A 52,741-nucleotide genomic window follows, 5' to 3' on the forward strand; every position below is an offset into this window, starting at 1 on the left:
CGCGGCTTCCTCGGGACCTCGCTCGCCCTGTGCGCGGGCCCGTCCCTCATCGAGCCCATGCAGCGCTGGCTCGTCCCCTCGCCGCCCGCCCCGATCGAGGAACCGGACTCGGTCCCGACCAGCCGGGCCCGCGGCCGGCTCTCCCGGCCCGAGCTGGACCTGCTGGAGTCCACCACCGTGATGTTCCGGCAGTGGGACGCCCAGTGCGGCGGCGGGCTGCGCCGCAAGGCCGTCGTCGGGCAGCTGCACGAGGTGACGGACCTCCTCCAGGAGCCGCAGCCCGAGTCCACCGCGAGGAGGCTCTTCAAGGTCGCCGCCGAACTGGCGGAGCTCGCGGGCTGGATGAGCTACGACGTGGGGCTCCAGCCCACCGCGCAGAAGTACTTCGTGCTCGCCCTGCACGCGGCGAAGGAGGCCGGCGACCGGCCGCTCGGCAGCTACGTGCTGTCCAGCATGAGCCGCCAGATGATCCACCTCGGCCGGCCCGAGGACGCCCTGGAACTGATCCACCTCGCGCAGTACGGCAGCCGGGACTGCGCGAGCCCGCGCACCCAGTCCATGCTGTATGCGATGGAGGCCCGCGCCTATGCCAACATGGGGCAGCCCGGCCGGTGCAAGCGGGCGGTGCGGATGGCCGAGGACACCTTCGCCGAATCGGACGAGTGGGACGAGCCGGACCCCGACTGGATCCGCTTCTTCTCCGAGGCCGAGCTCTACGGCGAGAACAGCCACTCGTTCCGCGACCTCGCCTATGTCGCCGGCCGCAGCCCCACCTACGCCTCGCTGGCCGAACCCCTGATGCGCAAGGCCGTGCAGCTGTTCGCGGGCGACCACGACCACCAGCGGTCCTATGTGCTGAACCTGATCGGCATGGCCACGGTGCACCTCCTCCAGCGCGAGCCCGCGCAGAGCGCCACCCTCGCCACCCAGGCCATGAAGGAGGCCAAGAAGGTGCGCTCCGAGCGCGTCAACACTCGTATCCGAAAGACCGTCGACAGCGCCGTACGCGATTTCGGGGATCTCTCCGAGGTCGTGGACCTGACCGAGCGCCTCACCATCGAGCTGCCGGAGACGGCCGAAGCGGTCTGATCCGGCTGATCCACAGAGCAGGACCAAGCAGGACCCCGGAACTCCGGCCGCGGCCGGCCCTCCCGAACTGCCCGACTCGGCTCCCCCAGCCAGGTCATTCGGAAGGCCGCCCGCGGCCGGTTTGTTGCGTTCTCCGAAGGTTGCGCCACGATAACGATCCACTCGGCGAACATCAGCCAGTTCATCGAGGCGTAACGCACGAGGCGCCTTCGTCACAGCGGCGAAACAACGAGGGGCGTCCACCGAAACCGCGCTGCGCGAATCTCATGGCGCATAACCGGCCCACCCCTCACGACCCGCTCTGGCTTCGCCCGCACGGGGCCGTACCTACGACGAGGAGACGCCGATGGCACAGGCCGCCATCACGCTTGCGGCGGACGCACCCACGCTGTCGTCCGCGAACACAGGCTTCATGCTCATCTGTTCCGCCCTGGTACTGATCATGACCCCGGGCCTCGCCTTCTTCTACGGAGGCATGGTCCGCGTCAAGAGCACGCTCAACATGTTGATGATGAGCTTCATCAGCATCGGGATCGTCACCATCCTGTGGGTGTTGTACGGCTTCTCCCTCGCTTTCGGTACCGACTCCGGCAGCCTCATCGGCTGGAACTCCGACTGGGTGGGCCTCAGCAACATCGGCCTGACGGAGCTGTGGGACGGCTACACCATCCCGATCTTCGTGTTCATGGTCTTCCAGATGATGTTCGCGATCATCACGCCCGCGCTGATAAGCGGTGCGTTGGCCGACCGCGTCAAGTTCTCCGCGTGGGCGCTGTTCGTCGCCCTGTGGGCCACGGTCGTCTACTTCCCGGTCGCGCACTGGGTCTGGGGCGCCGGCGGCTGGGCCTTCGAGCTGGGTGTCATCGACTTCGCCGGTGGTACGGCGGTGCACATCAACGCCGGTGCCGCGGCCCTCGGCGTGATCCTCGTCATCGGTAAGCGCGTCGGGTTCAAGAAGGACCCGATGCGCCCGCACAGCCTGCCGCTGGTCATGCTCGGCGCCGGTCTGCTGTGGTTCGGCTGGTTCGGCTTCAACGCCGGCTCGTGGCTCGGCAACGACGACGGCGTCGGCGCGCTGATGTTCGTCAACACGCAGGTCGCCACCGCCGCCGCCATGCTCGCCTGGCTCGTCTACGAGAAGATCCGGCACGGCGCGTTCACCACGCTGGGCGCCGCCTCCGGTGCGGTCGCCGGTCTGGTCGCCATCACCCCCTCGGGTGGTGCGGTCACCCCGCTCGGCGCGATCGCCGTCGGCGCCATCGCCGGTCTGCTGTGCGCCATGGCCGTCGGCCTGAAGTACAAGTTCGGTTACGACGACTCGCTCGACGTCGTCGGCGTCCACCTGGTAGGCGGTGTCGTCGGCTCCCTGCTGATCGGCTTCTTCGCCAGCGGCAAGGGCCAGTCCACGGCGACCGGTGTCTTCTACGGCAACCACTCCTTCGACCAGCTGTGGAAGCAGTGCGCCGGCGTCTTCGCGGTCCTCGCCTACTCGCTGGTGGTCTCCGCGATCCTCGCCTTCCTCCTCGACAAGACCATCGGCATGCGGGTCTCCGAGGACGACGAGGTGGCCGGCATCGACCAGGCCGAGCACGCCGAGACCGCATACGACTTCAGCGGGGCCGGTGGCGGCGTCCGCACGACCGCCCTCCCCCCGACCGCGGTCACCGACGCGAGCAAGAAGGTGGACGCATGAAGCTCATCACCGCCGTCGTGAAGCCTCACCGGCTCGACGAGATCAAGGAAGCCCTTCAGGCCTTCGGCGTCCACGGTCTGACGGTCACCGAGGCCAGCGGTTACGGTCGTCAGCGGGGACACACCGAGGTCTACCGTGGCGCCGAGTACACGGTCGACCTGGTTCCCAAGATCCGCATCGAGGTGCTGGCCGAGGACGACGACGCCGAACAGCTGATCGACGTCATCGTCAAGGCGGCCCGTACCGGCAAGATCGGTGACGGCAAGGTCTGGTCCCTTCCGGTCGAGACGGCCGTACGGGTCCGCACCGGCGAGCGCGGCCCGGACGCGCTCTGACGGCAGAACAGAACAGGAGTCGCTGGGTGACGAGTACGGACGTGCGCAAGGATGCAGAGGACTCGGGACCCAGCGGCTACGCGGCGGCCCGGCTGCGCCTCCTCACCGAGGGGGCGCGGTCCGGGCCGTCGCGCCGTTCCGCCCTCGCGGAACTGACCGACGACTGGCTGTCGGGGCTCTTCACGGCCGGAACCGAGGACCTGAAGGGCGTGTCCCTGGTCGCCGTCGGCGGCTACGGCCGGGGCGAGCTGTCCCCGCGCAGCGACCTCGACCTCCTCCTGCTGCACGACGGCGCCGACGCCAAGGCGGTCGCCGCCCTCGCCGACCGGCTCTGGTACCCCGTGTGGGACCTGGGCCTCGCGCTCGACCACTCCGTCCGCACCCCGGCCGAGGCCCGCAAGACCGCCGGGGAGGACCTCAAGGTCCAGCTCGGCCTCCTCGACGCCCGCCACCTCGTCGGCGACCCCGGTCTCACGGCGGGACTGCGTACGGCCGTCCTCGCCGACTGGCGCAACCAGGCGCCCAAGCGCCTCCCCGAGCTCCAGGAACTCTGCGTCGAGCGCGCCGAACGCCAGGGCGAGCTCCAGTACCTGCTGGAGCCGGACCTGAAGGAGGCGCGGGGCGGGCTGAGGGACGCCACCGCGCTGCGGGCCGTCGCCGCCTCCTGGCTGGCCGACGCGCCCCGCGAGGGCCTCGACGACGCCCGGCGCCGGCTCCTCGACGTGCGGGACGCCCTGCACCTGGCCACCGGCCGCGCCACCGACCGCCTGGCCCTCCAGGAACAGGACCAGGTGGCCGCCGAGCTGGGCCTGCTGGACGCCGACACGCTGCTGCGGCAGGTGTACGAGGCGGCCCGCGTCATTTCGTACGCGAGTGATGTCACCTGGCGCGAAGTGGGGCGCGTGCTGAGGTCGCGCGCCGTGCGGCCGCGGCTGCGCGCCATGCTCGGTGGCGGCAAGCCCGTGGCCGAGCGCTCGCCGCTCGCCGAAGGAGTGGTCGAGCAGGACGGCGAGGTGGTGCTCGCCCGTGCCGCCCGCCCCGAACGCGACCCCGTGCTCCCGCTGCGTGCCGCGGCCGCCGCCGCGCAGGCCGGTCTCCCGCTCTCCCTGCACGCCGTACGACGCCTCGCCGCCACCGTGCGCCCGCTGCCCACGCCCTGGCCCGCAGAAGCCCGTGAGCAGCTCGTGACCCTGCTCGGCTCGGGCCAGCCCACCATCGAGGTCTGGGAGGCGCTGGAGGCCGAGGGCCTGATCACACGGTTGCTGCCCGACTGGGAGCGGGTGCGCTGCCGCCCGCAGCGCAACGCCGTGCACATCTGGACCGTCGACCGGCACCTCATCGAGACCGCCGTCCGCGCCTCCGAGTTCACCCGCCGGGTCAGCCGCCCCGACCTTCTCCTCGTCTCCGCGCTGCTGCACGACATCGGCAAGGGCTGGCCCGGCGACCACTCGGTCGCGGGCGAGATCATCGCCAAGGACGTCGCCGCCCGGATCGGCTTCGACCGCGCCGAGGTCGCCGTCCTCTCCACGCTCGTACGGCATCACCTGCTGCTGATCGAGACGGCCACCCGGCGCGACCTGGAGGATCCGGCCACGGTCCGCTCGGTCGCCGAGGCGGTCGGCTCGCCGAGCACCCTGGAGCTGCTGCACGCGCTCACCGAGGCGGACGCGCTGGCCACCGGCCCCGCCGCCTGGTCGTCCTGGCGAGGTTCGCTCGTGGCGGACCTGGTCAAGCGGGTGGCCGCGGTGCTCGCCGGGGACGAGCCGGACGAGCCCGACGCCGCCGCGCCCACCGCCGAGCAGGAACGGCTCGCCATCGAGGCGGTCGCCACCAGCGGCCCGGTGCTGGCCCTGCGCGCCCAGACCGAGCCCCCCGCCGCGGAGGACCGGCCGGCGGACGACCCCGAGCCGCTCGGTGTGGAACTGCTCATCGCCGTTCCCGACCAGGAGGGCGTGCTGCCCGCCGTGGCCGGCGTCCTCGCCATGCACCGGCTGACCGTCCGCACCGCCGAGCTGCGCGCCCTGGACCTGCCGACCGGGGTCGAGGGCTCCGTCCTGCTGCTGAACTGGCGGGTCGCCGCCGAGTACGGCTCCCTGCCCCAGGCAGCCCGGCTGCGCGCCGACCTGGTACGCGCCCTGGACGGCTCGCTGGACATCGCCGGACGGCTCGCCGAACGGGACGCCGCCTACCCCCGTCGGCGGGGCGTCGTCGCGCCTCCGCCGCGGGTGACGGTGGCCCCGGCGGCCTCCCGGCACGCGACGGTCATCGAGGTACGCGCGCAGGACGCGCCGGGGCTGCTGTTCCGGATCGGCCGGGCCCTGGAGGACGAGGGACTGCGGGTCCGCAGCATGCACGTCTCGACCCTCGGCGCGAACGCCGTGGACGCCTTCTACGTCACCGGCGCGGAGGGCGCGCCGCTGCCCGGCGACGAGGCCGCCTCGGTGACCCGCAAGCTGGAGGAGACACTGCGCGCGTGACCGTGTGCCGCGTGGCACGCGTCCCCGCCCGCTGATTGCAGCAGGCGGGGACGAATGTCTTGCGCGGCCGGATACCCTGGAAGACGCTCAGACTGCCCCCGACTCCGAGGACCGACGCCGCCGTGTTCGATACTCTTTCCGATCGCCTTTCAGCGACCTTCAAGAACTTGCGCGGCAAGGGGCGCTTGAGCGAAGCGGACATCGACGCCACGGCGCGCGAGATCCGCATCGCACTCCTCGAAGCGGACGTGGCCCTGCCGGTCGTCCGCACGTTCATCAAGAACGTCAAGGAACGCGCGCTCGGCGCCGATGTCTCCAGGGCGCTGAACCCCGCCCAGCAGGTCCTGAAGATCGTCAACGAGGAACTCGTCACGATCCTCGGTGGCGAGACCCGGCGGCTGCGGTTCGCCAAGCAGCCGCCGACCGTGATCATGCTCGCCGGTCTCCAGGGTGCCGGTAAGACCACCCTCGCCGGCAAGCTCGGCCGCTGGCTGAAGGAGCAGGGCCACTCGCCGCTGCTCGTCGCCTGTGACCTCCAGCGCCCCAACGCCGTCAACCAGCTCAGCGTCGTCGCCGAGCGCGCCGGCGTGGCCGTGTACGCCCCGCAGCCCGGTAACGGGGTGGGCGACCCGGTCCAGGTCGCCAAGGACTCGATCGAGTTCGCGAAGACCAAGGTCCACGACATCGTGATCGTGGACACCGCCGGCCGCCTCGGCATCGACGCCGAGCTGATGCGGCAGGCCGCGGACATCCGCGACGCCGTCTCGCCCGACGAGATCCTCTTCGTCGTCGACGCGATGATCGGTCAGGACGCCGTCAACACGGCCGAGTCCTTCCGTGACGGCGTCGGCTTCGACGGTGTCGTGCTGTCGAAGCTCGACGGCGACGCCCGCGGTGGCGCGGCCCTGTCGATCGCCTCGGTGACCGGCAAGCCGATCATGTTCGCGTCGAACGGCGAGAAGCTCGACGAGTTCGACGCCTTCCACCCTGACCGGATGGCCTCCCGCATCCTCGACATGGGTGACCTGCTCACCCTGATCGAGCAGGCGGAGAAGACGTTCAGTCAGGAAGAGGCCGAGAAAATGGCCTCCAAGCTGGCGTCCAAGAAGGGCCAGGACTTCACCCTGGACGACTTCCTGGCCCAGATGGAGCAGGTCAGGAAGATGGGCAGCATCAGCAAGCTGCTCGGCATGCTGCCCGGCATGGGTCAGATCAAGGACCAGATCGCCAACCTCGACGAGCGTGACGTCGACCGCACGGCCGCGATCATCAAGTCGATGACCCCGGCCGAGCGTCACGAGCCGACGATCATCAACGGCTCGCGCCGCGCCCGTATCGCCAAGGGCTCCGGCGTCGAGGTCAGCGCGGTGAAGGGCCTGGTCGAGCGGTTCTTCGAGGCCCGCAAGATGATGTCCCGGATGGCCCAGGGCGGCGGCATGCCCGGGATGCCGGGGATGCCGGGCATGGGTGGCGGCGCCGGCCGGCAGAAGAAGCAGCCGAAGCAGGCCAAGGGCAAGCAGCGCTCCGGCAACCCGATGAAGCGCAAGCAGCAGGAGCTGGAGGAGGCCCAGCGCCGCGAGGCCCAGGCCCAGGGCGGCAACGCGCTCGGGCTGCCGCAGCAGGGCGCCCAGGACTTCGAGCTGCCGGACGAGTTCAAGAAGTTCATGGGCTGACGGCCCGCCGCGGGTGGCTCGGCACCGAGCCACCCGGCCCGTCCGTACGCCGTGTGGGGCGCTCTTCCGTTCGCGGAGGGGCGCCCCACACGGCGTACGGAGGGGAAGCGGCTGCGCGCGGGCAGACGGACGCGCACCGGCGCACCGGCGTCACGCGGCCGGTGAAGGCCTAAGGGGAGACGTGGTCCTCGGGGGACGCGGGAGCTTCAGGGAGTACGCGCGATCAGGTACCGGAACACGTTGGGCATCCACACCGTCCCGTCCGGGCGCCGGTACGGGTGCAGCGCCTCGGTCAGTTCCTTGTCGACCTGCGCCTGGTCCGTCGCCGCGACCGCCGCGTCGAACAGCCCGGTGGACAGCAAACCCTTGAGGGCGCTCTCCACGTCGGCGTACCCGAAGGGGCAGGCCACCCGCCCCGATCCGTCCGGCCTCAGACCCGCCCGCCCGGCGACCTCCTCCAAGTCGTCGCGCAGCGCCGGGCGCAGCCGGACCGTGCTGCCGCGCAGCGGCTCGGCCAGCTTGGTCGCGATCCGCAACACCGCGGACGTGGCGCAGCGTTCCGGCGGACCCCAGCCGACGAGCACCACCGGTGCCCCGCGCGCGGCGAGCGGTGTCGTGGCCGCGAGCAGACCGCCGAGCCCGTCCGCGTCGCCCGCGAGACACCCGATCGGCTCGAACGCGGTCACCAGGTCGTACGCGCGCGTGCCCGGGCCGGCCGTGTGCTTGGGCAACCGGTCCGTGAGGCGGATGCCGTCACCGTCCCCGCGCGCACCCGCGGCCCGCTCCCCGGGCTCCTTCGGCAGCAGCCGCTCGCGCGCGAGGGCCAGCCGTTCGGGTGCGGACGGTTCGACGCCGGTGAGGGCCGCCGCGCCCCTGGAGGCCGCCATCAGCAGGGCGAGCCCCGAGCCGCAGCCGAGGGCGAGGAGCCTGGTGCCGGGCCCCACGTCCAGTCGCTCGTAGACGGCCTCGTAGAGCGGGACCAGCATCCGCTCCTGGATCTCCGACCAGTCACGCGCGCGTGCACCCGGGTCAGCGCGGGGCGTCGGCCCCGCGAGTGGCAGGTGCTGCCGCACGAGCGTAGGTGTCATGGATAAGCGCCCCAATCCGCCGAGAGTTGCCGCAGTAACCGATCAGGTGGCCCCCGTGCAGTGCGCCCGCACTTCCCCCGTATGCCAGGTAACTCCCCGTACGCGACGGCGTCCAGGGGTCTCGGGCCCCCGCTTGTGCGCCGGCTGTGCCTGTGGCGAGAATTCACGTTCCGGCAACTTGGGGCCGTACCATCGCGCCATGGCAAAGGCTCCCGTTCTCACCCCGCGGGCGGACGACTTCCCCCGCTGGTACCAGGATCTGATCAACAAGGCGGAACTGGCCGACAACGGACCGGTGCGCGGCACCATGGTGATCCGACCGTACGGTTACGGACTGTGGGAGCGGATGCAGGCGGAGATGGACGCCCGCATCAAGGAGACGGGCACCGAGAACGCGTACTTCCCGCTGCTGATCCCGCAGTCCTACCTCACGCGCGAGGCGGACCATGTCGAGGGATTCGCGCCCGAGTTGGCCGTGGTGACGCACGGGGGCGGCAAGGAGCTGGAGGAGCCGGCGGTCGTCCGGCCCACCTCCGAGACCATCGTCAACGAGTACTTCTCCAAGTGGGTGCAGAGCTACCGCGATCTGCCCCTGCTGATCAACCAGTGGGCCAACGTGGTCCGTTGGGAGCTGCGGCCCCGCCTCTTCCTGCGGACCTCCGAGTTCCTCTGGCAGGAGGGGCACACCGCGCACGCCACGTACGAGGAGGCCCGCGACTTCGCCGCGCGCATCCAGCGCGAGGTCTACGGCGACTTCCTGGAGAACGTCCTCGCGATCGACTTCGTCTCCGGCCGCAAGACGGTCAAGGAGCGCTTCGCGGGTGCCGTCAACACCCTCACCCTCGAGAGCATGATGGGCGACGGCAAGGCCCTCCAGATGGTCACCAGCCATGAGCTGGGCCAGAACTTCGCCAAGGCCTTCAACACCCGGTACCTGACGAAGGAGGGCACCCAGGAACTGGTCTGGCAGACCTCCTGGGGTTCGACGACCCGCATGATCGGCGCCCTGGTGATGACCCACGGCGACGACGACGGGCTGCGGGTGCCGCCGCGGCTGGCGCATGTCCAGGTCGTCGTCCTCGCGATCAAGGGCGACGAGGCGGTTCTGGCCAAGGTCCGCGAGCTGGGCGACCGGCTGAGGGCGGCGGGGCTCCGCGTCCGGGTGGACGACCGCACCGACGTCCCCTTCGGGCGGCGCGCTGTCGACTGGGAGCTCAAGGGCGTGCCCGTCCGCGTCGAGATCGGACCCCGTGACCTGGAGAACGGCACCGTGATGCTGGCCCGGCGCATCCCGGGAGGCAAGGAGCCGGTGGCGATCGACGCGCTCGAGGCCCTGCTGCCCGCCGTCCTCGAAGCGGACCAGGCGCTGCTGCTGCAGCAGTCCCGCGAGCGCCGCGAATCCCGCACGACCGACGTCTCGACGATCGAGGAGGCGGCCGAGGCGGCCGCCGCCGGCGGCTGGGCGCGCGTCCCGTGGGCGACCCTCGGCGAAGAAGGCGAGGCCAGGCTGGCCGAGCAGTCGCTGACCGTACGCTGTCTGATCGCGGAGGACGGGTCGGTGCCGGACGACGGGGACGCCCCCGGTAACGTCGCGATCGTCGCGCGCGCTTACTGAGACGGCGCCCTCCGCTCGCGAGAGCGACCGAAACGTCTCTTGCGCCCCTGCGGAACATCCCTGCCCCGGCGTGCGGACATCGTCTACGCGCCGGGTCGTACGTGGGCCTACGCACCACCTTGGTAGGAGCTGTGAGGCTTCTCCGCAGATCAGCGCACCCGCCCTCGTCAGGACGCATCAGCGGCAACTGACGGGTACGTGCAAATTATTTGGGATGGCCCGGAATCGGAACACAGGGGCACCCCCGCTCGTTGTCATTACGTGAGCACGACACAGACACCACCTGTTCTCGCCGCAGAGCTGGCAGAGGCGTGGGCCGACATTCAGCGGTACCACCCCGAACTGCCGGATCTTGCCGCGCCAGAGTCCCTGATCGGGGAGTCGTCGTCCGCCTGCGGTCACGAGCTCTCCTTCGAGCGACTGCTTCACGAGGCAGTCCATGGCATCGCCGCCGCCCGCGGCGTGCGCGACACCTCCCGCGCCGGCCGCTACCACAACCGCAGATTCCTCGCGATCGCCGAGGAGCTGGGTCTGGACCACCCCGAGGAGCCCCACCCCAGCAGCGGCTTCTCCCTGGTCACGCTCAACCCCGAGGCCAAGCGGCGCTACCGCCCGACGATCGAGCGCCTCCAGCGGGCCCTCAAGGCCCATCTGGCGGCCACCTCCTCCGACACCACCCGCAGCTTCCGCGGTCCGGCGGCCCGGCACGGCTCCTCCGGCGGCGGCGTCCGGGTCAAGGCCGTGTGCGACTGCGGCCGCAACGTGCGGGTCGTACCGTCGGTCCTGGCCCAGGCGCCGATCGTTTGCGGGGGTTGCGGCAAGCCGTTCCGGATCCCGGAGATCGCGGGCGCGGCCTAGGCGCGAGCCGTCATGCACCGGCATCTCGTGGCTGCCGGTTCAGCGTGATGCGGGGGGCCGTCGAAGGCGGCGCCCCGCAAGCGCCGGGCGTTTCTGCCGCATGCCCGGAAACCACCCGCGGCCGGAAGGCACCCGCGCGGTGTGGCACAATGGACAGCTGTACTCGACAGTCGCATAGGACCCCTCTCTCCTCCGGCTGACGCGTCCATCGGGCACTCGGGTACCGCAACCCCACGCGGCCATCTCGCCGTGCCCAACCACGTCAAGACCAGGAGACACCACTTCCGTGGCAGTCAAGATCAAGCTGAAGCGTCTGGGCAAGATCCGCGCGCCTCACTACCGCATCGTCGTCGCCGACTCCCGCACCCGTCGTGACGGTCGTGCGATCGAGGAGATCGGCAAGTACCAGCCGACGTACCACCCGTCGATCATCGAGGTCGACGCCGACCGCGTGGCGTACTGGCTGGGTGTCGGCGCGCAGCCGACCGAGCCGGTGCTCGCCATTCTGAAGAAGACCGGCGACTGGCAGAAGTTCAAGGGCGAGCCCGCCCCGGCGCCGCTGCTCGTCGCCGAGCCGAAGAAGGCTCGCCCCGTGTTCGAGGCCCTCGGTGGCGACGACTCGGGCAAGGGTGAGGCCATCACCCAGAAGAAGAAGGCTGAGAAGAAGGACGAGGCTGCCGCCGAGTCCGAGTCGACCGAGGCCTGAGCAGCATGCTCGAAGAGGCGCTTGAGCACCTCGTGAAGGGCATCGTCGACAACCCCGACGATGTGCAGGTCGCCTCGCGCAACCTGCGCCGCGGGCGGGTGCTCGAGGTCCGGGTCCATCCCGACGACCTCGGCAAGGTGATCGGCCGCAACGGCCGCACCGCACGCGCTCTGCGCACCGTCGTGGGCGCCATCGGCGGCCGTGGCGTCCGCGTCGACCTCGTCGACGTGGATCACGTTCGCTGACGCGTTTCGCAGCACCGGCTCGGGCCGGGGAGGGCCACTGGCCGTCCCCGGCCCGTAGTCGTTACGGCAGTCGTGATGACAGGTACGACAGGTACGACAGGAGATCTTCAGAAGTGCAGCTCGTAGTCGCGCGGATCGGCCGCGCCCACGGCATCAAGGGCGAGGTCACCGTCGAGGTACGCACCGACGAGCCGGAGCAGCGGCTCGCGCCCGGCGCCGTCCTGGCCACGGACCCGGCCTCGACCGGCCCGCTGACCATCGAGACCGGCCGCGTCCACAGCGGTCGTCTCCTCCTGCGCTTCGAAGGGGTGCGGGACCGCACCGCCGCCGAAGCCCTGCGCAACACCCTCCTGATCGCCGAGATCGATCCCGAGGAGCTGCCCGAGGAGGAGGACGAGTACTACGACCACCAGCTGATGGACCTGGACGTGGTCACCAAGGACGGCCTCGAGGTCGGCCGGATCACCGAGATCTCGCACCTGCCCTCCCAGGACCTCTTCATCGTCGAGCGGCCCGACGGCAGCGAGGTGATGATCCCCTTCGTCGAGGCGATCGTCACCGAGATCGACCTCGAGGAGCAGCGGGCCGTCATCGACCCGCCGCCCGGTCTGATCGACGACCAGGCCGAGATCGCGTCCGCGCGGGACGAGGCCGAGGACGCGGGCACGGACGCGGGCACTGATGGGGACGCGGACGGGAACGGGGACCGGCCGTAATGCGCCTCGACGTTCTCACGATCTTCCCCGAGTACCTCGACCCGCTGAACGTCTCCCTCGTCGGCAAGGCACGCGCGCGTGGCCGGCTCGACGTACAGGTGCACGACCTGCGGGAGTGGACGTACGACCGGCACAACACGGTCGACGACACTCCCTACGGCGGCGGACCCGGCATGGTCATGAAGACCGACCCCTGGGGTGACGCCCTCGACACCGTCCTGGCCGACGGCTACGAGCGGGGCTCGCACGCGCCCGCGATCGTCGTCCCGACCCCCAGCGGCCGGCCCTTCACCCAGGAACTCGCGGTCGAGCTCTCCGAGCGCCCCTGGCTGATCTTCACCCCGGCCCGATACGAGGGCATCGACCGGCGGGTCATCGACGAGTACGCCACCCGGATCCCCGTCTACGAGGTCTCCATCGGCGACTACGTCCTGGCCGGCGGGGAGGCCGCCGTCCTGGTCGTCACCGAGGCCGTGGCACGCCTGCTGCCCGGCGTGCTCGGCAACGCCGAGTCCCACCGCGACGACTCCTTCGCCCCCGGCGCCATGGCCAACCTGCTGGAGGGCCCCGTCTACACCAAGCCGCCCGCCTGGCGCGGCCGGGAGATCCCCGAGGTGCTGCTCAGCGGCCACCACGGCAAGATCGCCCGCTGGCGCCGGGACGAGGCCCTGCGGCGCACGACGGCCAACCGGCCCGACCTGATCGAGCGCTGCGAGCCGAAGACCTTCGACAAGAAGGACCGCGAGATGCTCTCCATCCTGGGTTGGACGCCCGACCCGGAGGGTGCGCCGTACGGTCGATTTTGGCGCAGGACCGACGGCGTGGAACAATAGGTCGCTGTTGTGCGCCGTCCGGTGTGCGCCCCTGCCGCAGGGGGACACGACGCCCGCCTCGACGGGCACACGGCACTCAATCTTCGAACATCTAGTTCCGTTGATGACCTGTGGCATCAGCGAAGAAAGCAGACGAAATGTCTCACCTGCTCGACTCAGTCGACGCCGCGTCGCTGCGCAGCGACGTCCCGGCCTTCCGCCCGGGTGACACCGTCAACGTCCACGTCCGCGTCATCGAGGGCAACCGCTCCCGTGTGCAGCAGTTCAAGGGCGTAGTCATCCGCCGCCAGGGCGCCGGTGTCCGCGAGACCTTCACGGTCCGCAAGGTCTCCTTCTCCGTCGGCGTCGAGCGCACCTTCCCGGTGCACACCCCGATCGTCGAGAAGATCGAGCTCGTCACCCGCGGTGACGTGCGTCGCGCCAAGCTCTACTACCTGCGCGAGCTGCGCGGCAAGGCCGCGAAGATCAAGGAGAAGCGCGACCACTGAGTGCTTTCAGGGGTTCATAGAGCGGCCGGATAGCATCTGGCCCCGATGGACACCGAAGCTCAGCCGACGACGGAGCGCGACCGCTCCTCCCACCCTTCCGTTCCCGCGGACGTCTCCCAGGAGACCCCGGAGGCGGAAGGACCGGAGGGACGGTCGCGTTTCGCGTTGGCGGGGCGGATCACGGAGTGGCTCCCGGGGGGCCGGATCAGTCTGACCCTGCTGATCTGCCTGCTGTTTTTGCTGGTCCTCAACGCTTTCGTGGCGCAACCATTCCAGATTCCCAGCGGATCCATGGAAAACGGATTGAGGATCGGCGACCGCGTTCTCGTAAATAAGTTGGCGTACCGTTTCGGTGCCGAGCCGCGGCGCGGCGATGTCGTCGTGTTCGACGGCACCGGGTACTTCGGGAACTTCGACTACATCAAGCGCGTCGTGGGTGTAGGGGGAGATCACGTGGTCTGCTGCGACAAGGAGGGGAGGATCAAGGTGAACGGCCGGTCGGTCGACGAGTCGACGTTCCTGTATCCCGGCGACGGCGCGTCCACCGTGGACTTCGACGTGGTCGTGCCCGAGGGCACCCTCTTCGTCCTCGGTGACCACCGCAGCCACTCCCGCGACTCCCGGGACCACCTCGGTTCACCGGGCGGCGGCATGATCCCCGTCGGCCGTGTGATCGGCCGTGCCGACTGGATCCTCTGGCCCTACGCGCACCTCACCCGTCTGCCCCGCCCGAGCGCCTACGCGCGCGTGCCCGGCGCGGAGGGGGCCCATGGGTAACCGTGGAAGGCCGCGCAACATCCCGACCAGCGCCGCGGACAACCTGCTGCCCACCGGCGCCCGGCGCACCTCCAGCGCGGGCGGCGGTCGCACGCGCGCGGAGCGGCGCAAGCTCCAGCGCAAGGTCAAGCGCAAGCGCAGGCGCTCGGCCGTCCGGGAGGTACCGCTGCTGGTCGGTGTGGCCGTCCTGATAGCCCTGGTCCTGAAGACCTTCCTGGTGCAGGCCTTCGTGATCCCGTCCGGCTCCATGGAGCAGACGATCCGGATCGGCGACCGTGTCCTGGTCGACAAGTTCACCCCGTGGTTCGGTTCCAAGCCCGAGCGCGGGGACGTCGTCGTCTTCAAGGATCCCGGCGGCTGGCTCAACGACGAGCAGACCACCACCAAGAAGGAGGACCCGGTCGGCGTCAAGCAGATCAAGGAAGGGCTCACCTTCATCGGTCTGCTGCCGTCCGACAACGAGAAGGACCTCATCAAGCGGGTCGTCGGGGTGGGCGGCGACCGCGTCGTGTGCTGTGACACGCAGGGGCGGGTCACCGTCAACGGCGTGCCTCTGGAGGAGGGGGCGTATCTGTATCCCGGCAACGACCCCTCCAGCACGTCGTTCGACATCACCGTCCCCCAGGGGCGGCTGTGGGTGATGGGCGATCACCGGGCCAACTCCGCCGACTCCCGGGCCCACCAGAACACCGATTACGGCGGCACCGTCTCGGAGGACGAGGTGGTGGGGCGGGCCATGGTCATCGCCTGGCCGCTGGGGCACTGGGTCCGTCTCAAGGAACCGCAAACTTTCGCATCCGTGACCGCCTCGGCCGCCACGGCGACCGCGTCCGCCCAGCTGTCGCATAGGGTTGCCCCCGGCGATCCGAACGGATCGGTTCGACAACTCCCGAGCCCTGCGGAACTCCCGCTCGTTATGGGAGTGGTGGGCCTGCGTCGTACGTGGGGCAGGCAGCGGCACAGAGTGAGGAGTTGGCGTGGGGGATGTGGCGGTTGGCGCACGGTCCGGGCACGACGGCGAGGAGCACCGCGGTCATCCCGTGGGAGCCGCCGACCCGGCTTCCGACAGCGCCGTGACCTCCGGGAGTGACCCGGCGGCGGGCGGCGACGGCCCGCCGACGGACGAGCCGCCCCGGACCGGTGGCGAGGGGTCCGGCGGCCCGGCCCCGAAGCCGAAGAAGCCCCGCTCCTTCTGGAAGGAGCTGCCGATCCTGATCGGTATCGCGCTCGTCCTCGCGCTGCTGATCAAGACGTTCCTAGTGCAGGCGTTCTCCATCCCGTCCGCCTCGATGGAGAACACCCTCAAGGAGGGCGACCGGGTCCTCGTCGACAAGCTGACCCCGTGGTTCGGTTCCGAGCCGGAGCGCGGCGAGGTCGTCGTCTTCCACGACCCCGACAACTGGCTGGCGGGCGAGGCCACGGCCGATCCGAACGCCTTCCAGACCGTCCTCAGCTGGATCGGCCTGATGCCGTCCGCCGAGGAGAAGGACCTGATCAAGCGGGTCATCGGGGTCGGCGGCGACACCATCTCGTGCAAGGGCACGGGCCCGCTCACGGTCAACGGCAAGGCGCTGAACGAGGCGTCGTACGTGTACCCCGGCAACACCCCGTGCAGCCAGGACGACCAGGGCGGCCAGTTCACCGTGAAGGTCCCCAAGGGCTTCATCTGGGTCATGGGTGACCACCGTCAGAACTCGCGCGACTCGCGCTACAACCAGTCGGACAAGAACCACGGCATGGTGCCCGTCGACCAGGTCGTCGGCCGTGCCGTCGTCAAGGCCTGGCCGCTCACCCGCTGGGGCACGCTGCCGGTGCCGGACACCTTCGACCAGGACGGCCTGAACACCCAGTCCGCCGGATCCGCGGCTCTGACGGTCGCCCCGCAGGGCCTCGCCCTCGTCGGCGTCGTCCCCGTCGTCCTGTGGCGTCGTCGGCGCGCGGAGGACTCCGCGGCCCGCTGACCTTCCGGCTTCCGCGCGGCCGCCACTCGGCAAACCCTTTCCCAAGCTTGTGACCAAGGCTCGGGAAGACCGGGGAAGAAGGGCTGACCCGGTTCGGTACCGCCGGGTAGGGTGCGGATCCATGGGTGGCGAGAGCACTACGCGTACGGCCCCGCACAGTGGCGGTGGCACCAACAGTGGCCCGGTGGGCAGCCGGACCGGACAGCGTCTGTCCGGACTGGCCGTCGCACTGGGCCTCGTGCTGTTCCTCGGCGGCTTCGGGTGGGGAGCTCTGCTCTACCGGCCGTACACCGTGCCCACCAGCTCCATGAGCCCGACGATCGCCGCCGGCGACCGGGTGCTGGCCGAGCGCGTCGACGGCGACGAGGTGCGCCGCGGGGACGTCGTCGTCTTCACCGACAAGACCTGGGCGAGCAACGCGCCCGTGGTCAAGCGGGTCGTCGCGGTCGGCGGCGACACGGTCTCCTGCTGCACCGAAGGCAAGCTGACCGTCAACGGCAAGGAGATCGAGGAACCGTATCTGCCCGCGGGCAGCCTCGCCGAGAACAAGAACATCCCGACCGTGAAGGTCCCGGACGGTCGGCTCTTCCTGCTCGGCGACGAGCGGGAGGGTTCCCTGGACTCCACCGCCCACCTCACGGACGCGGCCCAGGGCACGGTCGCGCGCAGCGCCGTCTCGGCCCGTGTCGACGCCGTGGTCTGGCCCATGAACGGCATGCTGGAGCGTCCCACGGGCTTCAAGACGCTCGGCGCCCTCTCCCAGCCGGGCCCGCTGGGCACCATCGGCTGGCTGATCGTCGCCGGTGGTGTGCTGGTCCTCGGTGGGGCGGCGTACGGCCCGATCGCCAAGCGGACGTCCGGCCGCCGTGCCCGGCCGGAGGCGGCCGGTGCCCGCTGAGACCACGGACGGGCCGACGGGCGCGGGCGTCGACTCGTACGAGGGCGGGCTGCGCAAGGTGGCCCGGGTCGTCCTCCTCGACCCACGGGACCGCATCCTGCTGCTGCACGGACATGAACCGGACGACCCGGCCGACAACTGGTGGTTCACCCCCGGCGGCGGTGTGGAGGGCGACGAGACCCGTGAGGAGGCGGCCCTGCGGGAACTCGTCGAGGAAACCGGCATCACCGAGGTCGAGCTCGGCCCGGTGCTGTGGCGGCGCAGGTGTTCCTTCCCGTTCGCGGGCCGCCGCTGGGACCAGGACGAGTGGTACTACCTGGCCCGTACGACGGTGACGGCGACCCGGGCCACGGCCCTGACCGAGCTGGAGCGGCGCAGCGTCGCCGGAGCACGTTGGTGGACCTGTGAGGAACTGACGCGGGCCCATGAGACGGTGTATCCGACCAGACTCGCCGAGCTGCTGCGCAGGCTGCTCGACGAAGGTCCTCCGGCCGGACCCGTAACCCTGGACACGGAAATCGTCTAGAGGCGCACGGGACTGGCGCACAATGGGGAGATCGCACGGCTGAAGGGGAACATGCCATGAGCGCCGAGGACCTCGAGAAGTACGAGACCGAGATGGAGCTGAAGCTCTACCGGGAGTACCGCGATGTCGTCGGTCTGTTCAAATACGTGATCGAGACCGAGCGGCGGTTCTATCTCACCAACGACTACGAGATGCAGGTGCACTCGGTCCAGGGCGAGGTGTTCTTCGAGGTGTCGATGGCGGATGCCTGGGTGTGGGACATGTACCGGCCGGCCCGGTTCGTGAAGCAGGTGCGGGTGCTCACGTTCAAGGACGTGAACATCGAGGAGCTCAACAAGAGCGATCTGGAGCTTCCCGGGAGCTGATTCCCGTGCGGGAGCGCCCGTGCGGGTGACGGGGTTTTCCACAGCCCCCGGGTTGTCCACCAAGATCTTTTTCGTGGCGGCGGATGCGTGAACGTGGGTGCCGGAGGTGGTGCCCACGTGAACACGCACACGGATCTGGCCCGAGGCGCACTCGGCAGGTACGGCGAGGAACTGGCCGCACGGCGGCTGGTCGAGGCCGGGATGACGGTCCTGGAGCGCAACTGGCGCTGCGGCAGGACCGGTGAGATCGACATCGTCGCGAGGGACGGTGACGTCCTGGTCGTCTGCGAGGTGAAGACCCGCAGCGGCGGCGGATTCCAGCACCCGATGGCGTCGGTGACACCGGAGAAGGCCGAGCGCCTGCGCGGCCTGGCCGAGCGGTGGATCCAGGCGCACGGGGGAGCCCCGCCGGGCGGCGTCCGCGTCGACTTGGTCGGCGTCGTCCTGCCCCGCCGCGGGGCGGCCGTCGTCGAGCACGCGCGGGGGGTGGCCTGAGATGGGCTTCGCGCGTACGTGCTCGGTGGCGCTGGTGGGCGTCGAAGGGGTCGTCGTCGAGGTGCAGGCCGACCTCGAACCGGGCGTGGCGGCGTTCACGCTGGTGGGGCTGCCGGACAAGAGCCTGACCGAGAGCCGGGACCGGGTACGGGCGGCGGTGGTGAACTCGGGTGGCGAATGGCCGCAGAAGAAGCTCACCGTCGGACTCAGCCCGGCCTCGGTGCCCAAGGGCGGCAGTGGTTTTGATCTCGCTATCGCCAGCGCCGTGCTCGGCGCGGCCGAACGGATCGACCCGCGGGTGCTCGCCGACATCGTCATGATCGGCGAGCTCGGCCTCGACGGACGGGTGCGCCCGGTCCGGGGCATCCTGCCCGCCGTGCTGGCCGCGGCCGACGCCGGATACGAACAGGTGGTCGTGCCGGAATGCGCCGCCGCCGAGGCGGCACTGGTCCCCGGCGTGTCCGTGCTCGGGGTGCGCAGCCTGCGGCAGCTGATCGCGATCCTCGCCGACGAGCCGGTCCCCGACGAGGAACCGGACGAGGCGGGCCGCCCGGATCCGCTCCTGGCCGGCCTGCGGATGCCCGGCACGGGAGCGGCCACCGGGATGCACAGCATGGGAGCCGCCCATCTGGACCGGGAGCACGACCTCGCGGACGTCGTCGGACAGAGCTCGGCGCGGACCGCGGTGGAGGTGGCCGCGGCGGGCGGACACCACCTCTTCCTGGAAGGACCGCCCGGGACCGGCAAGACCATGCTCGCGGAGCGCCTGCCGGCCGTACTGCCCCGGCTGAGCCGGCAGGAGTCGCTGGAGGTCACCGCGGTCCACTCGGTGGCAGGGCTGCTGCCGCCGGGCAAGCCCCTCATCGACGTGGCCCCGTACTGCGCCCCGCACCACTCGGCCACGATGCAGTCGCTGGTCGGGGGCGGGGCCGGGTTCGCCCGGCCCGGCGCCGTCTCGCTGGCCCACCGGGGAGTGCTCTTCCTCGACGAGACACCCGAGTTCGGCAGCCACGCCCTCGACGCCCTGCGGCAGCCCCTGGAAGCCGGGCACGTGGTGATCGCGCGCAGCGCCGGAGTGGTGCGGTTCCCGGCGCGGTTCCTGATGGTGCTCGCGGCGAACCCCTGCCCGTGCGGCCGGTTCTCGCAGCGGGACACCCTGTGCGAGTGCCCGCCCTCCGCGATCCGCCGCTACCAGGCACGGCTCTCCGGCCCGCTGCTCGACCGGGTGGACCTGCGGGTCGAGGTCGACCCGGTCAGCCGCGCCCAGCTCGCGCACCGCGGTCCCGGCGGGGAGTCCACGGCGATCGTCGCCGACCGGGTCAGGGCAGCCCGGGAACGCGCGGCGGCCCGGCTGGCGGGCACTCCGTGGCGGACCAACAGCGAGGTGCCGGGGCGGGAGCTGCGCAACCGCTGGCATGCCGCGATCGGTGCCATGGACGAGGCGGAGCGCAGCCTGGAGCGAGGGGTGCTGACCGCCCGGGGGCTCGACCGGGTCCTGCGCGTCGCCTGGACCGTCGCCGACCTGGTCGGCCACGACCGGCCCGGCGCGATGGACGTGAACCTGGCCCTCCAGCTGCGCACGGGGGTGCCGCGGGGAGTGCCGATGGCCCTCGAGGCCCTGACGTGAACGGCGGCGGCGAACCGGCGGGCGACCGGCTCGCCCGGGTCTTCCTCGGGCGGGTCCTCGAGCCCGGCGACGAGGTGGGCGGGCAGTGGGTGCGGGAGCGGGGCGTTCCGGAGGTGGTGCGCCGGCTGCGGGACGACGGGGAGCCGTTGCCCGGGGTGACCGCGCGGCGCTGGGCCGGCCTGCGGGCGCGGGCCGGGCAGGCCGAGCCGGAACGCGATCTGGCCCTCGCGCGGGAGGCCGGGGTGCGGTTCGTGTGCCCGGGAGACGCCGAGTGGCCGGGGACGCTGGACGAGCTCGGGGACGCCCGGCCGCTGGGGCTCTGGGTGCGGGGGCGGCCCAGTCTGCGGATGTGGGCGCTGCGGTCGGTCGCGGTCGTCGGTGCCCGCGCGTGCACCGAGTACGGCGCCCACATGGCGGCCACCCTCTCCGCCGGCCTCGCCGAACAGGGCTGGGTGGTGGTGTCGGGGGGCGCGTACGGGGTGGACGGCGCCGCCCACCGGGGCGCCCTCGGCGCGGGCGGCGCCACCGTCGCCGTCCTCGCCTGCGGGGTCGACCAGCCCTACCCGCGCGGCCACACGGCGTTGATCAACAGGATCGCCGAACAGGGTCTGGTGATCGGCGAGTTGCCGCTCGGCGACCATCCGACGCCGAGCAGGTTCATCCTGCGCAACCGGGTGATCGCCGCGCTCACCCGGGGCACGGTCGTCGTCGAGGCCGCCTACCGCAGCGGCTCGCTGGTCACGGCTCGGGCGGCCCAGCGGTTGGGCCGGCACACGATAGGGGTACCGGGGCCGGCCACGAGTGGACTCTCCGCCGGTGTGCACGAACTGCTGCGGGGCGAGGCCGTGCTGGTCACCGACGCCGCGGAGGTCGTCGAACTGGTCGGTGACATGGGTGAGCTGGCTCCCGACCGGCGGGGCCCCGCGCTGCCGCGCGATCTGCTGGAGCCGGCTGCCCGGCGGGTCCTGGCCGCGCTGCCCGCCCGCAGACCCGCGGCGGTCGACGAGGTCGCCCGCGAGGCCCGGACCACACCGGACGACGCGATCGCGAGGCTGTACGAACTCAGAGCGCTCGGCTACGTCGAACGACACGGCGACGGCTGGAAGTTGACACGCCAGGCGGTGGTCTCCGTTCGAGGGGGTCGACGTCCGTGTTGACCCGGGGTGTTCGGCCGTCCGGGGGAACGCGGAAAGCCTTGGGGATTCCGGCAGTTGACCCACCGCCGGGGTCAGCAGCCGTGACCGCCGTGACCCTGGAGTGCGTCCAGCGGAACGTATCTGCGTACCGGTCGGGGCTCGCTCTTCGCGCACCGCGACACGTCAGTCACGCTACGCTCACGAGGATTCCGGCACAGACCGGCACCTCTGCACCATGCGGTACCCACCTCACGCACTTCACGGCAGAACGGCACAAGGCGACGAATGCCCCAGCACACCTCCGGGTCCGACCGGGCGGCGATCACCCCAGCCGCCCGTGACGGTGGCAGCGTGCGGCCGCCCGCTCCCTCGACACTCGACGAGCTGTGGCGGTCGTACAAGGCGACGGGGGACGAACGGCTGCGGGAGCAGCTGATCCTGCACTACTCACCGCTGGTGAAGTACGTGGCGGGCCGGGTGAGCGTCGGCCTGCCGCCCAATGTGGAGCAGGCCGACTTCGTGTCCTCCGGGGTCTTCGGACTGATCGACGCGATCGAGAAGTTCGACATCGAACGGGAGATCAAGTTCGAGACCTACGCGATCACCCGGATCCGGGGCGCGATGATCGACGAGCTCCGGGCGCTGGACTGGATCCCGCGGTCGGTGCGACAGAAGGCGCGTAACGTCGAGCGGGCCTACGCGACGCTGGAGGCGCGGCTGCGGCGGACCCCCTCGGAGTGCGAGGTGGCCGCCGAGCTGGGCATCGCGGTGGACGACCTGCACGCCGTGTTCAGTCAGTTGTCGCTGGCCAACGTGGTGGCACTGGAGGAGCTGCTGCACGTCGGGGGTGAGGACGGGGACGGCCTCAGCTTCATGGACACGCTGGAGGACACCGCCGCGGACAACCCCGTGGAGGTGGCCGAGGACCGGGAGCTCAGGCGGTTCCTCGCGCGGGCGATCAACACGCTGCCCGACCGGGAGAAGACGGTCGTCACGCTCTACTACTACGAGGGTCTGACGCTCGCCGAGATCGGGAACGTGCTGGGCGTGACCGAGAGCAGGGTCAGTCAGATCCACACCAAGTCGGTCCTCCAGTTGCGCGCGAAACTGGCGAGCTTCGGCCGCTGAACCGGCCGGACCGGCCCGGCCGGATGACGGAAAGCGCGGGCGGAGTCACTCCCGCCGGCCGTGGAGCGTCCGTAGAGTGGTCGACGTGCCAAGGATTCGAGCGGCCTCCGTGGCCGAGCACCGGTCGATGCAGCGTGCCGCCCTGCTGGACGCGGCACGCTCCCTGTTGTCCGAGGGCGGGACGGAGGCGCTGACCTTCCCGGCCCTCGCCGAGCGCACGGGACTCGCGCGCTCCTCCGTGTACGAGTACTTCCGGTCGCGGGCCGCCGTGGTCGAGGAGCTGTGCGAGGTCGACTTCCCGGTGTGGGCGGCGGAGGTCGAGGCGGCGATGGCCGCGGCCGACGGGGCCGAGGCCAAGGTCGAGGCGTATGTGCGCCGGCAGCTGGCCCTGGTGGGTGACCGGCGGCACCGGGCCGTCGTGGCGATCTCGGCGAGCGAGCTGGACGCGGGGGCCAGGGAGAAGATCCGGGCGGCGCACGGCGGGCTCGTGGCGATGATCGGGGCGGCGCTGGCCGAACTGGGGCACGCGGAGCCCCGGCTGGCGGCGATGCTGTTGCAGGGTGTGGTGGACGCGGCGGTGCGGCGGATCGAGCTCGGCGCCGCGGAGGATCCCTCGGCGATCACGGACGCCGCGGTGGGCATGGTGCTGCGGGGCGTCCGGGGCTGAGGGACGGGCATGTGCTGCGGGGCGTCCGGGGCTGAGGGACGGGCATGTGCTGCGGGGCGTCCGGGGCTGAGTCACGGCAGGGGGACGCCGAGCACCGGCAGCAGCCGTGACGGGCCGCCCCGCCGCAGCCACGGGGGCAGCAGCGACAGCGGGTCCAGATACGTCCTGCCGCTCAGCAGCCCCCAGTGCACACACGTGCGCACGCAGTGCGAGCCCATCGGCTCCACCGTGCCGACGACCTGGCCCGGGGCCACCTCGTCCCCCTTGCGCACCGACGCCCGCACCGGCTCGTAGGTGGTCCGCAGGGGCGGCCGGCCCGTCGCCGACAGTTCCACCGAGACGACGCCCCGGCCGGCCACCCGGCCCGCGAAGGACACCCGGCCGGCAGCCACCGCCCGTACCGGAGCGTCCGGCGCTGCCGCGAGGTCGACACCTCGGTGACCGCGGGCGTACGGGCCGGCCGGTGGCTCCCATCCCCGCAGCACCGCCGGACGGGTGCCCACCGGCCAGGCCCGGCCGATCGCCGGGACGGCCGGCGCGGGGAGCGCCCGGGCTCCCGGCGCGACCTGCGGGTCCGCCCACGCCACCGTGGCCAGCGTCATCATCGACAGGACCGGCAGCAGGGCCGTGAATCGCTGTGCGTGCATGACGCCACCGTCTTGTGTTCCCGTGACCGCTGCCGGGACCTGTGGACCACCCGCCGGTTGTGGACAGCGGCGTCACCCGGTGCCCCGCCGGTCCCGTACACTTCTTCTGGCGATCCGGGTCACCGGGTCGACTTCGCACGCCCCGGTATCAGGGGCCGGCCACGGTCGGTTCTCCGGTATCTGCGCCCCTCGGTCCTTCGTGGCTCGGCGCATCGCGGGCGTCAGGCGCGGGAGCCGTCCGGTCCCCGCGGTACAACCGAGAAACCCAAGGAGAACGGCCATGGCCGTCGTCACGATGCGGGAGCTGCTGGAAAGCGGCGTCCACTTCGGTCACCAGACCCGTCGCTGGAACCCGAAGATGAAGCGCTTCATCTTCACCGAGCGCAACGGCATCTACATCATCGACCTGCTCCAGTCGCTGTCGTACATCGACCGCGCCTACGAGTTCGTCAAGGAGACCGTCGCCCACGGCGGCACGGTCATGTTCGTCGGTACGAAGAAGCAGGCGCAGGAGGCCATCGCGGAGCAGGCCACCCGCGTCGGCATGCCTTACGTCAACCAGCGCTGGCTGGGCGGCATGCTCACCAACTTCTCGACCGTCTACAAGCGCCTTCAGCGCCTCAAGGAGCTCGAGCTCATCGACTTCGAGGACGTCGCCGCCTCGGGTCTGACGAAGAAGGAGCTCCTGGTCCTCTCGCGTGAGAAGGCCAAGCTCGAGAAGACCCTCGGTGGTATCCGCGAGATGTCCAAGGTGCCCAGCGCCGTCTGGATCGTGGACACCAAGAAGGAGCACATCGCGGTCGGCGAGGCCCGGAAGCTCAACATCCCGGTCGTCGCCATCCTCGACACCAACTGCGACCCCGACGAGGTCGACTACAAGATCCCGGGCAACGACGACGCGATCCGCTCCGTCACCCTGCTCACCCGCGTGATCGCCGACGCCGTCGCCGAGGGCCTCATCTCCCGTTCCGGCGTCGCCACCGGCGACAAGGGCGACAAGGCCGCCGGCGAGCCGCTGGCCGCGTGGGAGCGCGACCTGCTCGAGGGCGAGAAGAAGGCCGACGCCGAGACCACGGACGAGGCTGCCGAGAAGCCGGCCGAGGCCGCTGCCGAGACTGAGGCCCCGGCCGCCGAGGCTCCCGCCGCTGAGGCCGAGGCTCCCGCCGCCGAGGCCCCCGCCGCCGAGACCGAGGCCCCCGCTGCCGAGGCCGCTCCGGCCGCCGAGGGCGAGCAGGCCTGAGTCAGGCCGTAGGCCGTACGGGCGCCAGTTCGTCCGTACGGCCCTAGGGACGAAGTGACGGCGGGGGGTGCGGAACGCACCGCCCGCCGTTCACCCACAGCCCCCAGATCTTCGAGACTTCGACCTCCGAGAGAGATTCACAGATCATGGCGAACTACACCGCCGCTGACGTCAAGAAGCTCCGTGAGCTCACCGGCGCCGGCATGATGGACTGCAAGAAGGCGCTGGACGAGGCCGAGGGCAGCGTCGACAAGGCCGTCGAGGCGCTCCGGATCAAGGGCCAGAAGGGCGTCGCCAAGCGTGAGGGCCGCTCCGCCGAGAACGGCGCCGTGGTCTCGATCATCGCCGACGACAACTCCTCCGGCGTCCTCGTCGAGCTGAAGTGCGAGACGGACTTCGTTGCCAAGGGTGACAAGTTCCAGGCCGTCGCCAACGCGATCGCCGAGCACGTCGTCAAGACCTCCCCGGCCGACCTCGAGGCGCTGCTCGCGTCCGAGATCGAGGCCGGCAAGACCGTCCAGGCGTTCGTGGACGAGGCCAACGCCAACCTCGGCGAGAAGATCGTGCTGGACCGCTTCGCGCAGTTCGCCGACGGCTTCGTGACCGCGTACATGCACCGCACGATGCCCGACCTGCCCCCGCAGATCGGTGTCCTCGTCGAGCTGGACAAGCCGAACGCCGACGTCGCCAAGGGCATCGCCCAGCACATCGCCGCCTTCGCGCCGAAGTACCTCTCCAAGGAGGACGTGCCGGCCGACGTCGTCGAGTCCGAGCGTCGCGTCGCCGAGGAGACCACCCGCGCCGAGGGCAAGCCCGAGGCCGCCCTGCCGAAGATCGTCGAGGGTCGCCTCAACGGCTTCTTCAAGGACGCCACGCTGCTCGGCCAGCCGTACGCGCTGGACAACAAGAAGTCCGTCCAGAAGGTCCTGGACGAGGCCGGTGTCACCCTGAAGCGCTTCACGCGCATCAAGGTCGGCATCTGAGTCCGTGCCGCGATCGACGCTCCGGCCCGATAGGGTCGGACGCAGTCGTCCGGTACGCCGTCACGCGTGTGCGTGACGGACGACAGCAGATCTGACGAGGAGGCCATTGCCGCGCACGGGTTGGAACACCCCACCGGCAATGGCCTTCTTCGCATGTGCACCACGTGAAAGAGGCGGGATCTCCCATGACCACCAAGGCCCAGACGAGCGACGACGGCAAACTACGCGGCCGGTTCATGCTGAAGCTGTCCGGGGAGGCATTCTCCGGTGGCGGGGGCCTGGGCGTGGACCCCGACGTGGTGCACAAGATCGCCCGTGAGATCGCCGCCGTCGTGCGTGACGGCGCCGAGATCGCGGTCGTGATCGGCGGCGGCAACTTCTTCCGCGGCGCCGAACTCCAGCAGCGCGGCATGGACCGTGCCCGCTCGGACTACATGGGCATGCTCGGCACGGTCATGAACTGCCTCGCCCTCCAGGACTTCCTGGAGAAGGAGGGCATCGACAGCCGCGTGCAGACCGCCATCACCATGGGCCAGGTCGCCGAGCCGTACATCCCGCTGCGCGCCGTGCGTCACCTGGAGAAGGGCCGTGTGGTCATCTTCGGCGCCGGTATGGGCATGCCGTACTTCTCCACCGACACCACCGCCGCCCAGCGCGCCCTGGAGATCGACGCCGAGGCGCTGCTGATGGGCAAGAACGGCGTGGACGGCGTCTACGACTCCGACCCGAAGACCAATCCGGCGGCCGTCAAGTTCGACGCCCTCGGCTACGGCGAGGTCATCACCCGCGACCTGAAGGTCGCCGACATGACCGCGATCACGCTGTGCCGCGACAACAAGCTCCCGATCCTCGTCTTCGAGCTTCTGACCGAGGGCAATATCGCTCGCGCCGTCAAGGGTGAGAAGATCGGCACGCTCGTGGGTGAGCAAGGCAGCCGGGCCTGACCGGTAGAACCCCGTAGAACCCCGGTTTCGTACGACAACACCTGACCGGGGGACGGACCCTGGCCGGGGGATGGACAATGTCCTGCCGGTCGGGAACCGTGCAGGAAGAAGACGCGACGCAGCCGGCCGCCGCCTCCGCAAGGAACCGCAGCCGGGCCTACTCAAGACACGCAGGAGCAAGTGGTGATCGAAGAGACCCTCCTCGAGGCCGAGGAGAAGATGGAGAAGGCGGTCGTGGTCGCCAAGGAGGACTTCGCCGCGATCCGCACCGGCCGTGCGCACCCGGCGATGTTCAACAAGATCGTTGCCGACTACTACGGCGCACCGACGCCGATCAACCAGCTGGCTTCGTTCTCCGTGCCGGAGCCGCGCATGGCGGTCGTGACCCCGTTCGACAAGACCGCGCTGCGCAACATCGAGCAGGCGATCCGCGACTCCGACCTGGGCGTCAACCCGAGCAACGACGGCAACATCATCCGAGTGGTGTTCCCCGAGCTGACCGAGGAGCGCCGCCGCGACTACATCAAGGTCGCCAAGGGCAAGGGCGAGGACGCCAAGGTGTCCATCCGCGCGGTCCGCCGCAAGGCCAAGGACGCGATCGACAAGCTGATCAAGGACGGCGAGGTCGGCGAGGACGAGGGCCGCCGTGCGGAGAAGGAGCTCGACGACACCACCGCGAAGTACGTCGCCCAGGTGGACGAGCTCCTGAAGCACAAGGAAGCGGAGCTGCTCGAGGTCTGATGAACGACTCTTCCTGGGGCTCACCGCCACACGCCGGGTCGCGGGCGGGGTACTGGGGGCCCGTCGACCAGGGGCCTGTCCAGGGCGCCGCCCCGGCGGGTCCCGCGTACGATGCGCCTGAGGCGCAGCAGACTCGCCCCATGCCCATCGTCCCCGACGTACCCGCGCGCGGCGGAAACCAGGATGACGACCGGGGGGCCGCTCGGTCGGGCGGCCCCTTGTTCCCGGACCGGCCCTACGGCAACCAGCCGTACGGCGACGCCGCCCACGGCCACGACACACCGTCGGCACAGCCCCACGCGGCGGTGCCGCAGAATCCGGAGCCCATGCCCGACGCCTCTCACCCGGCGCCCGCACCCCAGAAGAAGAGTGCGGGCCGAGACCTGGGCGCGGCCATAGGGGTCGGGGTCGGTCTCGGTGTGGTGATCATCGCGTCGCTGTTCGTCGTCAAGGCCGTGTTCATCGGCGTGATAGCGGTCGCCGTCGTCGTCGGTCTGTGGGAGCTGACCAGCAGGCTTCAGGAGCGCAAGGGCATCAAGGCGCCGCTCGTGCCGCTCGCGGTCGGCGGTGCGGCGATGGTCGTCGCCGGATACGTCCGGGGTCCCGAGGGTGCCTGGGTCGCCATGGCCCTCACCGCGCTCGCGGTGCTGGTCTGGCGGATGACGGAACCGCCCGAGGGCTATCTGAAGGACGTCACCGCCGGCGTCTTCGCGGCCTTCTACGTCCCGTTCCTGGCCACGTTCGTCGCCCTGATGCTCACCGCCGACGACGGAGCGTTCCGCGTCATGATGTTCCTGGTCCTGACGGTCGTCAGCGACACGGGCGCGTACGCCGTCGGCTGGCGCTTCGGCAAGACCAAGCTCGCTCCGCGCATCAGCCCGGGCAAGACCCGCGAGGGCCTGCTCGGCGCGGTGTCGTTCGCGATGGTCGCCGGCGCGCTGCTGATGCAGTTCGTGATCGACGACGGCACCTGGTGGCAGGGTCTGCTGCTCGGCCTCGCCGTCGCGGCCAGCGCCACGCTCGGCGACCTCGGCGAGTCGATGATCAAGCGGGACCTGGGCATCAAGGACATGGGCACGCTGCTCCCGGGCCACGGGGGCATCATGGACCGCCTGGACTCACTGCTGCCCACGGCTCCCGTGGTGTGGCTGCTGCTCGTCCTGTTCGTGGGTTCCGGCTGAGGCCCGTATCCGAACGATCTGGAGCCCCTGCCTAGGCAGGGGCTCCACGCATTTCACCAGCACGGGGGGCACCCCACCTTGCGTGTCGGCTTCTGAGTACGGAGCCCCCGGCGTCGCAGCTTGGGAGCTGCCGGTAACCCTCGGCCCAATGCGTCGGCCACTGCCGCAAGCGCGGGCTGACGGGCCTCTCCAAGCCTTACTCAAAACCCTTGATCATGGCTCGGGCGAGGTGGCCACACAGTATAGTGACTAGGACGACATCTCGTCACCCTTTGTCATCATTTGGTGACTCTGGGGCCTTTCAGTGTGAGCCCTCAGCTCCGAGAGGCGGGAGCTTTATGAGTATGACGATCCTCAGCATCCCTCACCCTATTGAGGGCAGCGTCGACATTGTCAGCGAGAAGGCTGACGTAGTGATCAAGGCTCATTGGCCATTCGACTTGGAGGCCGACGACTGGGTGGACATCACCGGTCGATTTCGGCGCGAGGATCTATCGCGCATTGCTGTCGGGGCGATGGCGCAGGCCGGTCCGCACACCATTGAATTAGGTCAGGACTGCCTTACGTTGGAGTGCCTGGGTGAGCGCTTCCTGTTCGATCTCTCCAGGGGTGGCGCAATGCCTAAACGCCTGATGCTGGAGTTTCCTCTCGAGCAACTACGGGCACTTGGCGCGGCGACTACTCGGAGTGATGTCTAAATGACGAGCAAGTATAATTCGGCGAGCTACTTCGAAGATGCGCTTTTGGCTGAAACCGGGTTCCGCGAGTACGATGCACGTTGGGTCATTCAACCGACAGGTGACGACACCCCTGTGGGCCTGAATTACCTAGGAGTACGCATCCTGGGGCTCCATCTCGGCCACTTCTTGGTCGACGAACTCCAAGCGGGAACCCGTATCGTGGTGGGATACGACTTCCGGAGCTACTCCGAAAACGTCAAGAATGCGCTCGTAGTCGGGCTCCTGCAAGCCGGTATGGAAGTCGTAGACATCGGGCTCACTACGACGCCGGGTGCATACTACGCACAATTCTCATTGGACGTCCCCTGTGTGGCGATGGTGACAGCGAGCCATAATGAGAACGGCTGGACTGGGGTGAAGGTCGGGTACCGAAAGGCGTCTACTTTTGGACCGGTCGAAATGCTTGGCTTCAAAGAATTCACACTCGGTGGCCGAGCGCTGGAGAGGGAAGCAGCTTCCGGCAAGTACTCCTTCCATGCCGATGCCCGTAGCAACTATATCGCCGGACTTGTCGAAGAATGGGCAGAGAGGTTTCGCGGACTGCCGCGCCTCAAGGTGGCAGTGGAGACTGGCAATGGAACAGCCGGACTTTATGCCCCCACTGTCCTGGAGAAATTGGGATTTGACGTAGTCCCGGGGCACGTGACACCTGACTGGACGTTCCCCCACTTTAATCCAAATCCCGAAAGCGTCCCCTTCCTTCGTTCGGTCGAGTCCCTCGTGGCTGAGAGCGATGCCGATCTTGGCCTCTGCTTCGACGGGGATGGCGATCGCCTTGGTGTCGTCGACGACCGCAGCCAGCTTGTCTTTGCAGACCGTGTCGGCCTGGTAGTAGCCAAGTTTCTGGAAGAACAGGCAGAAGTCTCTGGACCATTCGTCATCGACGTCAAATCGACTTCCCTGTACGAGTCTGAATTGGCCAGTAACATCGTATGGGCGAAAACAGGTCACTCTTACGTCAAAGCCAAGGTAGCTGAGTCCAGAGCCGTAGCTGGTTTCGAGAGAAGTGGCCACTTCTTCTTCAGTGAACCCCTCGGACGCGGGTACGACGATGCCTGTGTCGCTGCGCTCACACTCCTGTGGGCATTGTGTAGCGCGAAGGCCAAAGAGAAGAACTGGCGCCTGTCCGACAAGTTGGCATTGCTTCCCAGCTCCTTTTCATCGCCTAATCGCCAGCCTTATGCCTCGGATGAAACGAAGTATGCGGTGGTCGAGGCACTCGCTGCATACTTCGAGCAGCGTGACAGCCTGGCCGGCAAGCGTGTCAAACAAATCAACCGACTCAACGGAATTCGGCTTGAGCTGGACGACCGCAGCTGGCTACTCGTCCGAGCCTCATCCAATTCTCCGAACCTGGTGATCATCGCTGAGACATTCGACGAGGACGGCTCGCTGATGAAACTCATCGATACAGAGGTCAGGGCTGCCATTATCGCTACAGGAGTTCAGGTCGGTCCCTTCGACTCCTTGGCCGAAATCTAGTGGATCATCCTCATGGCTTAGCGATGTCACTAGACGGCACCGCGGCGCGCCATCAGCATGCTGTTATAGACATCGGTGGGACGTGGTTTCGCAGCGCCGTGAGGGAGCCGGACGGCACGTTGAGTCGATTGGTCAGGAAGCCGTCGGTCAACTATCTGAATCATCCACAGCTGTCTCAGACACAACTACGACAGCGGCTCATTGACTACATCGTCCAACAGACTCGGGAACTAGGGCTCCCGGATACAGGGCATCCACTGCGAGTCAGCATTTCTATGGGTGCCGCAGTCAATAGCCACACGGGTGCCATACTCAATGCAGGGCCTCTCTGGGGCCCTGCATCCGAGCCGTTTGACCTGAGAGATGCGCTCACTCGCGCCAGGAGTGACGTGAAGTGGTCAGTCGTCAATGACGTGACCGCGCTGGCCACATATTTTGCAAGTAAACCTGAGTATCAGAGATCCAAAAAGATCTGTGTTCTGACGGTGAGTACGGGAATTGCCAGCAGAACCATCGAGGTAGCCAGCCGAAGAGTTCCAGTGCACCCGACCAGAGGAATACAAGGGGAGATCGGGCATATACCGATCGATTTCCAGGCCGGCGGAAGCAGCCTCGATCTACGTTGTGATTGTGGCGGCCAATCGCATCTCAACGCGTACTGTTCAGGTCGCGGCATACCCAGAGTAATGGCTCGGCTGGCGCCATTGCTTGGTCAGTCGGAGTGGCGAACGCCTGCAATTCATCGAGATCCTGCCCTTTGGGCAAGGCTGCTACGGAGCGGTCTTGAGGAGCATGAGCCAGCCGCGCGTCTGCTCCTCGAGGCCGTGGTGAGGCCGATCGCCCGGGCGATTATCTCCCTACTTTCAGTCGATCCCGAAGTGAATCAGGTCGTCGTTACCGGAGGAGTGCCTCAATCTCTTGGGAGATTCTACGAGGCTGCATTGGTCCGCAACCTTACATCACTCGGGCTTTACATGATTTCTGACGAAGCGCCCGACTATTTTTCCGGCATAGTCGACTTTGCTGAATCGGAGGTCGAAGCGGGACTTCACGGGGCTGCCCTTGCAGCGGAGTGCATGGAACTATCGTGTTCTGACCCCACAGAGGATACCTCTCTACTCTCGCATCGAAGCCGTCGAATGACGGAGGGCCTCGCACTGTCGTATAGCGTGACCATGGCGGAAGCGGGAAAGTCTCTGGTCGGCATTCTTCACACCATGAGTGCCGGAATTCGCCCAGTTATCCTGGCCGACGCAACAGTGTCCGAAATTTACGGAACTGCTTTGAAGTCGGAACTGGAAGCCGCCGGATTTCGCCCGATACTCAAGAGTGTGGCGGCAGGAGAATCATCCAAAAGCTGGACTGCATTAGAATTCATCCTGAGTACCATGGAGTCAATCGGGGTTTCCCGAAATCAGCACCCCGTCGTGGCACTTGGTGGTGGTGCTGTGCTCGATGCGGTGGGGTTGGCCGCCGGTCTCTACCGGCGAGGTGTTCCCTACGTGCGTGTGCCCACTTCTCTTGTTGGGCTGATCGATGCGGGGGTAGGTGCGAAGGTAGCAATCAATCTCTTCGGCCGCAAGAATCGGGCGGGACTTTTCTATCCCCCTAAAGCAGTCATACTCGATGTTGCCTTCCTTCAGACGCTACCCACTCGCTTCATGGTGAGTGGCGTGGCGGAAGCTATTAAGATAGCGGTCGTCGAGGAGGGTGATCTCTTTAGTCTGCTGGAATCTCATTCGGATCGCATCTGTTTCCCTGCCTTCTACCGCACCGAGGAGGGGTTGGAGTTGGTGGCGCGTGCAGCAGATGCAATGATGTCATCATTGTCCGGCAACTTGTGGGAAGGTCAACTCAACCGCTCTGTCGATTTCGGGCACACTCTGAGTTCGGTACTGGAAATGAACTCGCATGCAATGACCCACGGGGAAGCAGTGACAATTGACATGGCACTGTCTTTAGAGATCGGCCTAGGCAGAGGCGTAACCAGTTCGAGCGTCGCTCAGCGCATCGTGCGGCTGGCCAGGAGAGTGGGACTTCCCCTGCACAGTGAGAACGTGACGGCAGACCAGCTCTTCAGTGGGCTCGAAGAGGCGGCGAGCCACCGCGGAGGCAGGCAACGGTTCCCGTTGATCCGAGAGATCGGTGCCCCTCCCGTGTTCGTGAGTGATGTCGTGCACACCGAGCTTAGGGAAGCCTGGGCGCGCCTGGTGGATCAGGGCCGGCGTGGTGGGCTCTGATGCAGCCGCATCGGCAACGGCTGGTCGTGGCGCCCGGCGGTGGTGCACTCTCTGTCGAGACTCGGGCTCTCTTGCCCCGAGACAATGAAATGTTCGTTCTGGTTCCCGAATTTGTGGGCGTTTGTGGGACAGATCTCGATATTATCGCGGGCTGGCGCGACGATGAAGCTGTGGTACTAGGGCATGAAGCCATTATCCACCTCGCAAGCCGGCCGTCGCCGGCGCGCGGCGAAACGCTCTGTGGGAGTTCATATATTATCAATCCGGTAAGCTCTGAAAACCAGAACGAGATTATCGGTCATTCTCTCGAGGGCATGTTTCAAGAGGTCGCCTATATATCCGCATCGAAATTCTGGGACGGCCTGTTAGTCCCAATCCACCCTGGTCTCGATCCACTACTCGCAGTAATCTCCGAGCCTCTGGGTGTGGCGGTTTACAGCATTGAGCTCCTGAGTACTCCGCAGCTCCCCGAGAGGCTGCTCATCGTAGGAGCAGGGCCTATGGGCCTGCTGACTGCAGTGGCGGCTCGACTGGCCGGTGTTCCCGAGGTTGCACTCGTTGATCGTTCGGAGCGAAGAGTCCAGTATGCGGTGGACAGCGGATTTGTTGATGGTGAGTTCGCTCTGTGTCCACATTCGAGTCGCTTTCCTCCGGTAGCCACGTACTACTCAGACTCTGGGCCAGACGCTGCGGCGCTGTGTGTGGGAAGAGAGCAAAGGCGCGAAGCTCTCGTGGACCTTCTTCGGGTGGCGCAGACTGGTGCACGAATAGATCTGATGACGGGATTCGCGGCAAGTGAGGAATTGAGTCAGATCCCTGGAGTCGACCTGAATCTTATTCGGCGACTCAATGTGTGTGGTCGGCCTTGGCCCGGCTATATCAAAATGGTGAGAACGAGCGAGGGAAAGATTCTCCACCTGACTGGACATCGGGGTACATCGCGCCACCACCTGGTGCATGCGATGAAGATGATGCTGACCCATCCGCAGATTTTGGGAAAGATTGTTACTGATGTCGTGACACTTGAAGAGGCTCCACGCCTGATAAGGAATCTATTGCGGGAACGTCGAGAGCCAGACGGAGCGCCCTACCGTAAGGTAGTTATTTCCCTAGGTGGATCCTGATTCTTCCTGATGGCCGATTTTGGATCCGGGATCCGGGTCGACATGTTCAAGGAAGACGGAATTGAGTCCGCCGGAGATTGTGATTGTCTCACCGGTGATGAAGGAGGAAGTGCGCGAGACCAAGAAGGCCACCGCATTTGCCACCTCGTCAGTTGATCCTAAGCGGTGCAGCGGAGTTTGCTCGATCATGAAATCAAAGTAACGGCCGGAACTCTGACGCCTGAATGGTGTATCGATACGGCCGGGTGCCACGCCATTGACACGGATATCGGCGCGCCCCAGTTCCATCGCCAGGGACTTGGTGAGTTGGTTGAGTCCTGCTTTCGAAGCAGCGTAGGAAATTCCCTCGAAGGAACCGATGGTGCCTGCTATGGACGATACGTTCACTATGTCGCCCCATCCGAGGCGGAACATATGTGGCAGGATCGCGCGGCAGCAGAGGAATGCTCCCTTGAGGTTTGTGTCGATGACGTTGTCCCAGGCCTCTTCTGACAACTGATGGGTGGGCGCAAACGAGGCGACACCCGCGACGTTGACCAAGCAGTCGAGTGGGCCGGCCAGCGAAGCTGCTGTGTCCATGAAGTCAGTGACCGAAGAACTATCCCGTACATCGACTTCGAGGGCATGAGCCATGTAACCGTGTCGGGTAATTTCGGTGATCAACCTCTCCGCGGAAATTTGCCCCGAGTGGTAGCCCATGATGACGTGTGCACCCTCGTAGGCCATGCGTTTCGCGATGGCGCCGCCGATTGCCCCTGATGCGCCGGTGACGACTACAACCCTGTCGGCAAGCCTTAAATCCATCGTAGCCCGCCATGGTCTCCATGGAAGAGAAGCATCAATGATTCCTCGCTGCACGCCATGTCAGGAATAGGAATCCGCGGAGGAAAGTAGCGGCACTTACCAGAGCTGCAAACAACAGGCTGATAGCGATATTTCCGGCCCAGGTGTCGCCATACGGAACCTTCGAGGTGAGCAGGTTCGATTGAAGTAGGAGGAAGAGGCCGACTGCCAGGAGGAGAACGATACTGACGCTACTGATGGTCCGGAGTAGTTGCGCGCGTTGCTGGGCCGCGTGGAAATGCCGAATGGCCGTACTGTGATGGCGTGCTCCGACGACCAGGGATTCTATGAGGTCGTGTACGTTCGACGAGGCGATGAACATCGTCGTTGCAACCCAGAGGCCTAGCCCTTCCGTCTTTACCAGCATGACGGGATTTTCCCGGCCGGCAGTGTAGAGCAGGGGAAGCCATCCTTTTGACCACTTCTGGAAGGCGCCTGTATACATCTTGGTCGGATGGAGTTCTTCGATGGATCTAGGGCTCGTTGATCCTGGCGGGAACCATGATGTGTCGGGAGGCTGAGAATAGGCAGAGTTGATGGGGGCGGCTATGCCCTGGAGAAGTGGATGTCCCTTGAGTCTCGGGTTCACCTGTACCGTGGGCCCGTACAGGTACGTTTCTCTCAACTGGACGGCGATCTGCCCGGGAAAGAGAATGTCATAAGCCCGTTGCGCAGGGCGCCACCGCTTTGGCTGATTTTCCATGATCACGACACCGCCGCGGCGGACGAACTGGATGAAGTGGTCATCGTAGAATGCAAGAATGTCCTGAGCGCGATCCGCCGCGTACATCACTGCCCCGTCGAGTACACACCAATTGAATATGACGACGTCATAGGCGTAGACGTTAAAGAATAGTCGTGACTCCATATTTTTTTGCAGGCTGACCAACTCGAATTCGACCCCGGGGAGAGATGAAAGCTGTTCGCCCCAGAAGCACTTTCTGCGCCTCGCCGGGTCAAGGTCGTCGACAATGACAGCCACCCTCATCTCTTGTCCTCACCTTCGACTGCATCAAGAGCTTTGATGAACATATCGAAATCACCGATGGACAAAACGCGTTCTGCCTCCATGTCGATGCCGGGCTGTCCTCGGCGACACCAGATTCCGATGGCGTAGTCAAGAAGTCCGAGCGGGGTTTTAATGTCAGATCGATATGAGTCACCAATGACAACGATGAAAAGAGATTCCAACGGCCTGTCGAGGTCCTGGGAAATGCCAGAAAGTGCTAGGTCGTAGAAATCTTCACTCGGCTTGTCGATCGGATCGCCGATGAATGCCTTGGAGTATCGGATGCCGTGATTCTTGAGGTTCTCCATCCTCCGATTCTTGTCTTCGAGTGATTCTTGAGGATCGTATGTGAATTGCCCGTTGCTTCGCTCTCGGTATCGGGCATCACTGGACGTCATTAGGTAGGCTGGCGCCCCTTGAACGGCGAGTTTCTGCGAGAGCCGAGCCGCGTCGGGGAACACGATTGGGTTCTCGCGCATATGCTCCCAATACTGATCCGTGCAACGCCGGAGTGCGTCCGCTGTGAGAAGGGCACCACAGTCCTCGATGGCGATGCGGAGCAGGATCTCGCGACTGAAGGGCCGGGTGAGGTGCCACTTCTCAAGGATCTCGCGCTGGTAACTGCGGACCCGGGAGTCGAGCGTTTTTAGGGAGAGAAGTCTGTCTTTGTCGGAGACTGAGACCTGTTGATGGACCATGAGCAACTCGTCGAACACTCTGCGAAAACGCTTGACTACGGAAGTTGCAAGTGATCCCGCCATTTCAGTCGCCAGTTCAGCCACTAGTGAGTCAGCTGCACGGTGATGCATGGACTGCGTATCGGTGAGCGTGTCATCGACATCGAACAGCCATACGACTGAGCGGTCAGCTGTCGGGATCAGGCGGCGAGCCCATTGTTGGACTTCCTGAGAGGTCATTGAGTTTCCCTTCCCGCGGAATGGCTGTTTGACAGGTTGTGTGGGCGCCTTGTGCTGCCGAGTTCGGCAGCTGTGGCGGCCGCGCCTATCGCGCCGGTCAGGGGTCCGTGGGAGGCTAGGCAAACGCGTACGCGCCGAGCGGGAGCCGGGAAGGATCGTCGGGACACTTCCCTTTGTACGGGATCAATCAGCGTAGATCCCAAGCCTGCGACGCCCCCACCCAGGACGACGACTTCGGGATTCAATACGTTCACCATGTTAGAGATGGCAACGATCAAAGCTGTGGTGGCTTCGGTCAGTGCTTGTTGTGCTTGTGGATCGCCCATATGCAGGGCCTCGCGGAAGTCGGCTTTTTTCGCTGCTGCCTCGGGCGCAGCTTCTAATGTCGATCCTTCGGCGCTCAGTTCGGCATAGCGTGCGGTGATGGCCGTTCCTGATGCGTACGAATTGAGGCAGCCCGCACTGCCGCAATCACAATTCCTTCCTGCGGGGTCGACGGTGATGTGGCCGATCTGCCCGGCCGTTCCGTCAATTCCTCGCAGTGGTATACCGTTCAGCAGAACCGCTCCGCCAACTCCCGTGCCGAGAGTGAGGCAGACGAGGCAACGTGGCCGTTCGCTCGGTGGGATGCTTGCCATATGGCCTAAAGCTGCCATGGTTGTGTCATTGTCGACGATGACGGGAACGCCCAGTCGCTGCTGGAGTAGCGACTGAAAGTCGACATTCAGCCACGTCGGCAGGATGATGGAATCTCGGAATGTTCTGTCCGGCGCGATGAGGCCTGGAAGTCCGACTCCCACCGCTTCCACTGATCGCCGCACATGATGCGTTTCCCTGAGTAGGCGATCGATCAATGCCTCAGAATGTTCGACAGATTGTTCGGGAGACGCTGAACGGTTCGTCGGTTCGGTAATTTCTGCAAGTATTTTCTTCGTACTTGAGATGAGGACGGCGGCGGTTTTTGTGCCACCTACGTCGATTCCGACCGTTAAACGGTTGTCCACCCCTTGCCTCCCATGGAGAAGGACTTCGGGCAAAGGATAGCCGGAGAGAGGTAGGGGGGGTAGAGAGCGAGCGAACTGCGAAATGATGGTGGTGGTGCGCTGCCGTGGGGGCGTTCTGCGACTTTGATCAAGTCGGCGCGGTGGATGTTGTGCGCCGGCGGAGCTGGAGACCCGTGTCCGGAGTGCACCCTGTCTGTCGAAGTCCGTGGCGTGGCTTCGAAAGGTCAGGTTCGGAGGAGAGGGGACCCAGATGTACAGGTCGTCCTACGTAGGGAGGCTCTCGGGCGTCTGCACGTGCGGCTGGAGGGCAGGCAGCCCCGAACGGCGTTCAGGGAGTGCGGTGGGAGGCTTGGCCCTGGGCCGAGCCAATCGATCTGCGACACTGGAAGAGTTATGCCTAAGCCCGGAGAACTCACTTTCGTCGCCCCCCGCGGAGCCAAGAAGCCGCCGCGGCATCTCGCCGACCTCTCGCCCGCCGAGCGGAAGGAGGTCGTGGCGGAGATCGGGGAGAAGCCGTTCCGTGCCAAGCAGCTGTCGCAGCACTACTTCGCGCGTTACGCGCACGACCCGGCGGAGTGGACCGACATCCCCGCCGGTGCCCGCGAGAAGCTGCGTGAGGCGCTGCTGCCGGACCTGATGTCGGTCGTGCGGCATCTGTCGACGGACCAGGGGACCACCCGTAAGACCCTGTGGCGGCTGTTCGACGGCACGCTCGTGGAGTCGGTGCTGATGCGCTACCCGGACCGGGTGACGATGTGCATCAGTTCGCAGGCCGGGTGCGGGATGAACTGCCCGTTCTGCGCGACCGGGCAGGCGGGTCTCGACCGTAATCTGTCCACCGCCGAGATCGTGCACCAGATCGTCGACGGGATGCGGGCGCTGCGGGACGGGGACGTGCCCGGGGGGCCTGCCCGGCTCTCCAACATCGTCTTCATGGGGATGGGCGAGCCGCTCGCCAACTACAAGCGGGTCGTCGGCGCCATCCGCGCGCTCACCGACCCGGCTCCGGACGGGCTCGGGATCTCGCAGCGGGGCATCACCGTGTCGACGGTCGGGCTGGTGCCGGCCATCCACCGGTTCTCCGACGAGGGCTTCAAGTGCCGGCTCGCGATCTCCCTGCACGCGCCGGACGACGAGCTGCGCGACACCCTCGTCCCCGTGAACACACGGTGGAAGGTGCGCGAGGTGCTGGACGCCGGGTTCGAGTACACCGAGCGGTCCGGGCGCCGGCTGTCCATCGAGTACGCGCTGATCCGCGACATCAACGACCAGGCCTGGCGTGGTGACCGGCTCGGGCGGCTGCTGCGCGGCAAGCCCGTGCACGTCAACCTCATCCCGCTCAACCCGACCCCGGGTTCGAAGTGGACGGCGTCGCGGCCCGAGGACGAGAAGGCGTTCGTCGAGGCGATCGCCGCGCACGGGGTGCCCGTCACGGTCCGGGACACCCGTGGCCAGGAGATCGACGGGGCGTGCGGTCAGCTCGCGGCCACCGAGCGGTAGTCTGATCCCGGTATCAGTTATCGGGTATCAGTACGTCCGTATCAGTACATCTTCATATTCCGACAGGGGAGCGCCACAGCGCTGAGAGTGCGGGAGAGTCCGCAGACCCTCTGAACCTTGCCCAGGTCATTCTGGGTAGGAAGTTCGGTCATCACTCAAGCTGTTGCGCCCTGCCCGGGCACCGGCGGAACCTTCCGCGGGTGCCCGGGCAGGGCCGCGTCTCTTCCTGGTCAACCCCAGGAGGAAATCCAGTGCACACCAGGACGTTCGTGGCCGCGGCCGTCGGCCTCGGCCTCGTCACGCTGTCCGCCTGCGGATCGTCGGACGACGACGGTTCGGCGGCGAAGTCCAAGACCGTCACCCTCGTCAGCCACGACTCGTGGGCCGTCTCCAAGAACGTGCTCGCGGACTTCGAGAAGCAGTCCGGCTACCGGGTGAAGGTCCTCAAGGACGGCGACGCCGGTCAGGCCGTCAACAAGGCCATCCTCACCAAGGACAACCCGCAGGGCGACGTCTTCTTCGGCGTCGACAACACGCTCCTGTCCCGCGCCCTCGACAACGGGCTCTTCCAGTCGTACGAGGCGAAGGGCGCGGACCAGGTCCTGCCCGCGTACCGGGCCGACCAGAAGAAGCACCGGGTCACGCCCGTCGACACCGGTGACATCTGCGTCAACTACGACAAGGCGTACTTCAGCGCGCACAAGCTGACCCCGCCCGCCTCCTTCGACGACCTGCTGAAGCCCGCGTACAAGAACCTGCTGGTCACCGAGAACGCCGCCACCTCCTCCCCGGGGCTGGGATTCCTCCTCGGGACCGCCGCGAAGTACGGCGACGAGGGCTGGGCGGACTACTGGAAGAAGCTCAAGGCCAACGGCGTGAAGGTGGTCGACGGCTGGGAGCAGGCCTACAACGAGGAGTTCTCCGGCTCTGCGGGCGGAAAGAAGGCGGGGGCCGACCGGCCGCTCGTCGTCTCGTACGCCTCCTCGCCGCCCGCCGAGGTGATCTACGGCGACCCGAAGCCGACCACCGCCCCGACCGGAGTCTCCGCCGGCACCTGCTTCCGCCAGGTCGAGTACGCGGGTCTGCTGAGCAACGCCGCCAACCCCGAGGGCGGCAAGGCGCTGCTCGACTTCCTGCTCACCGCGGAGTTCCAGCAGGACATGCCGCTCAACATGTTCGTCTACCCGGTGCGCCAGGGGGCCGCGGTCCCGGCGGAGTTCACGCAGTTCGGGCCGCAGGCGAAGGACCCCGAGACGCTGGACCCGGCGAAGATCGCCGACAACCGTGACGACTGGGTCAAGTCATGGACCTCGCTCGTACTGAAGTGACCGGACGCGCGGCCCGCGCGGGGAACGCGGCGCGGCTCGGACTCATGGCCGTGCCCGTCGCGTTCTTCGCGGTCTTCTTCGCCTACCCGGTCGCCGCGATCGTCGCCCGGGGACTCGGCTCCGACGGGGGCTGGCGCTTCGGGCGGCTGTGGGACGTGCTCGCGCAGTCCGACATCCGGCACGTCCTGTGGTTCACCACCTGGCAGGCGCTGGCCTCGACCGCGCTGACCCTCCTGGTCGCGCTGCCCGCCGCGTATGTCTTCGCCCGCCTGGAGTTCCCGGGCAAGCAGGTGCTGCGCGCCGTCGTCACCGTCCCGTTCGTGCTGCCGACGGTCGTCGTCGGCACGGCGTTCCTGGCGCTCGTCGGACGCGGTGGGCTGCTCGACGATCTGTGGGGCGTACGGCTGGACACCACGGTGTGGGCGATCCTGCTGGCGCACGTCTTCTTCAACTACGCGGTCGTCGTACGGACGGTGGGCGGGCTGTGGTCGCAGCTCGACCCGCGGCAGGAGGAAGCGGCGCGGATGCTCGGCGCGTCCCGGCTGACGGCGTGGCGCACGGTGACCCTGCCCGCCCTGGGGCCCGCCGTCGCGGCCGCCACGCTGATGGTCTTCCTCTTCACCTTCACCTCCTTCGGCGTGGTGCAGATCCTCGGCGGCCCCACCTTCTCCACCCTCGAGGTGGAGATCTACCGGCAGACCTCCGAGATCTTCGACCTGTCCACGGCCGCCGTCCTGACGATCGTCCAGTTCCTGGCCGTCGGCGCGATCCTCGCGGTGCACGCCCGGACCGTACGCAGGCGCGAGACCGCGCTGCGGCTGGTGGACGCGTCGGTGACGGCACGCCGGCCGCGCGGCGCCGGGCAGTGGGCGCTGCTTGCCGGAGTGCTCGGCACCATCGCCGTGCTGCTGGTGCTGCCGCTGGCGGTGCTGGCGCAGCGCTCGCTCGACGCGCCCGACTTCGCCTACTACCGGGCGTTGACCAGCGAGGACGGCAATGTCTTCCTGGTCCCGCCGATCGACGCGATCGGCAACTCGCTGCAGTACGCCGTCACCGCGACGGCGATCGCCGTGGCCGTCGGCGGGCTCGCCGCGGCCGCGCTCACCCGCCGGGACGCCGGACGGCTGGTCCGCGGCTTCGACGCGCTGCTGATGCTGCCGCTGGGCGTCTCCGCGGTGACCGTCGGCTTCGGGTTCCTGATCGCGCTCGACGAGCCTCCGCTGGATCTGCGCGGTACGTGGATCCTGGTGCCGCTCGCGCAGGCGCTGGTCGGCATCCCGTTCGTCGTACGGACCATGCTGCCGGTGCTGCGGGCGGTGGACCAGCGGCTGCGCGAGGCGGCGGCCGTGCTCGGGGCGTCGCCCTGGCGGGTGTGGCGGGAGGTCGACCTGCCGATGGTGTGGCGGGCGCTGCTCGTCGCGGCCGGGTTCGCCTTCGCGGTGTCGCTGGGGGAGTTCGGGGCGACGGTGTTCATCGCGCGCCCCGACAACCCGACGCTGCCGGTCGCCGTGGCGCGGTTGCTCGGGCGGGCCGGCGAGCTGAACTACGGCCAGGCGATGGCCCTTTCGACGATTCTGATGGTGGTGTGCGTGGTGGCGCTGCTGGTGCTGGAGCGACTGCGGACCGACCGGACGGGGGAGTTGTAGATGCTGCTGGAACTGGAGCGTGCCACCGTGCGGTTCGGTGGGCGGCCCGTGCTCGACGCTGTCGACCTCGCGGTGGCCGAGCACGAGGTGGTGTGTGTGCTGGGGCCGAGCGGCAGCGGCAAGTCGACGTTGCTGCGGGCGGTGGCCGGGCTCCAACCGCTGGACGCCGGGCGGGTGCTGCTCGGCGGACGTGACCAGGCGGGGGTGCCCGCGCACAAGCGGGAGCTCGGCCTGATGTTCCAGGACCATCAGCTGTTCCCGCAGCGGGACGTGGGCGGCAACGTCGCCTTCGGGCTGCGGATGCACGGCATGCCCAGGGTCCGACAGGGCGAGCGGGTGGCGGAGTTGCTCGAACTGGTCGGGCTTCCGGGCGCGGCGGGCCGTGCGGTGGCCGCGCTCTCCGGCGGGGAACAGCAGCGGGTGGCGCTGGCCCGGGCCCTCGCGCCGCGCCCCCGGCTGCTGATGCTCGACGAGCCGCTCGGCCAGCTCGACCGATCGCTGCGGGAGCGCCTGGTCGTCGAACTCCGGGAGCTGTTCGGCCGGTTGGGGACGACCGTGCTGGCGGTCACGCACGACCAGGGTGAGGCGTTCGCGCTCGCCGACCGGGTCGTGGTGATGCGGGACGGGCGGATCGCCCAGTCCGGTACGCCTCTCGAGGTGTGGCAGCGGCCGGCGGACGCGTTCGTGGCGCGTTTCCTCGGTTTCGACAACGTGGTGGAGGCGACCGTCACAGAGGAGGCCGCGGTCACGCCGTGGGGCAAGGTGCCGGTGCCGTCCGGGTCGGCGCAGGGCGCGCGCACGCTGCTGGTCCGGCCCGCCGGGGTGCGCCTGGTGGGCGCGGACGAGGGACTGCGCTGCACGGTCACCGCCCGCACCTTCCGTGGCACCCATGTCGCCGTGCACCTCCAGCCGCAGGGCGCACCGAGGCTGGAGGCGGCGTGCACGCTGCGGGACGCGCCGGAGGTCGGGGGCGTGGTGGGAGTGTCCTTCGACGCGACCGAGACCGTCGTACTGGACTGACCTGCCCTCCCCGGCGGGAGCCTGGCATGCGGGTGGCCCGCCCCCGGAACAGGGGCGGGCCACACAGGTGCGTCCGGCGGGCCGGCCGGTCGTGCGGGTCAGCGGTTGCCGGAGCCGCGGCGTCGCATACCGAAGAACACCGCGCCACCGCCGACGGCGACCAGGACCGCCGCGATGCCGACGATCAGACCGGTGTTGGAGCCGGCGCCGGTCTCGGCCAGGTTGGACTCCTGGACCGCGGCCGACGGGACGTTGCTCACGGAGGGCGCGGGCGCGGCGCCGTCGCTCGCCGAGGCGGACGGGGACGGGGTGATCGTCTCGGCCGGCGGCGGAGTGGTCGTGCTGTCCGACGGCGTCGAGGACGGGGAGGTGGAGGGGGTGGTGGACGGGGTGGACGTGTCCTCGGCCTCGCAGGCCTTGGACGGGGTGGTCAGGTTGCCGGGTATGTCCTTGTCGACCAGGATCTTCTTGCCCTTGACGGCCTTGACGTGGATCCGGTACTCGGCGTTCGGCTCCCAGGTCTCGGCGAAGGAGACGGTCACGCCGGCGGCCGAACCCTTGACGGTCTGGGCCACACCGACCTGCCTCAGGTCGCCGCCGTTGTTCTCGAGGAAGACGGTGATCTCGGCCGGGACGCCCGTGGGGTCCTTGTCGGTGACGGTGATGACACCCTTGGCGCCGTCACAGGCGGCAGAGGCGGAGAACTCGCTGATGTCGCAGGCCAGCGCGGTGCCGGCGGCGCTGAGCGCCAGGGCGGCGGAGGCGGCGGTGACACCGAGCATGCGCACCGAACGGGCGGCGGTACGGCGGGAAAGGGACACGTTTGTCCTTTACGGGAAGCGCAACTGCGGGGGGTGGAGGGGAAGATGGCGCCCCCGGTGAGCCGAGTGCGTCACCATCCCCAGCAGACTCACAGGTCTATAAGCGTTCCATAAGAAGTGTCAATGCGGGGACCCTTCCCAGCGGCTGGCTTTGCCCGCTTATTAACCACCGAGACGTTTCAACGCCTCCGGAGCCTCCTCGATCCGGTCAACGAGGGCGATTCGGGACTCCATCGACCGCTCCCGGGCGAGGGACCGCAAGAGCGGCCAGGCGGGCAGCCGTTGAGTCCAGTGCTCCCGGTCCACCAGCACCATCGGCGTCGGCTCGCCCCGCGACCCGTAGTAGTTGGGCGTCGCGTTGTCGAAGATCTCCTGGACGGTCCCGGCGGCGCCCGGCAGGAACACCACCCCCGCGGTGCAGCGGGCCAACAGACCGTCCTCGCGGGTGGCGTTGGAGAAGTACTTGGCGAGGTGCGCGGCGAACGGGTTCGGCGGCTCATGGCCGTAGAACCAGGTGGGGATGCCCACCGAGGGGCCGCCGCCCGGCCAGGCGGCCCGCACCTCGAAGGCCGCCTTCGCCCAGTCGGTGATCGAGGGCGTGAACGTCGGTACCTTGGCGAGGAGCCGGAGCGCGTCCGTGAGCATCGCGCCGTCGAAGGGCGCCGCGTACGCGCCGAGGTTCGCCGCCTCCATCGCGCCGGGTCCGCCACCGGTCGCCACCATGAGCCCGGCGCGGGCGAGTTCACGGCCGAGCCGGGCCGCCCCGGCGTAGGCCTGCGTACCGCGCGCCATGGCGTGGCCGCCCATGACCCCCACCACGCGCTCCCCGACGAGGAGTTCGTCGAGCGCGTCGGAGACGGCGTCGTCGTGGATCGAGCGGAGCATCGAGCCGAATATGTCGCCGTCCGCCTTCGTACGCTGGAACCACGCGTACGTGAGGGCGTCCGGGGTCGCCTCGTAGCCCTCGTCCAGGGACGCGAACAACTCGTCGGGGGAGTAGACGAAACCGCGGTACGGGTCGAACGGCAGACCCGGTACCGGCGGGAAGACCAGGGCGTCGGAGGCGCGGGACTTCGTGGCCGCCGCCGGCTCCATCGGGCAGCCGAGGAAGACGGCGCCCGAGGTGTCCAGGGCGAGGAGCGCGTCCGTACGGGCCGTCAGGTCGACGGACTGGACGCGGAAGTGGGAGAGCGTGCCGTGGGCGGCGACCACCTCGTCGAACTCGGCGAGGGACTCGATCTCACGGTCGTGGGAGCCGTCGAACGGCTGGGCGGGTGTCGTCGGATGCACCCGCCCATGCTAGGCAGCGCCGGACGAGCGGTGGGTCAGCTCTCGATGGCCGACGGGTCCATCCACACGACCTCCCAGGTGTGGCCGTCGAGGTCGTCGAACGAACGGCCGTACATGAAGCCCATGTCCTGCGTCTCGCCGCTCGGCGAACCGCCCAGCGCGAGCGCCCTGTCGACGAGCTCGTCGACCTTCTCGCGGCTCTGTGCGCTCAGGGCGATCAGGACCTCGCTGGTCTTCGAGGCGTCCGCGATCTCCTTCTTGGTGAAGGTCGAGTAGAACGGCTTGGTGAGCAGCATCGCGACGATCGTGTCGCTGATCACCACGGAGGCCGCGTTGTCGTCGCTGAACTGCGGGTTGATCGTGTAGCCGAGCTCCGTGAAGAACTTCTTCGAGGCGCCGAGGTCGTTCACGGGCAGGTTCACGAAGATCATCTGCTGGTAGGCCGGGGTGGTCATCGGGTCTCTCCCAGGGGATTCGCGTTGCTGGTGTGTGGCGTTCGGTGGGGTAGACCGAGGGGCCGTGCGGAACTCATCGCGGGGCGGGGATCTTTTTCGGGTGCGGCCTCAGCGGGTCAGCGGGAGGGCCGCCAGTTCGGCCACGATCAGGGTGAGCGGGACGAAGAGGGCGAGCAGGGCGCCGCTGCGCAGGGCGGCGGCGCTGCGCAGCGTCTTGGCCGGGGCGCCGAGGCGGAGCAGGGCGGCGGTGGTGTCGGCGCGGACCTGCCGCGCCTCCACGGCCGCGGTCAGGAGCGTGGCGACCGCGCAGCCCGCCACGACCAGGGCGCCGAGGGTGGTGAGCGGGCCGAAGGCGGGATCGGCCGGGTCGTACAGCGCGGCCATCGTGTACGCGCCGGACGCCACCGCGCAGACCACGCCGAGCGGCCGTCCGATGCGGGCCGCCTCCTGCATCAGGCCGCGGCCCGCGAGAAGACGGAGGGCGCCGGGACGGGCCGATTGCAGCAGCCGGCCGCAGAGGTGGGTGAGGCCCGGGCCGGCGAGGGCGAGTCCCACGGCGGTCAGGGTCCAGCCGACGAGGACCGCGGCGGGCCCGGTGGGGAGGCCGCCGGGGAGCGGAAGGGTGCTGGGGTTCGCGGTGCGGTTCGCGTACGCCTCCACGGCCAGGCCGGCGGCGAGGAGGGCCATCCCCCAGGGGAGGGCGGTGGGGTGGGGCGGACGCGTTGGTGTCTGGTGTGTCCGGGGCGGTGTCTGCGTCGCTGCCCCTGCCTCAGGGGTGCCGTCGGCGGAAGCCTCCGCCGTGCCGTCGACCGGGGTCGGTGCCGAGGCCGGCGTCGGGGGCAGGGTGGTGGTGCCCGGTGCCGCCGGGATGCCGTTCGCCGCCGGGTCGGCCGTCGCGGCGGGGCCGCCGTCCGCAGCCGGGTGGGAGGGCCGGCCGTTCGCCGCCGGGTCGGGAGCCGCCTCGGCGGGGTGGGCGTCCGTGGCCGGGCGAGGCGGCCGGCCGCTTCTCGTCCTCGCCCCGAAGCGGCCGTACTCGCCGAACCTGTCGCCCGGCCCCGTCCTGCCGTACGCGCCGAACCGGCCGAACACGCCCGGCGCCGCCTGGGCCGCCACGCGCGCGTCCCTCGGGCGGAGCATCAGGGCCACCGCGAGCGACGAGGTCACCGGGACCAGCGCCAGCAGGGTCAGGGACGCCGGCAACGGGAGGGGCTGGTTCGCGGCCAGGAAGTCGTCGGCCGCTCCGTCGAACGGCATGCCCGTGAGATCGCCGCGCAGGTGCAGGAAGAGCAGGAGGGCCAGCATGGAGCCGAGCAGCGTCGACAGGGCCGTCGTCATCGCCGAGACGGCCATCAGGCGGGCCGGGCCCAGGCCGATGGCCGCCAGGCCGGGGCGCGGGCGGGTGCCGGGGTCGGTGCGGGCCACCGCCAGGGCGAAGTAGACCGTCGCGGCCAGCGGGACCGCGCACCAGGCGAGGCGCAGCACGGAGGTGGCCGGGGCCTCGGGGTGGGTGAGAGCGCGGCCGAGGGTGCACAGGAGCAGGAAGCCGGTGCCCGCCGAGGCCGTCGCCACCAGGAGGCGGCGGAGCTGGACGGCGGGGTGGGCGCTGCGCGTCAGACGGAGAGCGAGCACGCGGCCCCCCGGCCTTCCGGCTCCGTGACCGGCGGCAGATGGACCGTCTTCACCCGGCGCCCGTCCATCAGCGGCACCGTGCGGTCGGCGAGGGCGGCGGTCTCCGGGTCGTGGGTGGCCAGCACCACGGTGATGCCGTGGGAGCGGGCCGCCGAGGTCAGCGTGCGCAGGACATGGGCCCGGTCCGCGCGGTGCAGGGGGGCCGTCGGCTCGTCCGCGAAGAGGACCGAGGGAGCCGGGGCCAGGGCGCGCGTGATGCAGACCCGCTGGCGCTCGGCCTGGGTGAGCTCGTGCGGGCGGCTCCGGGACCTGTCGCCGATGTCCAGGCGGTCCAGCCACTCCAGCGCGGCGGCCTTGGCCCGGCGGCGGCTGGTGCCGCGCAGCATCAGGGGGAGCGCCGCGTTCTCCCAGACGTTGAGTTCGGGGACGAGGACCGGCGCCGGGTCGATCCAGCCGAAGCGGTTGCGACGCAGCCGTTCACGGGCCATCGGGCCCATCGTGTGGACGGGGACGCTGTTGAACCAGACCTCGCCGCGCTGGGCGGGCACCAGGCCGGACAGACAGTGCAGCAGGGTCGTCTTGCCGCTGCCGCGCGGTCCGCTGACGGCGAGGATCTCGCCCTCCCGCACGCCCAGCGAGACGCCGCCGAGCGCCGGTGAGCCGTCGCGGTGCGTGAAGTACAGGGAGCGTGCCCACAGCACGTCGTTGTCCGGCGGGGCCTCCATGGGCGTACACCTCGGTTCAGATCTGTGGTTCCCGTGCCAATCCCCCGTGCGGGGGAACGAAGACAGGGCCGATCGGTCACTCGCACGCTAGGCAGCCAGGAGGGGAAGGCCGGACAGCACACGGCCCCGGGTCGCCGTTTCTCACTCGAACGGTCGACACCGGGGCCGGTGTTGATCAGCTGATCAGGCTGACGGTCACTCCGCGGTCGCTGCCGATCAGAGCTTCGTCCACGCCTCCGTCAGCGTCGCGCGCAGGATCTGCTCGATCTCGTCGAAGGTCTCCTGGTTGGAGATCAGCGGCGGGGCGAGCTGGACGACCGGGTCGCCGCGGTCGTCGGCACGGCAGTACAGGCCGTTGTCGTACAGCGCCTTGGAGAGGAAGCCGTACAGGACGCGCTCGGTCTCCTCGTCGTTGAAGGACTCCTTGGTGTGCTTGTCCTTCACCAGCTCGATGCCGTAGAAGAAGCCGTTGCCGCGGACGTCGCCGACGATCGGCAGGTCGTACAGCTTCTCCAGGGTCGAGCGGAACGCGCCCTCGTTGTCGAGCACGTGCTGGGTGAGGTTCTCGCGCTCGAACAGGTCGAGGTTGGCGAGGCCGACCGCCGCGGAGACCGGGTGGCCGCCGAAGGTGTAGCCGTGCAGGAAGGTGTTGTCGCCCTTGTAGAACGGCTCGGCCAGCCGGTCGGAGATGATGCAGGCGCCGATCGGGGAGTAGCCCGAGGTCATGCCCTTGGCGCAGGTGATCATGTCCGGGACGTAGTCGAACTTGTCGCAGGCGAACATCGTGCCCAGGCGGCCGAAGGCGCAGATGACCTCGTCCGAGACCAGCAGGACGTCGTACTGGTCGCAGATCTCGCGCACGCGCTGGAAGTAGCCGGGCGGGGGCGGGAAGCAGCCGCCCGCGTTCTGGACCGGCTCCAGGAAGACCGCGGCGACCGTGTCCGGGCCCTCGAAGAGGATCTCCTGCTCGATCTGGTCGGCGGCCCAGCGGCCGTAGGCCTCCGGGTCGTCGCCGTGGATCGGGGCGCGGTAGATGTTGGTGTTCGGCACCTTGTGCGCGCCCGGCACCAGCGGCTCGAAGGGGGCCTTCAGGGCCGGCAGGCCGGTGATCGACAGGGCGCCCTGCGGGGTGCCGTGGTAGGCGACGGCGCGGGAGATGACCTTGTACTTGGTCGGCTTGCCGGTGAGCTTGAAGTACTGCTTGGCGAGCTTCCAGGCGGTCTCGACGGCCTCGCCGCCGCCGGTGGTGAAGAAGACCTTGTTCAGATCGCCGGGCGCGTGGTCCGCGAGGCGCTCGGCGAGCTCCACGGCCTTCGGGTGGGCGTAGGACCACACCGGGAAGAACGCCAGCTCCTGCGCCTGCTTGAACGCCGCCTCCGCGAGCTCCACCCGGCCGTGGCCGGCCTGGACCACGAACAGGCCCGCGAGACCGTCGAGGTAGCGCTTGCCCTTGTCGTCGTAGATGTAGGTGCCCTCGCCCCGGACGATGGTCGGGACGGGGGAGTTCTCGTACGAGGACATGCGGGTGAAGTGCATCCACAGGTGGTCGTACGCGGTGCGGCTGAGGTCCTTGGTGCTCACGGTTATCGGGTCCTCACGATTATCGGGTTCCCCACATGTAGGTCTGCTTCTTCAGCTTCAGGTAGACGAAGCTCTCGGTCGAGCGCACGCCCGGCAGGGCACGGATGCGTTTGTTGATGACGTCCAGCAGGTGGTCGTCGTCCTCGCAGACGATCTCGGCGAGGATGTCGTACGAGCCGGCGGTCATCACCACGTACTCGACTTCCGCCATGTCGGTCAGCGCTTCCGCGATGGACTCGACATCGCCCTCGACGTTGATCCCGACCATCGCCTGCCGCCGGAAGCCCACGGTGAGCGGGTCCGTGACGGCGACGATCTGCATCACGCCCTGGTCGAGCAGCTTCTGGACGCGCTGGCGCACGGCCGCCTCGGAGAGGCCGACGGCCTTGCCGATCGCGGCGTACGGCCGTCGGCCGTCCTCCTGGAGCTGCTGGATGATGGCGAGGCTGACGGCATCCAGGTGAGGGGTGCTGCCGTTCCTGGACTCGCGGGAGTCCCTGTGCTCTGCGCTTCGACTGGCCACGGCCTCACTGTGCACGACGTCTCGACCGTTCCGCAAGGCCGAGGCGATGAAATTCGTTGTTTACGTAACGGAGATCTGCGGATTCCGCAGCCGCGACGGGATCAGGGGTGTTGAAAACGTCGGGGCAAGGATTAGTGTGGGTGTCTCAGTCAATGGACACCGAACCTGGAGGGCCGGCAGTGAGCACCGAGCTGGGACGGCTGCGCAAGCTACGCAACTACATCGCCGGCGAGTTCCGGGACGCCGCCGACGGACGGACCACCGAAGTGGTCAACCCCGTGACCGGCGAGGCGTACGCGACGGCGCCGCTGTCCGGTCCCGCGGACGTCGACGCCGCGATGGCCGCCGCCGCCGAGGCGTTCCCGGGCTGGCGCGACACGACGCCCGCCGAGCGTCAGAAGGCCCTGCTGAAGATCGCGGACGCGTTCGAGGAGCGGGCCGAGGAACTCATCGCGGCCGAGGTGGAGAACACGGGCAAGCCGATCGGGCTGACCCGCTCCGAGGAGATCCCTCCCATGGTCGACCAGATCCGCTTCTTCGCGGGCGCGGCCCGGATGCTGGAGGGGCGCAGCGCGGGCGAGTACATGGAGGGCCTCACCTCCATCGTCCGCCGTGAGCCGGTCGGCGTCTGCGCGCAGGTCGCGCCGTGGAACTACCCGATGATGATGGCCGTGTGGAAGTTCGCCCCGGCGATCGCGGCCGGCAACACGGTGGTGCTCAAGCCGTCCGACACCACGCCGGCCTCCACCGTCCTGATCGCCGAGATCATCGGTGCGATCCTGCCCAAGGGCGTCTTCAACGTCGTCACCGGCGACCGTGACACCGGCCGGCTGATGGTCGAGCACCCGACCCCGGCGATGGCCTCCATCACCGGTTCCGTGCGCGCGGGCATGTCGGTCGCCGAGTCGGCGTCCAAGGACCTCAAGCGCGTCCACCTGGAGCTGGGCGGCAAGGCGCCGGTCGTCGTGTTCGGGGACCTCGACAGTGCGGCCATCGCCAAGGCCGCCGAGGACATCTCCGTGGCGGGCTTCTTCAACGCCGGCCAGGACTGTACGGCGGCCACCCGCGTCCTCGTCCAGGAGGGCATCCACGACGAGTTCGTGGCCGCGCTCGCGAAGGCCGCGGCGGAGGCGAAGACCGGGCAGCCGGACGACGAGGACGTGCTCTTCGGCCCGCTGAACAACCCCAACCAGCTGCAGCAGGTCACCGGCTTCATCGAGCGGCTGCCCGCCCACGCCAAGGTCGAGGCCGGCGGACAGCGGGTCGGCGACAAGGGCTACTTCTACGCCGCGACCGTCGTCTCCGGGCTGAAGCAGGACGACGAGATCATCCAGAACGAGGTCTTCGGGCCGGTCATCACCGTCCAGTCGTTCACGGACGAGGACCAGGCGGTCGAGTGGGCCAACGGCGTCGACTACGCCCTCGCCTCCTCGGTGTGGACCAAGGACCACGGCCGTGCGATGCGGATGTCCAAGAAGCTCGACTTCGGCTGCGTGTGGATCAACACCCACATCCCGCTGGTCGCCGAGATGCCCCACGGCGGCTTCAAGAAGTCCGGCTACGGCAAGGACCTGTCCGGCTACGGCTTCGACGACTACACGCGCATCAAGCACGTCATGACGTCTCTCGACGCGTGACGCTCCGCTGGGTGGGGCGGGTTCAGTCTGCGGGGTCCGCTCTGTAGGTGCGGTGCTGTGCTGTGCTGTGCTGTGCTGTGCTGTGCTGTGCGTAC

At 68.4% G+C, this 52,741-nt stretch carries 50 protein-coding genes and 1 riboswitch; of the genes, 37 read left to right on the top strand and 13 right to left on the bottom strand.

What is annotated here, in order from left to right:
- The 5 genes from ACFVYS_RS17210 to ffh form a co-directional block, all read left to right on the top strand.
- Window positions 1–1,089 (top strand): hypothetical protein (locus tag ACFVYS_RS17210; RefSeq protein WP_389502810.1); only part of this gene is annotated, 1,089 nt, incomplete at its 5' end.
- 346 nt (window positions 1,090–1,435) lie between these two features.
- Complete coding sequence (locus tag ACFVYS_RS17215) at window positions 1,436–2,782, top strand: ammonium transporter (protein ID WP_389502812.1); 1,347 nt, start codon at window positions 1,436–1,438, stop codon at window positions 2,780–2,782.
- A complete protein-coding gene (locus ACFVYS_RS17220) occupies window positions 2,779–3,117 on the top strand; it encodes a P-II family nitrogen regulator (RefSeq protein WP_003997576.1) in 339 nt (112 codons plus the stop codon). The genes ACFVYS_RS17215 and ACFVYS_RS17220 overlap by 4 nt, the downstream gene beginning before the upstream one ends.
- Before the next feature lie 26 nt (window positions 3,118–3,143).
- On the top strand, window positions 3,144–5,594 hold the full coding sequence (locus tag ACFVYS_RS17225; RefSeq protein ID WP_389502814.1) for a [protein-PII] uridylyltransferase: 2,451 nt from the start codon (window positions 3,144–3,146) through the stop codon (window positions 5,592–5,594).
- Between the two features lie 122 nt (window positions 5,595–5,716).
- Entirely contained in the window at window positions 5,717–7,267 is a 1,551-nt protein-coding gene (gene ffh, locus ACFVYS_RS17230; protein WP_389502816.1) for a signal recognition particle protein, read from the top strand.
- A gap of 206 nt (window positions 7,268–7,473) precedes the next feature.
- Here ffh and ACFVYS_RS17235 read toward each other — a convergent pair whose 3' ends face one another.
- On the bottom strand, window positions 7,474–8,355 hold the full coding sequence (locus tag ACFVYS_RS17235) for a class I SAM-dependent methyltransferase (protein WP_389502818.1): 882 nt from the start codon (window positions 8,353–8,355) through the stop codon (window positions 7,474–7,476).
- 199 nt (window positions 8,356–8,554) lie between these two features.
- Between ACFVYS_RS17235 and proS the strand changes: the two genes are divergently transcribed.
- The 18 genes from proS (at window position 8,555) to ACFVYS_RS17325 (ending at window position 23,396) form a co-directional block, all read left to right on the top strand.
- Complete coding sequence (gene proS / locus ACFVYS_RS17240; RefSeq protein WP_389502820.1) at window positions 8,555–9,970, top strand: proline--tRNA ligase; 1,416 nt, start codon at window positions 8,555–8,557, stop codon at window positions 9,968–9,970.
- A gap of 261 nt (window positions 9,971–10,231) precedes the next feature.
- Window positions 10,232–10,828 carry a hypothetical protein gene (locus ACFVYS_RS17245; RefSeq protein ID WP_028806665.1) on the top strand — a complete coding sequence of 199 codons (597 nt, stop codon included), beginning with the start codon at window positions 10,232–10,234 and terminating at the stop codon, window positions 10,826–10,828.
- Window positions 10,829–11,114: 286 nt separating this feature from the next.
- The gene (gene rpsP, locus ACFVYS_RS17250) at window positions 11,115–11,534 is read left to right on the top strand and encodes a 30S ribosomal protein S16 (RefSeq protein ID WP_054239730.1); all 420 of its coding nucleotides are present in this window, start codon (window positions 11,115–11,117) and stop codon (window positions 11,532–11,534) included.
- A 5-nt stretch (window positions 11,535–11,539) separates the two neighbouring features.
- The gene (locus ACFVYS_RS17255; protein WP_003973401.1) at window positions 11,540–11,779 is read left to right on the top strand and encodes an RNA-binding protein; all 240 of its coding nucleotides are present in this window, start codon (window positions 11,540–11,542) and stop codon (window positions 11,777–11,779) included.
- A gap of 113 nt (window positions 11,780–11,892) precedes the next feature.
- Window positions 11,893–12,495, top strand: coding sequence for a ribosome maturation factor RimM (rimM, locus tag ACFVYS_RS17260; protein WP_389502822.1), 603 nt, complete (start codon window positions 11,893–11,895; stop codon window positions 12,493–12,495).
- Entirely contained in the window at window positions 12,495–13,328 is an 834-nt protein-coding gene (gene trmD, locus ACFVYS_RS17265; RefSeq protein WP_054239728.1) for a tRNA (guanosine(37)-N1)-methyltransferase TrmD, read from the top strand. The genes rimM and trmD overlap by 1 nt, the downstream gene beginning before the upstream one ends.
- Before the next feature lie 137 nt (window positions 13,329–13,465).
- Window positions 13,466–13,816, top strand: coding sequence for a 50S ribosomal protein L19 (gene rplS, locus ACFVYS_RS17270; protein ID WP_389502824.1), 351 nt, complete (start codon window positions 13,466–13,468; stop codon window positions 13,814–13,816).
- Between the two features lie 45 nt (window positions 13,817–13,861).
- Complete coding sequence (lepB, locus tag ACFVYS_RS17275; protein WP_389502826.1) at window positions 13,862–14,593, top strand: signal peptidase I; 732 nt, start codon at window positions 13,862–13,864, stop codon at window positions 14,591–14,593.
- Window positions 14,586–15,683: a signal peptidase I gene (gene lepB, locus ACFVYS_RS17280; RefSeq protein WP_389502828.1), complete on the top strand. Its 1,098-nt coding sequence runs from the start codon at window positions 14,586–14,588 to the stop codon at window positions 15,681–15,683. The genes lepB (ACFVYS_RS17275) and lepB (ACFVYS_RS17280) overlap by 8 nt, the downstream gene beginning before the upstream one ends.
- Window positions 15,571–16,554 carry a signal peptidase I gene (gene lepB, locus ACFVYS_RS17285; RefSeq protein ID WP_389502830.1) on the top strand — a complete coding sequence of 328 codons (984 nt, stop codon included), beginning with the start codon at window positions 15,571–15,573 and terminating at the stop codon, window positions 16,552–16,554. Before lepB (ACFVYS_RS17280) ends, lepB (ACFVYS_RS17285) begins: the two co-directional genes overlap by 113 nt.
- Window positions 16,555–16,675: 121 nt before the next feature.
- The gene (gene lepB / locus ACFVYS_RS17290) at window positions 16,676–17,452 is read left to right on the top strand and encodes a signal peptidase I (protein WP_389502832.1); all 777 of its coding nucleotides are present in this window, start codon (window positions 16,676–16,678) and stop codon (window positions 17,450–17,452) included.
- Entirely contained in the window at window positions 17,442–17,978 is a 537-nt protein-coding gene (locus tag ACFVYS_RS17295) for an NUDIX hydrolase (protein ID WP_389502834.1), read from the top strand. Before lepB (ACFVYS_RS17290) ends, ACFVYS_RS17295 begins: the two co-directional genes overlap by 11 nt.
- 56 nt (window positions 17,979–18,034) lie before the next feature.
- Window positions 18,035–18,343, top strand: coding sequence for a DUF2469 domain-containing protein (locus tag ACFVYS_RS17300; protein ID WP_005311352.1), 309 nt, complete (start codon window positions 18,035–18,037; stop codon window positions 18,341–18,343).
- 87 nt (window positions 18,344–18,430) lie between these two features.
- Window positions 18,431–18,838 (top strand): YraN family protein, encoded by a 408-nt coding sequence (locus ACFVYS_RS17305; protein ID WP_389502836.1) that lies wholly within the window; start codon window positions 18,431–18,433, stop codon window positions 18,836–18,838.
- Between the two features lies 1 nt (window position 18,839).
- Entirely contained in the window at window positions 18,840–20,465 is a 1,626-nt protein-coding gene (locus ACFVYS_RS17310; RefSeq protein ID WP_389502838.1) for a YifB family Mg chelatase-like AAA ATPase, read from the top strand.
- Window positions 20,462–21,622 carry a DNA-processing protein DprA gene (gene dprA, locus ACFVYS_RS17315; RefSeq protein ID WP_389502839.1) on the top strand — a complete coding sequence of 387 codons (1,161 nt, stop codon included), beginning with the start codon at window positions 20,462–20,464 and terminating at the stop codon, window positions 21,620–21,622. Before ACFVYS_RS17310 ends, dprA begins: the two co-directional genes overlap by 4 nt.
- Window positions 21,623–21,886: 264 nt before the next feature.
- Window positions 21,887–22,729 (top strand): RNA polymerase sigma factor WhiG, encoded by an 843-nt coding sequence (gene whiG, locus ACFVYS_RS17320; protein WP_355705158.1) that lies wholly within the window; start codon window positions 21,887–21,889, stop codon window positions 22,727–22,729.
- A 109-nt stretch (window positions 22,730–22,838) separates the two neighbouring features.
- On the top strand, window positions 22,839–23,396 hold the full coding sequence (locus ACFVYS_RS17325; protein ID WP_171402260.1) for a TetR/AcrR family transcriptional regulator: 558 nt from the start codon (window positions 22,839–22,841) through the stop codon (window positions 23,394–23,396).
- Window positions 23,397–23,467: 71 nt separating this feature from the next.
- Here the strand turns inward: ACFVYS_RS17325 and ACFVYS_RS17330 are convergent, their stop codons facing one another.
- Window positions 23,468–24,043: a M23 family metallopeptidase gene (locus ACFVYS_RS17330; RefSeq protein ID WP_389502841.1), complete on the bottom strand. Its 576-nt coding sequence runs from the start codon at window positions 24,041–24,043 to the stop codon at window positions 23,468–23,470.
- A 280-nt stretch (window positions 24,044–24,323) separates the two neighbouring features.
- Between ACFVYS_RS17330 and rpsB the strand changes: the two genes are divergently transcribed.
- The 9 genes from rpsB to ACFVYS_RS17375 all read left to right on the top strand — a co-directional run bounded on the left by rpsB (window position 24,324) and on the right by ACFVYS_RS17375 (window position 34,718).
- Entirely contained in the window at window positions 24,324–25,283 is a 960-nt protein-coding gene (rpsB, locus tag ACFVYS_RS17335; RefSeq protein WP_389502843.1) for a 30S ribosomal protein S2, read from the top strand.
- 146 nt (window positions 25,284–25,429) lie between these two features.
- On the top strand, window positions 25,430–26,266 hold the full coding sequence (gene tsf, locus ACFVYS_RS17340; protein WP_020128694.1) for a translation elongation factor Ts: 837 nt from the start codon (window positions 25,430–25,432) through the stop codon (window positions 26,264–26,266).
- Between the two features lie 185 nt (window positions 26,267–26,451).
- Window positions 26,452–27,210 (top strand): UMP kinase, encoded by a 759-nt coding sequence (gene pyrH, locus ACFVYS_RS17345; protein WP_062641698.1) that lies wholly within the window; start codon window positions 26,452–26,454, stop codon window positions 27,208–27,210.
- 183 nt (window positions 27,211–27,393) lie between these two features.
- Complete coding sequence (frr, locus tag ACFVYS_RS17350) at window positions 27,394–27,951, top strand: ribosome recycling factor (RefSeq protein ID WP_020128692.1); 558 nt, start codon at window positions 27,394–27,396, stop codon at window positions 27,949–27,951.
- Window positions 27,951–29,132 carry a phosphatidate cytidylyltransferase gene (locus tag ACFVYS_RS17355; RefSeq protein WP_389502845.1) on the top strand — a complete coding sequence of 394 codons (1,182 nt, stop codon included), beginning with the start codon at window positions 27,951–27,953 and terminating at the stop codon, window positions 29,130–29,132. Before frr ends, ACFVYS_RS17355 begins: the two co-directional genes overlap by 1 nt.
- A gap of 344 nt (window positions 29,133–29,476) precedes the next feature.
- Complete coding sequence (locus ACFVYS_RS17360) at window positions 29,477–29,830, top strand: hypothetical protein (protein ID WP_159088256.1); 354 nt, start codon at window positions 29,477–29,479, stop codon at window positions 29,828–29,830.
- The gene (locus tag ACFVYS_RS17365; RefSeq protein WP_389502847.1) at window positions 29,831–31,354 is read left to right on the top strand and encodes a hypothetical protein; all 1,524 of its coding nucleotides are present in this window, start codon (window positions 29,831–29,833) and stop codon (window positions 31,352–31,354) included. It begins immediately after the preceding gene.
- 23 nt (window positions 31,355–31,377) lie between these two features.
- Window positions 31,378–33,594, top strand: a complete 2,217-nt coding sequence (locus ACFVYS_RS17370; RefSeq protein WP_389502849.1) for an ROK family protein — start codon at window positions 31,378–31,380, stop codon at window positions 33,592–33,594.
- The gene (locus ACFVYS_RS17375; protein WP_389502851.1) at window positions 33,594–34,718 is read left to right on the top strand and encodes a hypothetical protein; all 1,125 of its coding nucleotides are present in this window, start codon (window positions 33,594–33,596) and stop codon (window positions 34,716–34,718) included. The genes ACFVYS_RS17370 and ACFVYS_RS17375 overlap by 1 nt, the downstream gene beginning before the upstream one ends.
- On the opposite strand, the gene ACFVYS_RS17380 is transcribed toward ACFVYS_RS17375, so the two are convergent.
- The 4 genes from ACFVYS_RS17380 to ACFVYS_RS17395 are packed head-to-tail and all read right to left on the bottom strand — an operon-like array spanning window position 34,704 to window position 38,491.
- Entirely contained in the window at window positions 34,704–35,522 is an 819-nt protein-coding gene (locus tag ACFVYS_RS17380) for an SDR family NAD(P)-dependent oxidoreductase (RefSeq protein ID WP_389502853.1), read from the bottom strand. The genes ACFVYS_RS17375 and ACFVYS_RS17380 overlap by 15 nt on opposite strands.
- A 34-nt stretch (window positions 35,523–35,556) precedes the next feature.
- Window positions 35,557–36,549, bottom strand: coding sequence for a hypothetical protein (locus tag ACFVYS_RS17385; RefSeq protein ID WP_389502855.1), 993 nt, complete (start codon window positions 36,547–36,549; stop codon window positions 35,557–35,559).
- The gene (locus ACFVYS_RS17390) at window positions 36,546–37,487 is read right to left on the bottom strand and encodes a hypothetical protein (protein ID WP_389502857.1); all 942 of its coding nucleotides are present in this window, start codon (window positions 37,485–37,487) and stop codon (window positions 36,546–36,548) included. The genes ACFVYS_RS17385 and ACFVYS_RS17390 overlap by 4 nt, the downstream gene beginning before the upstream one ends.
- On the bottom strand, window positions 37,484–38,491 hold the full coding sequence (locus tag ACFVYS_RS17395; protein WP_389502859.1) for an ROK family protein: 1,008 nt from the start codon (window positions 38,489–38,491) through the stop codon (window positions 37,484–37,486). Before ACFVYS_RS17395 ends, ACFVYS_RS17390 begins: the two co-directional genes overlap by 4 nt.
- A 393-nt stretch (window positions 38,492–38,884) precedes the next feature.
- Here ACFVYS_RS17395 and rlmN point away from each other — a divergent pair, with 393 nt between their 5' ends.
- The 4 genes from rlmN to ACFVYS_RS17415 all read left to right on the top strand — a co-directional run bounded on the left by rlmN (window position 38,885) and on the right by ACFVYS_RS17415 (window position 43,985).
- Window positions 38,885–39,991, top strand: a complete 1,107-nt coding sequence (gene rlmN, locus ACFVYS_RS17400; RefSeq protein ID WP_020128683.1) for a 23S rRNA (adenine(2503)-C(2))-methyltransferase RlmN — start codon at window positions 38,885–38,887, stop codon at window positions 39,989–39,991.
- 54 nt (window positions 39,992–40,045) lie between these two features.
- Window positions 40,046–40,151: riboswitch (TPP riboswitch) on the top strand.
- Between the two features lie 91 nt (window positions 40,152–40,242).
- Complete coding sequence (locus tag ACFVYS_RS17405; RefSeq protein ID WP_389502861.1) at window positions 40,243–41,319, top strand: thiamine ABC transporter substrate binding subunit; 1,077 nt, start codon at window positions 40,243–40,245, stop codon at window positions 41,317–41,319.
- Window positions 41,295–42,965 carry an ABC transporter permease gene (locus ACFVYS_RS17410; protein WP_389502863.1) on the top strand — a complete coding sequence of 557 codons (1,671 nt, stop codon included), beginning with the start codon at window positions 41,295–41,297 and terminating at the stop codon, window positions 42,963–42,965. Before ACFVYS_RS17405 ends, ACFVYS_RS17410 begins: the two co-directional genes overlap by 25 nt.
- Window positions 42,966–43,985, top strand: coding sequence for an ABC transporter ATP-binding protein (locus ACFVYS_RS17415; RefSeq protein ID WP_389502865.1), 1,020 nt, complete (start codon window positions 42,966–42,968; stop codon window positions 43,983–43,985).
- A 98-nt stretch (window positions 43,986–44,083) separates the two neighbouring features.
- Here ACFVYS_RS17415 and ACFVYS_RS17420 read toward each other — a convergent pair whose 3' ends face one another.
- From ACFVYS_RS17420 to ACFVYS_RS17450, 7 genes are all read right to left on the bottom strand, one after another.
- Window positions 44,084–44,806, bottom strand: coding sequence for an LAETG motif-containing sortase-dependent surface protein (locus tag ACFVYS_RS17420; protein ID WP_389502867.1), 723 nt, complete (start codon window positions 44,804–44,806; stop codon window positions 44,084–44,086).
- A 162-nt stretch (window positions 44,807–44,968) separates the two neighbouring features.
- Complete coding sequence (locus ACFVYS_RS17425; protein ID WP_389502869.1) at window positions 44,969–46,096, bottom strand: LOG family protein; 1,128 nt, start codon at window positions 46,094–46,096, stop codon at window positions 44,969–44,971.
- Window positions 46,097–46,131: 35 nt separating this feature from the next.
- Window positions 46,132–46,551, bottom strand: a complete 420-nt coding sequence (locus ACFVYS_RS17430) for a VOC family protein (RefSeq protein WP_171399769.1) — start codon at window positions 46,549–46,551, stop codon at window positions 46,132–46,134.
- A gap of 108 nt (window positions 46,552–46,659) precedes the next feature.
- Window positions 46,660–48,180 carry a hypothetical protein gene (locus tag ACFVYS_RS17435; protein ID WP_389502871.1) on the bottom strand — a complete coding sequence of 507 codons (1,521 nt, stop codon included), beginning with the start codon at window positions 48,178–48,180 and terminating at the stop codon, window positions 46,660–46,662.
- On the bottom strand, window positions 48,162–48,905 hold the full coding sequence (locus tag ACFVYS_RS17440) for an ABC transporter ATP-binding protein (protein ID WP_389502872.1): 744 nt from the start codon (window positions 48,903–48,905) through the stop codon (window positions 48,162–48,164). The genes ACFVYS_RS17435 and ACFVYS_RS17440 overlap by 19 nt, the downstream gene beginning before the upstream one ends.
- Before the next feature lie 216 nt (window positions 48,906–49,121).
- Window positions 49,122–50,486 (bottom strand): aspartate aminotransferase family protein, encoded by a 1,365-nt coding sequence (locus tag ACFVYS_RS17445; RefSeq protein WP_389502874.1) that lies wholly within the window; start codon window positions 50,484–50,486, stop codon window positions 49,122–49,124.
- A 19-nt stretch (window positions 50,487–50,505) separates the two neighbouring features.
- Window positions 50,506–51,024, bottom strand: coding sequence for an Lrp/AsnC family transcriptional regulator (locus tag ACFVYS_RS17450; protein ID WP_020128673.1), 519 nt, complete (start codon window positions 51,022–51,024; stop codon window positions 50,506–50,508).
- A 164-nt stretch (window positions 51,025–51,188) separates the two neighbouring features.
- Between ACFVYS_RS17450 and ACFVYS_RS17455 the strand changes: the two genes are divergently transcribed.
- Window positions 51,189–52,646, top strand: coding sequence for a gamma-aminobutyraldehyde dehydrogenase (locus tag ACFVYS_RS17455; protein ID WP_389502875.1), 1,458 nt, complete (start codon window positions 51,189–51,191; stop codon window positions 52,644–52,646).
- The last annotated feature ends 95 nt before the right edge of the window (window positions 52,647–52,741 follow it).

It is taken from the genome of Streptomyces sp. NPDC058295 (genome assembly GCF_042880655.1).
GTDB lineage: Bacteria > Actinomycetota > Actinomycetes > Streptomycetales > Streptomycetaceae > Streptomyces > Streptomyces coriariae.

What these genes read in the sequence shown, in the direction of transcription:
- ACFVYS_RS17215 (WP_389502812.1), top strand. Translation starts at nt 1,436, where the DNA reads ATGGCACAGGCCGCCATCACGCTTGCGGCGGACGCACCCACGCTGTCG.
- ACFVYS_RS17220 (WP_003997576.1), top strand. Translation starts at nt 2,779, where the DNA reads ATGAAGCTCATCACCGCCGTCGTGAAGCCTCACCGGCTCGACGAGATC.
- ACFVYS_RS17235 (WP_389502818.1), bottom strand. Translation starts at nt 8,355, where the DNA reads ATGACACCTACGCTCGTGCGGCAGCACCTGCCACTCGCGGGGCCGACG.
- proS (WP_389502820.1), top strand. Translation starts at nt 8,555, where the DNA reads ATGGCAAAGGCTCCCGTTCTCACCCCGCGGGCGGACGACTTCCCCCGC.
- ACFVYS_RS17255 (WP_003973401.1), top strand. Translation starts at nt 11,540, where the DNA reads ATGCTCGAAGAGGCGCTTGAGCACCTCGTGAAGGGCATCGTCGACAAC.
- trmD (WP_054239728.1), top strand. Translation starts at nt 12,495, where the DNA reads ATGCGCCTCGACGTTCTCACGATCTTCCCCGAGTACCTCGACCCGCTG.
- rplS (WP_389502824.1), top strand. Translation starts at nt 13,466, where the DNA reads ATGTCTCACCTGCTCGACTCAGTCGACGCCGCGTCGCTGCGCAGCGAC.
- lepB (WP_389502826.1), top strand. Translation starts at nt 13,862, where the DNA reads ATGGACACCGAAGCTCAGCCGACGACGGAGCGCGACCGCTCCTCCCAC.
- lepB (WP_389502828.1), top strand. Translation starts at nt 14,586, where the DNA reads ATGGGTAACCGTGGAAGGCCGCGCAACATCCCGACCAGCGCCGCGGAC.
- lepB (WP_389502832.1), top strand. Translation starts at nt 16,676, where the DNA reads ATGGGTGGCGAGAGCACTACGCGTACGGCCCCGCACAGTGGCGGTGGC.
- ACFVYS_RS17300 (WP_005311352.1), top strand. Translation starts at nt 18,035, where the DNA reads ATGAGCGCCGAGGACCTCGAGAAGTACGAGACCGAGATGGAGCTGAAG.
- ACFVYS_RS17310 (WP_389502838.1), top strand. Translation starts at nt 18,840, where the DNA reads ATGGGCTTCGCGCGTACGTGCTCGGTGGCGCTGGTGGGCGTCGAAGGG.
- whiG (WP_355705158.1), top strand. Translation starts at nt 21,887, where the DNA reads ATGCCCCAGCACACCTCCGGGTCCGACCGGGCGGCGATCACCCCAGCC.
- ACFVYS_RS17330 (WP_389502841.1), bottom strand. Translation starts at nt 24,043, where the DNA reads ATGCACGCACAGCGATTCACGGCCCTGCTGCCGGTCCTGTCGATGATG.
- rpsB (WP_389502843.1), top strand. Translation starts at nt 24,324, where the DNA reads ATGGCCGTCGTCACGATGCGGGAGCTGCTGGAAAGCGGCGTCCACTTC.
- tsf (WP_020128694.1), top strand. Translation starts at nt 25,430, where the DNA reads ATGGCGAACTACACCGCCGCTGACGTCAAGAAGCTCCGTGAGCTCACC.
- pyrH (WP_062641698.1), top strand. Translation starts at nt 26,452, where the DNA reads ATGACCACCAAGGCCCAGACGAGCGACGACGGCAAACTACGCGGCCGG.
- ACFVYS_RS17355 (WP_389502845.1), top strand. Translation starts at nt 27,951, where the DNA reads ATGAACGACTCTTCCTGGGGCTCACCGCCACACGCCGGGTCGCGGGCG.
- ACFVYS_RS17360 (WP_159088256.1), top strand. Translation starts at nt 29,477, where the DNA reads ATGACGATCCTCAGCATCCCTCACCCTATTGAGGGCAGCGTCGACATT.
- ACFVYS_RS17365 (WP_389502847.1), top strand. Translation starts at nt 29,831, where the DNA reads ATGACGAGCAAGTATAATTCGGCGAGCTACTTCGAAGATGCGCTTTTG.
- ACFVYS_RS17370 (WP_389502849.1), top strand. Translation starts at nt 31,378, where the DNA reads ATGTCACTAGACGGCACCGCGGCGCGCCATCAGCATGCTGTTATAGAC.
- ACFVYS_RS17375 (WP_389502851.1), top strand. Translation starts at nt 33,594, where the DNA reads ATGCAGCCGCATCGGCAACGGCTGGTCGTGGCGCCCGGCGGTGGTGCA.
- ACFVYS_RS17380 (WP_389502853.1), bottom strand. Translation starts at nt 35,522, where the DNA reads ATGGATTTAAGGCTTGCCGACAGGGTTGTAGTCGTCACCGGCGCATCA.
- ACFVYS_RS17385 (WP_389502855.1), bottom strand. Translation starts at nt 36,549, where the DNA reads ATGAGGGTGGCTGTCATTGTCGACGACCTTGACCCGGCGAGGCGCAGA.
- ACFVYS_RS17390 (WP_389502857.1), bottom strand. Translation starts at nt 37,487, where the DNA reads ATGACCTCTCAGGAAGTCCAACAATGGGCTCGCCGCCTGATCCCGACA.
- rlmN (WP_020128683.1), top strand. Translation starts at nt 38,885, where the DNA reads ATGCCTAAGCCCGGAGAACTCACTTTCGTCGCCCCCCGCGGAGCCAAG.
- ACFVYS_RS17410 (WP_389502863.1), top strand. Translation starts at nt 41,295, where the DNA reads ATGGACCTCGCTCGTACTGAAGTGACCGGACGCGCGGCCCGCGCGGGG.
- ACFVYS_RS17415 (WP_389502865.1), top strand. Translation starts at nt 42,966, where the DNA reads ATGCTGCTGGAACTGGAGCGTGCCACCGTGCGGTTCGGTGGGCGGCCC.
- ACFVYS_RS17430 (WP_171399769.1), bottom strand. Translation starts at nt 46,551, where the DNA reads ATGACCACCCCGGCCTACCAGCAGATGATCTTCGTGAACCTGCCCGTG.
- ACFVYS_RS17440 (WP_389502872.1), bottom strand. Translation starts at nt 48,905, where the DNA reads ATGGAGGCCCCGCCGGACAACGACGTGCTGTGGGCACGCTCCCTGTAC.